The organism is Rhodococcus jostii RHA1 (genome assembly GCF_000014565.1).
Lineage (GTDB): Bacteria > Actinomycetota > Actinomycetes > Mycobacteriales > Mycobacteriaceae > Rhodococcus_F > Rhodococcus_F jostii_A.
On sequence record NC_008268.1, the window covers coordinates 346,030 to 402,120 of the forward strand.

Consider the following 56,091-nt stretch of genomic DNA (forward strand, 5'->3'; position numbering starts at 1 on the left):
TTGTCCTGACGCGGAGGAGCTTACGAATGACTGCACATCTCTGTCTGCATCTGTATACACATGGATTCAAACCCTTTACTTCGGTTGCTCGCCTCTGGTAAGGCTTGCTCCGTGGCATGGCGTTCGTGCCCGGACAGGGGAGCTCGGTGGAGAGAGAATCATCGGCGTACAAGCAGCTGCGTGAGCGCATCACCGGCGGCGCCGACCGGCCCGGGACGATGTTGATCCCGGCGACCATCGGCGCGGAGTTGGGACTGTCCCGTACCCCGGTGCGGGAAGCGTTGCAGCGGCTCGAATACGAGGGCCTGGTGGTCCAGGCGCCGCGAGGGTACCGGGTGCGCGAGCGCACACCCGAGGAGGTGCTCGAGATCTGCGAGGCACGGATCGCGCTCGAGTCCGCGATCGCCTACTCCGCCGCGACCCGCCACACCGAATTGGACCTGGCGCGGTTGAGCCGGTTGTTCGAGCAGGCAATCGAATCACCCGATCCCGCGACGAGCCTGGCGCTGCACAACGAGTGGCACACCGCGCTGCGCAGCGCGGCCCACAATCAGACCATCGCACAGCTGATGGACCGGCTCGACGCTCAGTTGCGGGTCTACGACGCGGAGGAAGCCCAGGCCTCGTCCAATCTGCAGCAGATCGAAACGGAACACCGCGAGATCCTGACCGCCGTGCAGAGCGGCGACGCCGAGAAGGCGCGGATCCTGATGATCGCGCACCAGGCGCGGACCCGCGATCTGCGTATCGCAGCAATGGCCCGACGGTAGATCGCCGCATCATCACAGAGCCGGGCGTTGCCTCACGGTCTACTACCATGCTTCGCAGATGGGATGCGCGGTCAGGGCGCCCGGTGAGACGAAGGATCGGCAATGACGAACGACCGCGGTGAGGACCCGAAATCTCGACCGTCCCCGGGAATGCGGCGGCGCCTGCCCTGGCTGCTGCTCGCCGCCGTGGTGGTCGTCGTGGGAGCGGTCGCCGTCGTCGCCTACGTGCTGACCTCCGGAGCCGATGATGGCCGCGAAGCCCGCGACTTCTCGCCGAGCGCGGACAATCCCGACCCGTCACTGGGAATCGAAGGGATCGTCACCGTCGACTATCCGCCCGCCGACCATGTGCAGGCACTGCAGCGAGTGGCCTACGACCAGAGTCCCCCGTTCGGCGGTGCCCACGACCAGTACTGGGCAACCTGCACCGGCATTGTCTATCCCGAAGCGATCCGTAGCGAGAACGCCGTGCACTCCCTCGAACACGGCGCCGTGTGGGTGACCTACGACCCGGACCGGCTGGACGACGACGACATCGCAGCTCTGGCAGCGAACGTCGAGGGCGAACCGTACACCCTGATGTCGCCGTACCCCGGTCTCGACTCGGCGGTGTCCCTGCAGTCGTGGGGTCACCAACTGAAACTCGACGACGTAACCGATCCGCGGATCTCCGATTTCCTCACGGCCTTGCGACAGAACCCGAACACCTACCCGGAACCGGGGGCAACCTGCTCGACGGTGCGGGGCGGATTCGATCCGGCCGACCCGCCGCCATTCGATCCTTCCGCACCGGGTCCGGACGCCGTTCCGGTCGACGGCAAGTAACCGCGTCGGCGGACATTTCCGCATCACGTCGGACGAGATCGGGTTCCTGCGGTCGAAGCCGAAATTCACCTACCGAAAGTGTGCCGGGTTTGTCGATATCGCGATCGCCGATTCGACGAATAAGTAGGAGCACATGAGGAGGTGAGAGCGATGTTGGCGGCACATCTGTTGTCCGGACTGACCAGCGAAGAGGTCGATCTGATCGTGGCGGAGGAACTGCATCTGCTCGACGCCGTCGCATGAGGTCCGTCGATGCCGTGTCGAACACCGGCAGGTGACGAACGGGCGCTGCTAGCCGGTCGGGTCCGATCCGGGAGGATCTGCGTCGAGCGTGGCGGTGATCCGCGCTCCGATCGAACGGTAATCGAGGTCGGTCACGAATCGATGCGCCGGCCCCCGTACCGGACTGACGCCCCACACGGCGGCCCGGCCGTCCTCGTCGTGATACACCCGAGGTTGGGCGTCGGTGGCGGACAGCATAACCGTGGGGTCGAGCATCACGGCGGCCGCGACGGAATCGTGCGCGGTGTAGATCGGGTCCTCGGAGCGATATGTGCCGGTGCAGTACCGGTGATAGTCCTCGGTGATGTCGCGGACGAAGGTCGCCGTCTTTCCCACCGCGGAACGAGCGACGAGATCGGCCCAGGCCAATCGGAGCCGGCCGGTGACACTCATTCCCACCCACGTAATCTGCCCCGGCGCTGCAGCAACCACCCTGGCCGCGACTGGATCGTGGTTGGTATTGGTGTCACCTTTCTCGAGGAATTGTGGTTGTTCCGCGGCCTCGACCTCTCTGCGGGAGACGGGTCCCATTCCGCCCATGATGGTGACCGAACGGAAGCGGGTCAGGATCCGTGGGTCGCGTGTGACGGCGGCGGCGATGTTGGCCAGCGGACCCAGGCACAGCAGGTCCACCGCACCGGGCCGGTCCTGCGCGACGCGGAGCAGTTGATCGACGGCGGACTCGGGCGCCGGGCCCACGCCCGGTGGCGGCCGATATCCGCGATCCCCGAGTCCGTCGAGTCCGTGTGGGGAGCTGGTGGCAGGTGGTGGCCCGGGGCGTGATTGTCCGACGCACACCGGAACGTCGCGCATGCCGGCGACGGACAGAACGGTGAGGGCGTTCCGCGCGGCCTGCCGTTCGGTGCAGTTCCCGAACACGGTTCCGACACCGACGATTTCGGCTCCGGCGTGCTGTGCAATGGTGAGTAGCGCAAGAGCGTCGTCGACGCCGGCGTCGGTGTCGACGAGTACGTAGCGGTCGGTCACTGCCGGTCCTGTCCCCCGTGATCCCTGATCGAATCGACTCGATCACCCTCGCGCGCAGTGTAACTGGACCGGTTCCCGGTCGTTCCGCCGGTCAATAGCTGAAGGTCACCGCCCCTTCGTCGCCGATCCACTTCCACATCGGCACCGTCCCGGCGAGTTCGGCATTGGATACCAGCGCGTCCTTGTCGAGGTGCTTGGCCTCGAAGCAGATCGGACACACCATGTAGATGCCGCCCGCGGTCGCGAACCGCGCCGCCAGATCGGGAAGCGGCGGACAACCTTCGCAGGCCACGCCCTGAATCGTGCCGTCGAGCGCCAGCCGTACCGCTTCTTTCGTGAGAAACATCAGCGTCTCGCGCTGTTGTTCTGCCGCGCCGACCGCGACCAGAAACGCAACCGTCACCTTCTCGGCGTCCTCGAGACCGGTGGTGAGACTGACCACTGCTTTATTGCTCATGGATTCGAGTCTTCGCCGCGCGAGGACTGCCGACAAGGGGGCTCATCGAGTCACCGGATTCGCACCTCGAGATCGGTGGCGGTTTTTTGTTTCGACCGCACCCACAACGGATTCGAGCCTAACCTGAAAAGGTGTTCGAACAGCGTCCGTTTCAGCAGATTTCGATGCCGTTGCGCCTCGCAGTCCGTCACGATCGCTCCACCAGGGCATCCGCCGCCGAACGTATCGGAATTCACCCGCGGATGTTGACTCGGATGGGAGCGGAGCCGCGTCAGCAGGCTCGCGTGAGCCACGGGGGAACGACCGCACTGTTCACTTTGCTCCCGGATACCGATGTGGACGAGATCGACACCATCCGGATAACAGCGGGGGGCTGTCGTCGACTCGGCGCGGCGCCGGGACAGACGGTGACACTCGACCGACGGTGCACCGCCTCCGCGATGACCGAGGAAGAGGCCGAAATGGGGGGTGAGTTCATCGAGCGGCTCGAAGACGACGGGCGACATCACCGTCTCGTGGTCCTGGCACCGCACGGTGGCGCCATCGAAACCCGAACGGATCAGCAAGCTGAACAGGTCGTCGCTTCGCTCGGATCACGCGATTCGACACTGTGGGTGTGTAAAGGGTGGCGACCGGTAGGCAATGCCTATCGTGCATGGCACATTTCCTCGACTGATCTCAGCGTGCACAGCTTTCCGCTTCTACGCTCCCTGTCGGCGAGACGATTCCGGTGGGCGCTGTCGTTTCACGGCTACCGAGGAAACGACGTCCTCATCGGCGGCCGCGCTCCCGCGCGGCTCAAGTCGGACGTCCGGAACGCGATCGCGAAGGCACTCGACGGAAGCGGTATCTGTGTTCGCGTAGCCGAACGCGGAGAACGACATAGTGGTGAATCCGCATCCAACCTGGTCAACCGCCTGACCATCGACGCTGCCGGCGGAATCCAAATCGAACAATCACGAGCCGCGCGGACACTGCACGGTCCGGCGATCGCTGCAGCGGTCAGCGAGGTCTACGACACCTGGATCGCCGCCGACAATCTTCGGTGAGACTTCACGGGCCCGCGGGAGCCCAGCACGGCCCGTCCGGGGGCGGGGTGTGCTGGTAACCGGGATAGCACGGCAGCACCTGCGGGGCTGGGGCGGGCGCTGGTGCCGGGGCAGGCACGGGTGCCGGGGCATTCGCCGGTGGCGAGCCGGGTGGGAGGCACGGGCCGTCCGGGGGCGGGGTGTGCTCGTAACCGGGATAGCACGGCAGCACCTGCGGAGCGGATGCTCCCGGAGGGGGTGCGGGTGCCGGCACTACCGGTGGTGATTGCGGCGCCGGAGTCGGTATGGCTTCCTCCTGAATGGGAGCCTCCGCAACCGGTGTTTCCGTCGGTGGTGGTGCTTGGACCGGCGGCTCCTGTTCGGCAGCGGTCGGGTTCGCCATGGCGGACGGTGACGACGACGGCGATGCCGGCCTTGCCGCGCTCGACGACGGCGTAGGCACGGCGACGTGAGGCGATGACGTTCCCGATCCGATGATCACGCCCCCGACAATCGCGACAGCGACGATCGCGGCGAGCGCAAGTCCGGCGACGATCAGGCGGCGGTTCCGGTCGATCGGAGGGGTCGCAGGAGCGGGCTCGACGGCAGGCTGTTGCGGTGGCGCCGCGACACGAGCGGCGGCGGCGAGTTCGCCCACCGACCGATAGCGCCGCGCGGGGTCAGCCGCCGTTCCGCGTGCGATCACGGCAGCCATGCCGACCGGTGGCGTCGGGATCGCCGAGGTCGGGAACACCTCCCCGGTGAGGCACTCGTACAACACGCAGGTCAGACCGTAGACGCCCGACGCGGCCCCGAGAATCGTGGGGAGCCCGACGTCCGTGAGCTGGACCAGTCCCCCGTCCTGCACGACGACGTTCGCCGACGACACTTCCTGCTCGACCAGCCCGGCCACGCGCACGGCCTCCAGCGCCGACGCCAGTTGCTCGACAACGCCGACCGCGCGCGATACCTCCATCGGTCCGGTGGACTGAAGGATCGTCCGCAAGTTCGTGCCCTGGGTGACCGGCGTTGCGAGAAAGAGCCGGTTTCCGACCTGCCCGAAGTCGTGGATCGGCACTATGTGCGGGTTCCGGATCTGCGCCGCGATCCCGGCTTCCCGTTCGAACCGATCGCAGTATTCGTCGTCCTCGGTAGCATCCGGCGGCAGCACCCGCACCACGACCTGCCGGAACATGACGGTGTCGAACGCCGCCCAGACCTCGCCGCTCACATCCACCGTCAGCGAACGGTCCAGCCGGTATCTGCCGAATAGCGCTCCAACTTGCATTGCCACTCTCCGCCGATCGAAATTACCGCGTCTGCGGGTCCGTGCACCCGAAATTCTAGGCGGTGGGGGCCATAGGTTCTCGTTGGAGCCCGGTAGTGTGCTCGTATGCGCAGAACGCACCTAGGCTAGTCCCGGTCCGGGACCGCCCCGACTCAGGAGAAACCTGATGCGTACTGCATTCTGCAATGCCCTCTATTCCGTGTTCGATCACCGGATCTGTTGTGGGCGGATTCCCGAATGGACCGCACACGTCGGTCAGCCGTGGGATACCTACGACGTCGCACCGTGGAATCTGTACAACGTGATCTGGCGGATCCAGCACTGGATTCGCGGCGGCGTCGACGCTGATCGGTAACCTGATTCCGCTCTTCGGCGGCGCCCGATTTCGACTCGGGCGCCGCGGAAGGTACCCCGCCGGTCTTTAGTTCGCGTGGTTCGCGCGGGCGACGAGAACGTCGTCGCCTACATCGATGCGGGTGCCGAAGTCGCGGCTGATCCCGTCGAGAACCCGCCGCAGCCATTCGGTGTCACGTCTCGACGCGCGGTGCAGTTGCATCTGCCGAGACCTCATCGGCACCATTCGTAGCTCGAGCAGTTCGTGCGTGCGCGCGTCGAGCGTCACCAGATAGAGCAGCCGCAGATCGTCGCGGAAGCGTTCGTGTCCCCCGATGCCCTCGTAGTCGTTGATCAGGTCGCCGCAGCCGTACAAGATCGGGTGGCCGCGGTAGATCTCGACCGGCCGCGGGTGGTGAGACGAGTGCCCGAAGACAACATCGACACCACCGTCGACGAGCCGATGCGCGAATTCGACATGCGCGTCCGGCACGTCGTATCCCCAGTTCGAACCCCAGTGCAGAGAGACCGCCACCACGTCCGTGTTCCTCCGTATCAGCCGCGTCCGGTCGAGGACATTGTCTGCCTCGGCGGGCGTGGGTTCCGGAAGGTACGCGACACCCGGCCGACCCCGGCGTGCCGCCCCGTGCGACGAGACCCCACTCGACGGCAGTGCTGCGGCCCAGATCAGCAGCCGACGACCCCGTCCGGTCTCCACGACCACGGGACACCACGCCTGTGCCACGGTGCGCCCCGCTCCGACGGTCCGCACGCCGTTGCGCGCCAGCACGTCGAGGGTCTCCACGAGACCATCGGCACCGAAGTCGAGTAGGTGATTGTTCGCCAGTACGCAGACGTCGATCCGCGCAGCGGTGAGCACCCCCAGGTTCGACGGATGCATTCTGTAGTTGATTCCCTTGGACGCGAATCGAGCACACGTGGTGACGGTCGTTTCGAGATTGACGACGCGGGCCTCGGGCTCCGCAGCGTCGAGGATCGGCAACGCCTCACCCCACGGCCACCCGAACCCGACGGGGCCGGGGATCGGACCATTTCGCTTCTCCGCCAACGCGACGTACCCGCGGGCATCGCGGACGCAACGCTCCCTCAACTCCGGGTCGCCGGGAAAGGGGAGGATCTGGTCGACGCCCCTACCGGTCATCACGTCGCCGGCGAGGAACATCCTGATGGTGTCGGACATCGAAATCCTCAGCGACAGCACGAGTACCGGGACCATACTCGGAGACCGACATCACGGCCCGGAGTATGCACCCGCCGCTCGCACTGTCATCGAGTACGAGCGTCTGCTCGGTCGAGCTGAGAGACCCGTTGCGGGCTCAGCTCGAGGATGACACCGATATCACGCACCGACAGCCCCGATCGGCGCAGATGCGCCACCGCGGCCCGCGAGGCCCGCGCTGCACATTCCTGCGCGTGAGCGGCGGACTCGACCTGCAACTGGGCCGCTCGGGCCTCCATGAGCGCCGCCGAATCCCCGATCTCGTAGTCGAGGACCACCTCGACGTCCTCGGCCGGCACATCCTCGACCAGATGCACAGCATCCGCCACCATGGCAGAAACCTGATCGAGCCGCCGCGCCTGGGTGAGAGCCGCCTCGACTCCCGGGACCTCCACCACCCACCAGCCGCCACAACGGGTGGCCTTCGCCGTCACCTTCATCACGAACCACTTCCTACCCGGCCCGCATCCTGCGAACCTCGCCCCTCCAACGACAAGTCTAGTCCCCCTCTACTGAGCACAACTACACGGACAGAAGACATTCAGCGTGCGTGACCGGTGGATGATCGACCCGTCGACGCCGGCACTCTCACCAGAAATCCAGTGCCTGTGCAGTCGCGGTGGACTCCGCATGGGTGGGCCGTAACGCACCGCCGATGGCGTAGGCGGTGTGACCGACCGTTGCAACCGACATCCCGTGAGCTCCCGTGGGCATGGGCGGTAATGATGACCAGGTTCCCGAGTCGACGTCGTAGGCCTCGACGGTCGACAGCACCTTGGTCGGCTGTTCACCACCGACCGCGACGATGCGGCCGTCGATGAACGCCGCACCGAGCCCACCGCGAGGAGTGGGCATGGCGGGCAACGTCGTCCACGTTGCCGCGGCGGGATCGAACCGTTCGACCGCGGCGGTGTTCTGGTCCGACGCCAGATCCCGCCCACCGATCGCATAGAAGTACGTACCATCCGACACCCCGGCCAGATGCTCCCGTGGAGTCGGGATGTCCGAGACGGTCGTCCACTTCGTTCCGTCGAACACCTCGGTCGTCGCCACCAATGCGCCGTCCGCCTGTCCCCCGGCGACCACGATCTTGTCGCCGACCACGGCCGCGGCCCCCGCCGCCCGCGGCTCGTTCATCGGCGCCAAATCCATCCACTTGCCGTTCCGCAGCGCGAGCACCCGGTCCGACGTGATCCCGGTGAGGTTCGGACCTTCCGGCACCCAGCCTCCGAGGACCACCAACTCGCCCCCGTACTCGACGGCCATCGCGTGATTGAGGGGAACCGGAAGGTCGGGGCCCGCCTTCCAGGTGTCGATGGCGGGGTCGTTCCCCTCGACCTTCGGGGTCGACCCCGCATTGTCGAGTCCGCCGAGCACCCAGATCGTGCCGTCCGCGACGGCCGTCGCCGTCTGCTGACGGGCGATCGGCGCATCCTCCAGCGGACGCCACGCCGGCGCCCACTGGGTCTTGCGTGGCGCGAGCTGGAGGGCCTCGGACACAGCAGTGGATTCGGCGTGTGTCGGTTTGATACCGCCGCCGACGGCATACACCGTGTTGCCGACCGCGCCGACCGCCATCCCGTGCCGCGGTGTGCGCAGAGCTGGCAGTTGCGACCACGTTCCCGCGACCACGTCGTAGGCCTCCACGGTCGACAGCACCCGAGTCGGTTCTTCACCACCGACCGCGACGATGCGGCCGTCGATGAACGCCGCACCGAGCCCACCGCGAGGAGTGGGCATGGCGGGCAACGTCGTCCACGTTCCCGCGGCAGGATCGAACCGTTCGACCGCGGCGGTGTTCTGGTCCGACGCCAGATCCCGCCCACCGATCGCATAGAAGTACGTACCATCCGACACCCCGGCCAGGTGCTCGCGTGGTGTGGGGACAGGCGCGACGGTCGTCCACTTCGTGCCGTCGAACACCTCGGTCGTCGCCACCAGTTGACCGTTCGCCTGTCCGCCCGCGACCACGATCTTGTCGCCGACCACGGCCGCGGCCCCAGCTGCCCGCGGTGCGTTCAGCGGCGGCAGGTCCACCCACCGGCCGTCGCGCATGGCCATCACCCGATCGGAATCGACAGCGGTCAGGTTCTGACCTTCCGCTTTCCAACCGCCGATCAGCACGGGTTCGTCGTTGTAGGTGACAGCCATCGCATGATTGAGCGGGACCGGAAGGTCGGGGCCGGCCTTCCAGGTGTCGATGGCCGGGTCATAGCCCTCCTGCTGGGCGGAGACGCCGTTCTCGTCCAACCCTCCGAAGACCCAGATCGTCCCGTCCGCGACGGTCGTTGCCGTCTGCTGGCGGGCAACACGGGCATCCTCGACCGGTCGCCACGCCGCGGTCGGGTCGACGGCAGGAGAAGCGCCGGCGTCCTGCACGGTAGGTCGTGCGGTGCCTGGGCCGGTGGTTTCTCGAAGCACGAGGTACCCGCCGCCGGCCAGCACCAGCGCGACGACCAGTGCCAGGACGGTCAGGACCGCGCGCCGACCTGTGCGGGACTCTCCGATGCTGCCCGATTCTCCGGTCGGTGGCCAGGGCGGCGGGCCATTCGGCGGCCAGAACGGCGGTCCCGACGGATGGGAATCCGGCTGGAGCTGCTGGGTCGGTTCGCCCCACGGACGCTGACCGCTGTCCGAACCTTCGTAGCGGATTCGACGGTATCCATCGGCACCGGAATCCGACGGGTGCTCCTCAGTCGTCTGCGCGGCCTCCAGGGGTGCCAGCGCCATCGCGTCCGAACGCAGACCGATGTGTCGCTGAGCGGCTTGGAGTTCGTGTCCGAACTCCTCGGCGGACCCCGGCCGAGCAGCGGGATTCGTCGCCATTGCCCTCTCGATCACGGCGCACACGCCGTCCGGGATGCCCTGGGCGCGCAGGTCCGGCACCGGTTGGCTGCTGATCCTCACGAATTGCGCAACGAGTTCCTCCCCGGTCTTCCGCTCGAACGCCGCCCTCCCCGCGATCAGTGAAAAGATCGTCGCGCCCAGTCCGTAGACGTCGGACCTCGCGGTCGGCGATTCCCCGTTCAGCACCTCCGGCGCGGTGAATGCCAGTGACCCGGTAAACCCGCCGGTGGCCGTTTCGTACCCGCCGGCGATGTGCGCGATGCCGAAATCGGTGAGCTGCGGCTCGCCGTAGGCGGTGAGCAGGATGTTCGCGGGTTTGATGTCGCGATGCAGCGTACCGGTGCGGTGCGCCGTCTCCAGGGCTCCCGCCAGCTTCACCCCGATGCTGATCGCCTCCGGCCAGGGCAGCGGACCTTCCCGGCGTATCTGGACCGCCAGTGAATCGCGGGGGTGATAGTGCATGACGATGTACGGGCGACCGGCGTCGGTCACGCCAACCTGCAGTATGTTGACGATGTTCGGGTGACCGGAGAGCCCACCCATCGCGTACCCCTCCCGCAGGAAGCGTTCGCGGTTCTCGGGGTCCAGGTCCGAGGTCAGCACCTTGATCGCGACGATTCGCCCCAGTGAACGCTGCAGGCAGCGGTACACGACACCGAACCCGCCCCGGCCGACTTCCTCGGCACCTGCGAACCCGGCAGCGTCCAACTCGGCCACGATCCCGTGGCCGACTGCACGGACCGCCGCCGCCTGGGTCGCATCTGGGTCGAAATCGGCCATCGGGCGCCTCAATTCCGTCCGACGTCCACGACGTCGCGGCGACGCCCGCCGAGCCGGGCAGGCTTCGTGCCGACGTGCACACTCGTGTTCATCGCTTTCACCTCTGATGCAGGTCGACCAGACACGCCGATGCGTTCACGAGCAGTCGACGACGCGAATATCTTTCTGTCACAAGGGCGAAGCGGAGTCTTTTCGTCGTAGGTCGACGGGATCCGCCCTGTCCAGAAAGTATTCGACGGGCCGGGATCCGCGTCAAGATGACAATTTCCCCTCCCTAGGGTGCCTATCGGCGGCCGCGACTTCCTGCCACGTCGGCCGCTGTGCACCGATCGGGCTCTGCTGCCGTCCTAGAAGGTGCCGTCGTAGAGCGCGTAGCCGCCCGGCCCCGCAGCTTTCGCCCGATACGTCGCCGAGTCCGCCCGGCGGACGAGTTCTTCGCGGGTGCACTCCGGATCGGACAGTGCGACACCGATACTGGCACTGATCGGCCAGTCGAGAGATTCGGCCCGGTTCAGGTCGGCGAGGCTTCCCGTGATCCGGGCGGCAATTGCCCCCGCCTCCGGTGCACCTGCGACGTCCTCACACACCACCACGAATTCGTCACCGCCGAGGCGGGCAACGGTGTCGCCCGGGCGCACCGCCGACTATGCCTGGCGAGAACGATCAGTGTGTCGTCGCCGGCATGGCCGAGGCGCTCGTTGACGACCTGCACCAACGCGGCTTCGGCCTCGATGCGGCGGATGGCGGCGGCATACCCGGGTTGCGAACCCCTTCCCGGGGCGAACGTCGTCGGCGAGGGCTCGGGTCCCCGATAGGCCAGCACGGCGAGTTCGCCGCCTTCTGACCCGTCCCACACCGCCTGTGACCCCATCCACGATAAGCGGCGTCGACAACACCGCGGCGCTGCGGGCGTGGCACGTTGATTCCGCCTCGATGGAGGTGCACGATCGTGGGCATGCGCAGAGTGCGTTGGCCGGCATTCGCGCCGCCGGCAGCCAGTGGGACCGCAGTGCACGGTCCCACCATTCTCGCGTCCAAAACGCACATCACCCTCGACTTGCTGGGAATCATCGCTTTCTCGTCCGGAATCCATGTCCGGCTCGCGCTGACCGCGACCGGGCGCGCCGCCGAACGTGCGCATCACGAGACACGAACGCTGTCCGATCCGACCGATCCCGACACCCAGTGGTCGTATTTGTCGGTGCTACTGCAGCTGGGTTCCGTGGCGGGCGAAGCCGACCCCTACCTTCCGCGCTCCGGCTCGCCGCTGAAGTGGGGTGGGGTGCCTGCGTACCGCACGGAGCCGAATTATTGGCTCGGAACGTGTACACGCCCGCACGACATCATGATCTCGGCGGGGTGGCCGGAGATCGGTCTCGGTCCGACCTGTGTCACGGCCCTCCTCGAACCCAGCCCGTCCGCTGTCACATCCGATTGATCCGAAAGGTTCGGTCCTCTCCCTTTCCGCAGTGGTTGCGGCTAGCGTCGCAACGACGTGCCCCGACATGGAGGTTCACGACGCGTTTGTCCACGAGAAACCAGCTCGCCGGAACGATCACCGGGGTCACTCTCGGCAGTGTGATGGCCACGGTGAAAGTGAAGCTCGACGGAGGCGAGCAGATCGTCACCGCATCCATCACGAAGGAGGCGGTCGAGGAACTCGGCCTGAAGGCGGGGGTGGGTGCGACGGTGCTCGTGAAATCCACCGAGGTGATGCTCGGCGTCGAGTAGCCCGAATCCCGGCCTCGGCGACCCGCGATCTGCTAGTGCGCCGAGGTGGTGAGGGAATCGGGTGCTGTCACGATCTCGAACGGCATTTCGATGTGCGCAACCGTTCCGGATCGAGGTCCGGGGTGGACGGAGAAGCTGCCTCCCGCCGCGACGACACGGAGTTCGTGCGATGTCAATCCGATGTGGCCTCTGCTGAGGCTGCGGTCGATCGCCTCTCGGGAGATGCCGCACCCGTCGTCGGTGACATCGAGGACGGCATGCTCACCCCACCGCGCCAGCTCGACCCGAACGGTACCGGCTTGCGCGTGTTTGACCACGTTGCTGAGCAATTCGCGTGCCGCGCTGAACAGCACATCATCAGCCGACGTGCGAAGGTCGTCGACCCATTCCGAGGTCAGGAGCTGAACCTCGAAACCGCCACGTGCCTGGGCCGAGCGGGTGAGATCGCCGAGGGCGCGAGCGAGACCGACGCGATCGAGCACAGTGGGATGCAGCTCGGAGACGGTCGCCCTGAGCAGGGTTGCGGATTCGGTGAGTGCGTGGGTGATGCGACCGACCGCCTCGGGGTCGGCACTGCCGGTGAGGTCGTCGAGGTCCATCTTCGCGGCCAGGACGAATTGGAGCGCCCCGTCGTGGAGTTGCTCTGACAACGCACGTCGTTCGCGTTGTTCGAGACCCATCAACTCCGCGAGCAGGGCGGTACGGTCGCGCACCAGGTGACCGATCGTCAGCACCCTGGACCGTTGAATTCTGCTGAGCATCACGGCGCCCGCACCGAGGACGGCGAGGGCCATCGTGCTGAGCAGGATGGAGGACCAGGGCTCTTCGTTCGACGCCATCGTCGCCCAGCTCGCGGCCAGGAATATCAGGACCGTCGGCACGACCACGGACGCACAGACCCCCGGGCGCAGCTGCGTGGAGGCCAGCAGCGGGATCACGAACAAACCGTTGCTCAGAATGTCTGCGGTCCAACTCTGTTGTGCCGCAATACCAGTCAACAGAGTGAGGCAACCGAGGACCGCGAGGTCGCCGAACAGGGCGAGCCACATCGCATTCACCGGCCCGGGACCGCCTCGCCGAGTCCACAGCGCGAGCCCGCCGGACCATAGTGCGTAGCAGATCAGGACCGCGACGCACACGCCCGCGTCGTTCATGGGCGGGACGAACGCCAGCGTCAACGCGATGAAGAGCACCAGAACACCACGAAGTGCGAGCTGGAGATACGCGCCGCGATAGGCGTGCTCGAGGATGATGCGTTCGAGATCTGGGCTGCCGCCGAGATCCGCGGGTAGTACCGATGACTCAGCCATGGGACGGCCTCCTCGGCCGGGCGACTCCGACAGGAAGATGCGAGGACATCAACTGCCGGACCTGCGACAATGCCCAAGATTCTAGCACCGGCGAGTGTATGACCCCTGGCACTCGGCGGTCAGCTCGCGGGCCCTGCGGACCTCGGCGAACTGCGCCTCGAGTTCGCCGTGCAGTCGCTGATTGTCCAGCGCCAGGGTGGTCGCGGCCCGCACGGCCGCCAGCAGCCTCGGCAGGTCGGCGACCGCCCGGTCGTACACCAACGCCCCCACCAGGACGCCGTCACGGATGAGGGCAGTGGCCTCGCGGGGATCGTTCCTCGGTGGCAGAACCTGGGGACGCCCCTGCGCGTCCACATACCCGTCGCGGGCGCGGGAGAACGACCACAACGCCAGGTCCGGGTCGCGTAACGCCGCCCGCAGCGCTTCGATGAAGCCGTCACCGAGTGGAGCGGTACCGATCTCGATCATCAGGTTGCGCACCGCGGCTCGGGCGACTCGGTAGCGCCACATCCCGGCCAGCACCGCAAGCGGGATCAGCGCAGTCGACGGATAGCGCAGAAGCAGCGTCCACGCATGCTGCGGGCTGTGCACCCACACGGAGACCAGCGGTGTCCAGGCGGTGGCGGCGGTCCCGAGCAGCGCGGCAATCCACAGTGGCGCCACGGCGGCCCGGTAGGCCGGTGAACCCGACCTCCACCGGGCGACCACCACCCCGATCAGAACGACACCGAGGGCGATCCCGACCGCACCGAAGATCACTTGCAGCGCCGCGAAGACCCTCGGGTCGTCACGCACCAGGAGCAGGTTCAACGACGGCGGATGGGCCGGGCTGACGCGGTGGGTGTCGAGGAATGCAAGCTCGGAGACGACGGCGACCGCGTAATACGCATAACTTCCGCCGACGAACCATCGCTCCCACCGGTGACGCAACCGCCCCCAGGGAAAACTGAACACGAGTTGGATCAGTACCGGGATATACATGTTGGTCAGCGCCGCGCCGGCCGTGAACAGGGCCGGGACCGTCGACAGCCGAAAGCCCTTCACCAGCCACAGCAGCCCGGCGAAAACCAGCAGCCACCCCAGGTTGTCCTGCGGCCGGTGCCACTTGGCGACCAGGCCGGCCGACACGAACACCACTCCGACGATCACGAACAACGCCAATTCCGTCGGACTGAACACGCCCCGGCACAACTGCCAGTCGACGGATGCCACCACCGCGACAGCCAGTGCGGCGGTCACCAAGGCGGTCGCACTCTGCGCGCGAAGACTCACCGGGTGCCGCCCGCGAGTCCGGACAGTTCGAGGAACACGGGATCGATCCTCGCAGGGATCCGGATTCGGCACCATCACCACAGGGTGGGGTGATGCGACACCTGGGTGGACCTTCTCGACACCTCCGGCCCCTTATCGCCTGCAGTGGTCGACGCGGATCGATCGATGCCACGCGGCACACCGGTATTCGTGGGAACATCTCATCCGATCGATCCGGCAGACTGAGGAGAAAGGGGTGTGGTGCATGACCAGGATTCGACTTCGGCCCGCGGTGGCGCTGGCATCGATCGCCGGTGTCTCGTCCCTGTTTCTCGCGGCCTGCACCCAGGACGCATCGTCGACCGAGGGCACCGAATCGGCCGCGCCGAGTGCCTCCAGCGAGGCACCGCCAACGGAGGCACCGGTCAACGGTGTCGATGCGAAGGAGTACGCCTCCAGCGACGCAGAAGCCGATTCCTACGGCTTCGTCACTCCGTCAGGGAAATGGCTGTGCGCGATCATTCCCACGAAGAATCTGGCCGGATGCGTCTCTCATCCCACAGCGGGGCCATTGGGAGTGCCGGGGACTCCACAGATCGCCTCGCCGGACGGCGGCCCGCTGGCGGAGGCGAACCTCATCGCGGTCGAGGCGGGGAAGGAGCCGAGCTTCCAGAACTGGAACCAGGCTGTCTTTCCCGGCAACGCCAACGTCCTTCCCTATGACACCACGCTGGCGATCGACGGATTCAGTTGCAATGTGCAGTTCTCCGGCGTCTCCTGCAGGGAGGATGCGACGGACAAGGGATTCACCATCTCCACCAGCGGCTACGCGTTCGAGTTCACCCCGTTACCCGTGAGCCTCCCCAGCGCGAGCCCACCGCAGATCGCGCCCACCCCGGCCCCGCTCCCCCAGCAGGCCCGCGGATCGAATCAGTGTGGCCCCGTTGTCTATCCGGAGACGGGTAAACCTGCGACCGTGGTCATCGTGAAGGGCACACTCCGCTGCGACGAGGCGCACACGATGCTCACGAAGTACTTCGCGGCACCGGACAAGAGCGAACCGGTGTACAGCTTCGACGGGTGGGAATGCCGCCTCGCGGGAGACCCGGAATCCGCGGAGATCGGTTACACGATCAACTGCTCCGACGACAACGGGAACACCGTGGTCGCCCAGCCGTAGACCGATCAACCCACGATTTCAGATCAGTCGCCGCGAGACTCGACGCACGATGTCTACGCTGACGCTATGCACCCACCGAATGACCAGGCAGGTACCTGGGAAGGTTCGTGGCTCGCGGCGATGACGGTGATCAAGAGCGCTCAGCGGGTTTTCACGCCTGAGAACCGCCCTCCCTCCGAGCTGATCCCTCTCGTCGAACCCCTGAGCCGGTTGGGTGATGCGCTCCGGGCAACACCGCCCGACCCCGAAGAATCCCGCCGTCGCGCCGCCGACCTGGTGGCCGATCGAGACCTGATCGAATGGGCATGTCAGCCGGACCAGCCCAGCGAGATCCGAGAGTTCGGGGCGACCTTGGCCTTCCTGTCCATGAAACTGACCACCTGAGTCTCCGGCTGTCCTCGCCGTGCGAGGAGCCCGGGCCGCTCAGAAGTCGTAATCCACGACGACCGGAGCGTGATCGCTCATCCGGCGGTCGGCCACCGGATCCCGATCGGTGCCGGCCGTGACCGCCGCCCGAGCCAGGTCCGGCGTCGCGAGGTGGTAGTCGATGCGCCAGCCGATGTCGTTCACGAACGACTGCCCCAGCCACGACCACCACGAGTACGGGCCGTCGACGCCTGGATGCTGCCGCCGAACGACGTCGACGAGGGTGCGCGGCGACAGGATCGAGTCGAACCACTCGCGCTCCTCCGGCAGAAACCCCTCGGCCTGATTGCTGCGCCGCCAGTTCCGTACGTCGCTACGGGTGTGCGCAATGTTGAGGTCACCCATCAGCAGAAGCTCCCTTCCCCGTGCGCGTGCCGTGCGCCGCGAGCGGGTCAGCTGTCGCGCGAACGCGGAGAGGAAACGCATCTTGCGGTCGTAGCGTGCTCCGCCGTCGGGCGCCTCCCGCATGCGTCCGGGCTTCTGCAGGTGGGCCGGAAGACCGCCCTTCGGCAGGTACATCGATGCCACGGTGATCGGCGCCTCGGCCAGGTCGACCTCGACGTACCGGCCCTGGTTCGCGAACTCTCCCAGACCCCGAGCCAACGGCTCCGGATCCAATTCGACTCTGTCGGTGTGCATTTCACCCGGCGCACGCATCAGCGCTGTACCACTCCACGTCCGAACTGCGACGGGCGCACCCCGGGTCAGAACCGCGACACCGTTGCGGCCCGCGACGTCGCCCTCGTCGTACGTGAGGTGATAGTGGCCGAACACCCCCGGCGGGATGGCCTCGGCACGAGCGCGCACCTCCTGAAGCGCGACCACATCGGGGCCGCGGTCGCCCAGCCAGTCCTCGAAGCCGCGCCGCTGCGCCGCGCGGATCCCGTTGACGTTGAAGGTCGCGATTCGCACGAGTGACAGTGTAGGGATCCGACCGACGCATCGAATCTCGCCATACCTTCCACTCGCCGTCCGCCAGTTCTGCGGAGTTGGCCAATTTGTATGTGAACTCGAGTACGGGTTGCTAGCGTTCCCGTGATTGAGACCACACTGCAGGGGAGATCTCGATGAGGATCGCGCGGATGCGACCAGGAAGTGCCCAGCGAGGTGTGGTTACCGCGGCCCTCGCGGTATCGGTCGTTCTCGGCGTCGCGACAAGCCCGATGCCTGCCATCGCGTCAGCCGAGACGTTCTTCTTCGACGACGTCGGTTCGACGGCCGTTCCGCGGGCGAACTGCGGTCCTGGTTCGCTGCCGGAGACCGGTATGCAGGGCGACGTTCCGGCCGAGGACCGGAACAACGGCCGTAGCACCCAGGGCTATCGATGCAACATGTCGCTGGTCGGAGGCTTGCAGGATCGCGGTGGCGGCCTGCTGTCCGTGACCTACGACCACTGCTCCTACACCAGCACGTTCTTCCCCGGGAACCTGCTCAACCCCACAACGCCGGGCGTACAGGTGCTCGACGTGTCGAACCCCGCGCAGCCGGCGTTGTCCACGACCCTGAACGAACCGGCGATGCTGGGCGGAACCTGGGAAAGTCTGAAGGTCAACAAGGCACGCAAGTTGCTCGCGGCCACAGCGGTGCCGATCGCTGCCGGCACGGGCTACTTCTCCGTCTACGACATTTCCGACTGCGCCCACCCCCGGTTGCTCAACCGGGGTGCCGGTACCGACGTCACCATGCCGCTGCCGTTCATCTCCCACGAAGGCGGCTTCTCCCCGGACGGCAACACCTACTGGGTGTCCGGCCCCGCACCGGGATTCCTCACCGCCATCGACATCAGAAATCCGGCCGAGCCGCGGATCATCTGGCAGGGATTGCACGGACTCGGCGGACATGGATTCGGCATCACCCCGGACGGGAACCGGATGTACCTGTCGAATCTCGGTGGGATCACCGTCCTCGACATCAGCGCGGTGCAACGAGGCGACCCATATCCCACCGTCCCGCAGATCGCCACCTATCTGTGGACCGACGGCTTCTTCAATCAGCACAGCATCCCGGTCACATATGGGGACAAGCCCTACATCTTCACCGTCGACGAAACCGGCGGCGGTGGGATCAAGGTCTTCGATGTCGCCGACCCGGCGCACGCCGAGATCGTGCAGAAGATCAAGCTCGAGATCCAGCTCCCGGCCAATACCGCCGCGAACCTTCGGTCGTCGCAAGGCGGCTCGGTGTTCTCCTACGATCCGCACTACTGCGTGGTCGACCGCCCAGCCGACCCGACCGCGCTCGCGTGCTCCTGGGAATCGTCCGGGATCCGCGTGTTCGATGTTCGCGATCTGAGCCGCATAAGCGAGATCGCCTACTACAACCCGCCGGCACAGACCGGTAAGAACGTTCAGCTCACCAACTCACCGCACGCACTGTCCTCGCTGATCGGTGTCTCACTCTTCAATTTCGTTCCGCTCGCCCGCGCCGTCTTCGAGGGCAAGACGGATCCGCGGGTCGCGTTCGGCCCGCGCGCCGGAATGGTGGCGTTCGGCGACCTGTCCGCGGACTGGTGCTTCTCGCCTCCGGAGTTCCACGGCAACCAGATCTGGACCTCGTGCAGCGACAATGGTTTCATTGCGTTGCAGCTCGACGACGCCGTTTATCAACCACCGGTGAATCAGGTTTCGACCTATGGGCAGTGACACCACGCCTTCGTCGTTCCGCCGTCCGCTCGTCCTGTTGCTGTGCGCCGTCTTGGTCGGTGCCGCCGGGGTCGCCGCCGGAATGTGGCTGCAGTCTGAGCGCGCCACGAACCCCGGCGGGGTCCAATTGTCATCAGCGGACATCGGTTTCGCACAGGACATGTCGGTGCACCACGAGCAGGCCGTCCTGATCGCCCAGACGCTGCCGCGGGACGTCGATCCGCAGATCCGGGTCATCGCCGACCAGATCGTCGTCTCACAGACCTCCGAGATCGCGGCGATGCGCGGCTGGCTCAACCTCTTCGACGAGCCGTTCACCACCCCGCATCCGATGCAGTGGATCCAAGGATCCGATCACGCCATGGGTGACCAGGGCGGCGCGCCCATGCCGGGAGCAGCGAGTATCAGCGAGATCACCCGGCTCGCCGGCCTGCGCGGCTCAGACGCCGAGACACTGTTTCTGCAGCTCATGATTCGGCACCACCAAGGGGGCGTCGACATGGCCGAGGCCGCCACCGACGTGGTTGCATCCGAACCGATCCGCCGCATCGCACGCGGGATGATCCGTGACCAGAGCAATGAAATCGCAGTAATGACTGCCATACTCGACACCCGAAACGCGAGACCGCTCCCTCACCCGTGAGGCGTCGAGGCTCTCGACCTCCCCACACCCGGAAGCCCAACCCACCGCGCGACGACGGTCGTCGCATCCACCCACTCCGCGTCCACCCTTGCCCGGCCGCGACGACTGTAGAAGCATTTCCGTAGACGGACGCCGACCAGCGGCCGCTGTCGCGACGGTGTCCCGTGAGGTCGCGATCAGTCCTGCCGACGGCTGCGGCAGGTCCGAGGAGGAAGCGTGGGAGCTGTGCTCGCAAGCATCCCGGCCATCGGCAGCCGACGCTACCGACGGAGAAACTATGACCACCGAAACCACTCCAGTCTCCATCCAGCGCGAACCGGAACTGGCCGGACAAACCGTCGTCGTGATCGGCGGCAGCGCAGGCATCGGGCTCGAAACAGCTCGACGCGCCCGGGCCGAGGGCGCCGAGGTCATCCTCACCGGCCGCAATTCTGACCGGCTCGCCCAAGCAGCGACAGAGGTCGGCACGCGACGCACCGCGGCCTTCGACGCCAACGACACGGCCTCCTTGGCCAGGTTCTTCCACGACCTGCCGACACCGATCGACCATGTGTTGGTCACGGCCGGGGGCCCACGCTACGCGCCCCTGCTCGAGATGGACTCCGATGAGGTGCGCGAACAACTCAGCGGTCACGTGGTGCTGGGGCTCGAGGTCGCGCGCAACGCGGCGAGCAAGATGAGGCCCGGCGGCACGCTGATACTCATGGGCGGAACCGGCGGGCGGCGCATCGGTCACGGACTGGGGATCGCCTCCGCCGCCACCGCGGCACTGCCCCCGTTCACGGCGGCCCTCGCGCTCGAGCTCGCGCCGGTTCGCGTCAACCTCATCGCCGCCGGCTTCGTCGACACCCCACTGTCGGCATCGCTGCTCGGAGATCGACTGGACGAGCGAAGGAACGAATTGCGGACAACGCTTCCGATCGGCCGGGTCGTCGGCCCCGCCGACGTCGCCGCACTGGCCGTCCACATCATGAGCAACACCGCGCTCACCGGCGCGACATACGACATCGACGGTGGGCAGCAGTTCGTCTCGTGATGACCACACGACGAAACGTGGGTGGCTCGACGGACCCACCCCGATCAATTCCCGACACAACCCGAGAGGCAACCCGTGAGCACAAACGAAGTTCAGACCAACGATTCGACCCGCACGCATGTCGCGCCGGTCGACATGAAGCTGGAGGTCGTCGTCATTCCTGTCACGGACGTCGACCGGGCCACCGAGTTCTACACCAGGCTCGGTTGGAGACAAGACGTCACACCGCCGGGCTCCGGCGTCGTCCAGTTCACCCCGCCCGGTGCTGACGCCTCGATCCACTTCGGCGCCGACCTCACCACGGCCGCACCCGGTTCCGCCAAGGGATACCTCATCGTCTCCGACATCGAGGCTGCCCGTGACCAGCTGGTCGCCGCCGACATCGAGGTGACCCTGTTCCACCTCGGCCCGGACGGCCCGGGTGACGGGCTGGACCCGGACCGTCGCAGCTACTTCTCGCTGGCGTCGTTCAGCGACCCCGACGGCAACGCCTGGGTGCTGCAGGAGGTCACCACCAGGCTTCCCGGGCGTATCGACACCGCCGTCACCTCGTTCGGCTCTGCACGCGACCTCGCGGCGGCGCTCCGGCGCGCGGCGGCCGCCCACGGCGGGCACGAAGAGCGCACCGGCGAAGAAGACCCGAACTGGCCCGATTGGTACGCCGAGTACATGGCCGCCGAACAGTCCGGGGCGGAGCTACCCACCTGAGGAGTTGGGGGCGACGGCCGTCGGCACTGTGTCCCGCGCAAGGCAGGGCCATCTCGGAGCTCAGGACGGTTCGGCGAGGATCTCGTCGGCGGCGCGGCGGCCGGAGCGGATTGCGCCGTCCATGTAGCCGTTCCAGATGTCGGAGGTTTCCGCGCCTGCCGAGTCGATGCGCCCGACCGGCGCGGCCAGTGCCGTGCCGTACTGGGTTCCGCCACCGCGTGCGTCACGAACCAGCTACTTGCTCGTTAGCTTCGCCCGAGTCACATCTCGTCGATGCCGCGCGATAACCAGACCGTGAGGGGCGAAACGCGCACACGGATCCCAATCGTGGCAATGATGGCATGCATCGCCCTGGCAGCGGGCTGCCAGTCGACCAGCGAGCACACGGGATCCGTCGAAGGAACAACGATCCCGTGGAGCAGGGTCCCCAGCGCACAGTCGGGCGGAGGTGCCCCGCCCCAACGACCGGATCCTCCCCCACCGACGGACCCGACTTCGGCGGCACTTACGCGCCGCCCTGGCGCGCCGAATACGCCGCCGAGGCAACACAACGCGGCAAGGAGACCGCGACACGAATCAGCGGTCGATCGATCCTGCAGATCTATTTCTTCGACACGGACTCCTCGGCCGAGAGCGGGATCGCTGCGTACAACGGACCGAACCCGTTGCCGGAGCCCGCGGCGCACAGCGTCGTGGAGGTACACCTCACACCGAACTACGAAAGGGGGACCCAGTGGTTCGTCGGCCTCGGTACCGACTACCCGCAGTTCCAGGTCACGGCACTCACGGAACCGGCGAGGATCGCCGTCGACATCCACGACTAGTGCCACATCCGGGCACTCGCTTCCCCGACAGAGATTGCATTCCTGGGGCGACACGAGCCTACTTTCGTGACAGATCGTCAAACTCGTTGACATACTTGAAGTGATGACTATCCGGATAACGTTAGACGGCTTTCACAAGGATGCGATCTCGATGCGAGATAACAGGCCCGCAGCCTCAGCCCTGCAGCTCTACCGCGCTTTTCAGCACCAGCACCCCCGAACTCCGGTCCCTGCCGACTACGTCACCGAATGCGGTTTCCGACTGGGACGTTGGCAGGACCGCCAGCGCATTGCCCGCATGCTCGGCACACTGCCGCCCCAGCGCATCGAGCAACTCGACGCGATCGGGTTTCTGTGGAGCGATGACGACGTCCCACTTCCGGCCGTGTCACGTACCGACGCCAAGCGGAGACGGATGCTCACCGCCATCGCCGCCTACCGCGAAGAGCACGGCAACGCACTTGTTCCCGCGAACTATGTCACCGCAGACGGTGAACAGGTGGGCCAGTGGCTCTACCGGGCGGTGAAGAAGTGGAGGGCCGACGCGTTGCCGGACAAAGAGCGTCGCACACTCTCCGTCCTCGGGGTGTCCCCCGGTCCACGACCACGAGGACCCCGGACATCAGCACACCTCGTCGGACAGGTGATGTGAGGCAGACTGCCCGTAGGCCGAATAGTCTTGCTGTACAGATGTTCGAGTATCACCGGCAACACTCGATAGCCCCCCCAACGTGTCGGTGGCGGGTCCGCGCCGGCGGTCCATTGAGAACATGATGCGAGGAAGATGAGCTCATGGATGTGCCCCACCGTGTCGGTGTGCTCGTGTTCGACGGCGTGAAGATGCTCGACGTCGCCGGTCCATCCGAGGTCTTCACGGAGGCCAATCGACTCGGCGCCACGTATGAGTTGGTGTTGTGCTCGGTCGGGGCAGTCGACGTGACCGCGTCCACCGGGATGCGGATTTCCGTCGATGTCGATGCCGCAAACACAGGTCGTCTGTCGACCGCGCTGGTGATGGGTGGCGACCTTTTTCCGTCGACGCCGGTGAGCCCGGAACTCGCCGGTGCGGCCACCACGCTGGCCGGCAACGCCGACCGGATGGCCTCGATCTGCACTGGTGCGTTCATCCTGGCGGCGGCCGGGCTCCTCGACGGTCGGCGCGCGACCACCCACTGGCAGCACGCCGATACCCTCGCGCGCGGATATCCCCGGATCACCGTGGAACCCGACGCCATCTTCGTCGAGGACGGCACCATCTTCTCCTCGGCAGGTGTCACCGCCGGCGTCGACTTGGCCCTGGCTTTCGTCGAACGCGATCACGGCACCGAACTGGCACGAGCGGTCGCCCAGTCACTCGTGGTGTTCCTGCAGCGACCGGGCGGTCAGTCCCAGTTCTCCCCCAGCCTGCGCGGGCCGCGGCCACGCACCGGACAGCTCCGCGAGGTGGTCGATGCCGTAGCCGCGGATCCCACCGGTGACCACTCCATCACCCGGCTCGCCGCGCGCGCCAACGTCAGTCCTCGGCATCTGACCAGGCTGTTCCAGGACGAGCTGGGGACCACCCCGGCCAAGTACGTTGAGCTGATCCGATTCGACACCGCCAAAGCCATGCTCGATGCAGGACACACCGTGACTTCCACGGCGCAGCACAGCGGATTCGGCAGCCCGGAGACCTTGCGACGCAGTTTCATCCAGCATCTCGGGGTGTCGCCGCGGGCGTATCGGCAGCAATTCCACTCCACCCGTCGCTGAGAGCAGCCGACCGGACATGTCCCGATCTGTGCGGAAGTGGGCCGGAACGGCGGTTTCCGCCACGCCTGACAATGTCACTGTGAAGTAGATCAGCCGCACCCCCGCGGACCAGAACTTCCGGAAGCGAGAAACGCATGACCGACACCGTCGCAGGCATCGAGATTCCCGACACCGTCGTGGTCAACGAGGCAACGGAACTGGTGCGGGAGGCCGCGAACCCGTTGATCTACCACCACTCCCGGCGTGTGTTCCTGTTCGGCTCACTCCGAGCCCGACATCAGAAGCTCGCGTTCGATCCCGAGCTGTTGTACGTCGGGGCCATGTTCCACGACCTCGGCCTCACGGCGAAGTACCGCCGCGCGGATCAGCGATTCGAGATCGACGGCGCCGACGAGGCCCGCACCTTCCTCCGCTCCCACGGAATCGGCGAAGACGATGCAGACACGGTGTGGACGAGCATCGCACTCCACACCACCCCCGAGATTCCACTGCATATGGCACCGGAGATCGCGCTGCTTACCCGCGGCGTCGAACTCGACGTACTCGGTATCGGCTACGACGCGATCACCGACGAGGAACGTGCCGCCGTCGTTGCCTCCCACCCGCGGCCGGACTTCAAGAACGAGATCCTCGCCGCCTTCACGGACGGACTCGAAGACCGCCCGGACACCACGTTCGGCAACGTGAAGGCCGATGTGCTGGCACACTTCGTTCCCGGCTTCGTCCGGGGTGACTTCGTCGATGTGATCCTGAATTCCGCTTGGTCGGAATGATGTCCGTACCGGTTCTTCAGTTGCCACCGCCCGGCAGATGACGTTGCAACAATGCCGCTGCCGAAACCCAGTCCAGGTTCAGTATCTCGGCCGCCCGTTCATCACCGACACACCCTCGAACTTTGGCTTCGAAATCTGCGACGGATGCAGGCCGGCGCGGATGCCCCACAGGCAGGTCGACCACGGCCTCGAGTTGTGATCCGTCGCGGAGTTCGACGACTACCGTGCAGTCTCCATCGAGCACCCCCTCGCCCACGGGCTCGGCGACCAGACTGACGCGGTCGAGAATGCTCCGCACTTCCGGCCGCTGCACAGCAGGGTCGGTGAAGCTCCCGATATCGGGGAACCCGTCCAGCAGGGCTGCCGCGATGCCGTAGTTCAGCGAGAACTTACCTTCCAGACCCGAACTCGGAAAGTTGTGTATCAACGGCAAAACCGCGCTGTTCGGAGTGTGCACCCGTATGCGGGCGATGTCGTCGACCGATAACGACCCAAGCGACCGAACCGCCGCGATTGGACGCTGGAGCGCGTAGCAACACGGGTGAAGCTTCAGCCCGAGACCATCCGGAATGATGGGACCTTCGACGTGCGGGGACATCCGCCCGCCGACGAGCCGGAACCATTCACCGACAGCACGAGGGTCGGCAGTCGCGCCGGCAGCGGCGAGTCCGGCCGCACGCACACCAGCCTGGGCAGCGAATCCGACCTGAATCGACTTGCCTGCGGTGCCGAAGGCCTGGCGGACGCCACCTGCGGCGGGGACGGCGTGCGCCATCGCAGTAGCGATACCCTCGGAATCGAGCCCGAACGACAGCCCCGCCGCGACAGCAGCCGAGATGGCACCGACCGTCGCGGTGGTGTGCCACCCCTGTGTGTAGTGGTTCCAACCGAGCGCGGTACCCAGACGTGCCATCACCCCCGCCGCAGCCAGGTACTCCCGCCCACCGCCGCCCGCCGACAACGTGGCGGGAACGCACACCACACTGATGTGGGTCGTGGAGGGTATGTGCAGATCGTCGAAATCGAGCACGTGCCCGACCGCTGCCCAGCGCAGCGCAGCCGGCAGACCATCCGTCCACGCAGCTGCCGGATCATCCAGTGCGGCAAGGGTTACTGCAATGGTGTCGACCAGAGCACGTCGAGCGAGATCGAGATCCCCGGCGCCTGGCTCGATACCGACGGCCCACCCTGCGAGTTCGTGCGCGATGGCATCGGTTGATTCGTGCGGCGCAATCGCCATAGCCCACTCCTTCACCCCACCGGTGCGCCCAGTGCGCCCAGCTCCACAGTTCGTGGCACACCATACCGTTCTTCGGCACAGCGTTCAACGAGTCGCCACCACGTCTCCCTGCACGTTCACTACTTACTCATTCCTACCTGGCCTGTAGCGCAGAACACTTCGACGTGGGCGAACGCGATGAGGCACCCTTGACAGAGTGTGATCCGAAGCACGATACTCATTTTCCGACACACTGTGCCGATATGCAGCACACCCGATATCGGCTTCACTGTCTACGCCCCTGTGACGGGCTCGCACCGATCGCAGATTTTCCCGATGCGATGGTCGAGTCACGGGTCCGGGGTCAGGCCCCTCCCACGAATGGAACGCCATCGGGCCACAGGCAGCCATTGCCCTCCACAATCACGAGCAACGCCTTCACAGAAAGACGCTTCGCAATGAAGATAGAAACATCCGACAAAGCGGCCATCTCGAACCCGAGGCGACAGCTGATCGCGGGCACTGTCGGACACTCGGTCGAGTTCTTCGATTTCCTCGCGTACTCCTACCTCGCGGTCTACTTCGCATCTTCCTTCTTCCCCTCTTCGGAGTCGGGACTGGTGCCGCTCCTGAGCGCATTCGGCGTCTTTGCCGTCGGGTTCCTCGCACGTCCGCTGGCAGGGCTTTTCATCGGACTGTTTGCAGATAGGTACGGCCGGCGGCGAGCCTTGAGCCTCACCATCAGCCTCATGGCCGGCGGCAGCCTGCTTGTCGCCATCTGCCCCACGTACAGCCAGATCGGTGTCGCCGCGCCCATAATCCTCACCGTTGCACGCATCCTGCAGGGATTGTCCGCTGGAGGCGAATACACGACGGCGGGTGCCTTCATCGTCGAATCCGCACCCGCCGGCCGACGTGGTTTCTACTCGAGCTTCATGTTCGTCGCCTCGGGTATAGGAAAGTTGACATGTCTCGCCTTCATCACGTTGTTCGTCGCACTCATCGGTGAAGATGCGATGCGGGACTACGGTTGGCGAATCCCCTTCGCGGTCGGCGCCCTGGCTGCGATCGTGGCCTGGTACATTCGCCGCGGGACGCAGGAAACGCTCGAGACCACCGCCTCCGACGAGGGCGCGGCACCGGTTAGCCGCAACCCGCTCAATGCCCTGCAGCGTTACCCCAGACAGTCCCTGATCGTGTTTGCTATCGCCACCGGAATGGGTGTTGGACAATATTTTTGGGCGACGTACCTGACTACGTACTTCCAGATCCAGAACGGCGCCTCTGCCACCACCGCAATGACGGTCGGCATCATCACGCTGATCCTCTACACACTCGCACAGCCGGTGGCCGGGTTGATCTCCGACAGATATGGACGTAAGCCGTGCATGTACGCATTCGGCGTCGGCACCGTCATCGTGACGCCTTTCCTGCTCTCGATAACAAGCTCGAACTTTTCGGTTCTGATATGCATTCAGCTCGTCGGGCTACTGCTGTTGAGCCTCTGCACATCGATCACGTCAGCTGTGATGGTCGAAAACTTCCCACCGCACGTACGAGTGAGCGGCCTAGGCTTTCCCTACTCGCTCTCGGTGGCAATCTTCGGCGGCACGGTCCCGCTTGTAGCCACTAGCCTAGCCAATGCCGGTTACTCCCAATATTTTCCGTGGTACATCGTGGCCACCGCGATTATTACGCTCCTGGGGGCCATAGCGGTACCGGAAACGTTCCGCAGCGACATTTCGGGCGAAGATTCCTGATCGACATTTCTCCCCCTGTTCACGGGATTCGCTCCTTCTCGGGCCGCCACTGGCGGCCCGAGAAGAACCCCTCAACTTCTGCCAATGGTGTTTCGGTAGGTGTAGTGCTCGGGCAGGTAGTAGCCGACCGCCAACTCGACTGCCCGACTGTCCGAATCGAGATACACGCGATCTGCGCGCAACAGCGGATGTCCGACGGGGCAGTCGAGGTGATGGGCGGTCTCCTCGGACGCCGGCGCCACGGTGATCGACTGCACGAGTTCGACAACGGGAGACGCCAGGTGAGGTTCCAGAAGACCGATGATCGTGTGCGCTCCGATCGCGCCCGGCTCCGTCGCCGCGCCGCCACACAGATGCTGCGCGTGCAGATCCGGCAGATGGACGGTCGTCATCGCGAACACGATCCCCGCGTACCGGCGTACATACGCGATCGTGGAGACGAAGTCATTGTCGAGGCGTAAACGGCTTGCGGCTTCGATATCGGCCCTACGTCGCAGAGGCGCAACGATTTCCGTGGTGGTGCCCGTGGGGAGATTGGTCAGTTCTTCAATCGGTCCGAGCCGCCGGAGGTGCCTACTCCCCAGTTCGGAGACGAACGTGCCCCTCCCCGGAACGCGATACACCAGGCCATCCGCCACGAGATCGTAGAATGCTCGCCTCACCGTCTGCCGACTCAACCCATACTGTTCGGCAAGTTCGAGTTCGGTGGGAAGCTGGCGACCACCGTGAAAGTGGCCTGCAGCGATTTGCTCGCGCAGCGCGTGGGACAACCGACGATGCGCCGGCGTTTGTTCGTTGTCACGGCCACCCATCAGCCCACACCGATCCGTTCCTGTCGCCCTTCGGCATCATCAGTCGCCGCGAGGTGCTGTCTTCGCAGGCCGATCCCTCTGGATCGGACGGAACCATGGTAGTCGATTGCAGCACGGTATTCCATGTATCGGCACACCACTTCGCGTCTCTGCGCACCCGGCAACCCTGCCAACAGCGCGAGCCCCGGCCGACATCGGAGAACCAGGACCGGACCGGATGTCGGTTGTAATATGCCCTTGACCTGCATTGACAGCGTTTGGCGCCACCACTCACCAGAGGGAGGGTTGACCAATACGGCTACGGTGGGGCATCCTGATCCATATCGGAACACTGTGCCGTATAGAGGCACGGATGAAGGGTTGAAGCCTCATGACTGCTGTAGTTGACGACGTCGGTTCGTCAGGAGCCGGGTATCTCACCGACGAGCGCCTCGCGATCCAGGCGATGGCGCGAGAGTTCGCCGCCAAGGAAGTATTGCCCGTGGCGAACGAACTCGATCCGGTCAAGGGTGAGATTCCGATGGAACTGCGCCAGAAGATGGCCGAGCTGGGCTTTTTCGGTGTTCTGATTCCCGAGGAATACGGCGGGCTGGGCCTCGGGGTCTTCGAATACGCCCTGATCGTCGAGGAACTTGCCCGCGCGTGGATGAGCGTGTCGAGCCTGATCACTCGCGGACAACAATTCACCGCGGGTTTCACCGAGGAACAGCGCCGCGAGTACCTGCCGCGGATGGCTACGGGCGATTTCCTCAGCGCCTTTGCCTTGTCCGAGCCCGATGCAGGATCCGATGTGGCAGCGCTGTCGACTCGGGCCCGCAGAGAAGCCGACGGGTGGCGGATCAGCGGCCAGAAGATGTGGTGCACGTTCGCCGACGGAGCCGACTACCTTCAGGTATTTGCCCGTACGTCACCCATTGACCGCGACCACCGATCGCGCGGTATCAGCTGTTTCATCATGCCGAAGCCTCGGGGTGAGCTGCCCCCGGGAGTGACGGGCACGCCGGTACGGAAGATCGGATATCACGGATGGAAGACGTGGGAGCTGTCCTTCGACAACGCCTACGCCGCTGGTGACTCCATGGTCGGCCCCGAAGGCGAGGGCTTCAAGGTCGCCATGGGCGATCTCGAGACCGCCCGGATTCATACCGCCGCCCGCGCCATCGGCGTGGCACGCGGAGCGCTCGAAGACTCCGTTGCCTATGCGCGGCAACGCGTCCAGTTCGGCCGACCGATCGGCGAGAACCAGGCGATCCGATTCAAGATCGCGCACATGGCCACCGAGGTGGAGGCGGCCCGATCGCTGATGTACCGGGTGTGCACCGAGGTCGACGCCGGCCGGCGCAACACCGTGGAAGCATCGATGGTCAAGTACCTCGCCACCGAGATGGCCGAACGAGTGACCAGTGAGGCCCTGCAGATTCACGGCGGTGCCGGATACACCACGGATTTCGCCGTCGAACGGTACTGGCGGGATGCCAAGCTCACCAAAATCTTCGAGGGCACGTCGGAAATCCAGCTGAAGATCATCTCGGATTCGATCCTCGGAAGGCAGACACGATGACATCGCCGGTCGCCGGGCCACTGAACGATGTCGTGGTGATCGACCTGACGACCATGCTCGCGGGGCCCTTCGCCACTATGGTCCTCGGAGATCTGGGCGCCGACGTGATCAAGATCGAACCCCCTCATGGTGACTTCATCCGAGAGCAGGGACCGTTCGCACCGGATGACGAACTACGCGCATTCGGCGGGTATTTCCAGAGCGTCAATCGCAACAAGCGCAGTGTCGTTCTCGACCTCACCACCGAGGAGGGGCGCGCCTCGCTGCTCGAACTGGTCGCGCACGCCGATGTCGTCGTGGAGAACTTCCGCCACGGGGTCATGGACCGGCTGGGGCTGTCCTACGAGCGACTCCAGGAGAAGAATCCCCACCTGGTATATGCGGCGATCCGCGGATTCGGTGACGAACGCACCGGCAGCAGCCCGATGCGGGACTGGCCGGCGTACGACATCACCGTCCAGGCTGTCAGCGGCTTGATGGAAATCACCGGCGAGCCCGACCGCCCCCCCGATCAAGACCGGTCCCGGTCTCGGTGACACCGTGCCTGCACTCTTCGCGGTGATCGGCCTGCTGTCGGCCGTGCACCGTGCACGCCGCGACGGAGTCGGCGGCTTCGTCGACGTGTCGATGTACGACGCCATGCTGGCCATGTGCGAACGCGCCGTCTACCAGCACTCCTACACCGGCGACGTACCGACCCGGCAGGGAAACAGCCATCCCCTGCTCTGCCCCTTCGATGTCGTGCCCGCCGCAGACGGGTGGGTCAGTATCGCCGCGCCGGGCAACAAACATTGGCAGCAACTCTGTGCGGTAATCGGGCGCCCCGAGTTGGCTACGGACGAACGCACAAGGGACAACGTCAGCCGACTGGTCAATCGTGACTTCACCATGTCTGCGGTGACCGCGTGGACAACCACCCGGACCAAGGACCAGATCGTGGAAACACTCGGCGGCAAGGTCCCGGTGGCACCGGTCAACACCGTCGAGGACATCTATGCGGATCCCCACGTGCGTGCCCGCAACATGTTGGTCGAGGTCGATCATCCCGGCGTGCCCCACCCGGTGACGATCGCCAACTCTCCGATCAAGTTCGCGGATGCGCCCTCGACGCATGTCCGGCGAGCACCGCTACTCGGTGAACATACCGATGAAGTGCTGGCCCAGTTCGACAACGCAACAGCTGCCCTCCAGCTCGAAGAAACAAGATAGGGAGATCATGTCCAGAACACAACGACCGCGGCGTTCCTGCCTCGCGGTTCCCGGTTCGAACCCGAAGATGATCGAGAAGGCGAAGGGTCTCGATTCCGACCAGGTCTTCCTGGATCTCGAGGACGCGTGTGCTCCACTCGCGAAACCTGGTGCGCGCAAGACCATCGTCTCGGCACTCAACGAAGGCGGGTGGGGATCGAAGATTCGCGTGGTGCGGGTCAACGATCTCACCACCCACTGGACCTATCGTGACGTGGTCGAGGTCGTCGAAGGTGCCGGTGAGAATCTTGACTGCATCATGCTTCCGAAGGTGCAGTCGGCTGCCCAGATCGCCTGGCTCGACTTCACTCTGACCCAGATCGAGAAGACCATGGGTTTCGAGGTAGGCCGAATCGGAATCGAGGCGCAGATCGAGGACGCCGCCGGATTGATCAACGTCGACGAGATCGCGGCCGCGTCGCCGCGTACCGAAACGATCATCTTCGGCCCGGGCGACTTCATGGCGAGCATCAACATGAAGTCGCTCGTGATCGGTGAGCAGCCGCCGGGTTATGGGGTCGGCGACGCGTTCCACTACCCGCTGATGCGGATCCTGATGGCCGCCCGAGCGAACGGGCTGCAGGCAATCGACGGACCCTATGTTCAGGTCCGTAACGTCGATGGCTTTCGCCGGGTTGCCGGACAGGCCGCCGCACTCGGCTACGACGGGAAATGGGTGCTGCATCCGGCCCAGATCGACGCCGCCAACGACACCTTCAGTCCCGCCCAGGCCGACTACGACCATGCCGAGAACATCCTCGCCGCGTACGAGTGGTTCACCTCCGACCAGGGCGGCCGCAAGGGCGCCGTGATGCTCGGCGACGAAATGATCGACGAGGCGTCCCGCAAGATGGCGTTGGTCATCGCAGGCCAGGGCCGCGCGGCCGGCATGGAACGACTCGATGTGTGGAAGCCGGAGATCGAGACCGTAGAGAGCGGTGTGTGAACAGTGACGACCACGGAGAAAGAGCAGAACATGCAGTTCGGACGGTACTTCGAGGATTTCGAAGTCGGAGCAATCTACAGGCATTGGCCAGGCAAGACCGTCACCGAATACGACGATCACCTGTTCTGCCTGCTGACGATGAACCACCACCCGTTGCACATCAACTCCCACTTCGCTCAGGAGACAACAGAATTCGGGCGCAACGTGGTCGTGGGCAACTACGTCTACTCGCTTCTGCTCGGCATGTCCGTACAGGATGTGTCCGGCAAAGCGATCGCCAACCTCGAAATCGAATCGTTGCGGCACGTCAAGCCGACGTTCCACGGCGACACGATCTATGGCGAAACCGAGGTCCTGGAAGTCACGCCCTCGAAGTCCAAGGACGACCGAGGCGTCGTGTACGTCGAGACCCGCGGCTACAAGCAGGACGGGCAGATCGTCTGCATCTTCCGACGCAAAGTTCTCGTACCCAAGCGAAGCTACGGCGACGCACGCGGCGGCGAACAGCCCGCTCGCCCGCTGCCGCACGTGTAGTCGACCCCGGCTGGGAGGGTTCCCGCCTACAACGCCCACAGCCGTTCTCACCGAAGCCGGATGGGATCTGCGGGTCGGCTGCGTGGTCCGCGGATCGACGAGTTCGTCCCTCCGATCTTCGATCCGGGCCGGGTGTTCCTCCGCTGGTGGGAGGACGCCCGGCCCTTGACAGAGATCGCGGGAACGAACCAAGCTATCAACAGAAACACTGTGCCATATATCGGCACGATCTCGGTGCGGCCGGTTACCCGGGTGCACCACTCGGAATAGGAAGCACAATGCGAGAGCGTTACGAAACGTTCGTCGGCGGACATGACGAGCGCAGTAAGAGTGGGCAGTACTTTTCCACTCGTGATCCCGCCACAGGCGACGTCATCGCCGAAGTCGCGCTCGGCGGCGCGGAGGATATCGAGGCAGCAGTTGCCGTAGCGCAGAGCGCCTTCCGCTCGTGGCGTGACACCCCGGCCGCCACTCGCGGTCGCATCCTCCTCGAGGTCGCCCGCACACTGCGTGAACACGCAGACGAACTGGCCCGAATCGAAACACTGGATACCGGTCAGACGTTGTCGCAGTCGAACGTGGACATCGAGACTGCCGCACGATACTTCGAGTACTACGGCGGGGCGGCAGACAAGGTACACGGCGAGACGATTCCGCTGGGACCCGACTACCTCTCGTACACCCGCAACGAACCGTTCGGCGTGATCGGCGTGGTCACACCCTGGAATGCGCCGATCAACCAGGCCGCGCGGGCCATCGCACCCGCATTGGCGATGGGCAACGTGGTGGTCCTCAAACCCGCCGAGGACACGCCACTGTCGGCACTGGAGATGAGCCGTCTCGCCGTCGAAGCGGGACTGCCCGCGGGCGTTCTCAACGTCGTCCCCGGATTCGGTGCTGATGCGGGAGCTGCGCTGACCGGCCACGACAAGGTCCGCAAGATCGTCTTCACCGGCTCGGTGGAGACCGGCCGGGCGATCATGCGGGCGGCCGCCCAACGACTGATTCCGCTGACTCTCGAGTTGGGCGGGAAGTCCCCCAACATCGTCTTCGATGACGCCGATCTCGACGCGGCCGCGACAGGCGCCTGGACCGCGTTCACCACCAAGGCGGGACAGGTATGTTCTGCCGGCAGCCGGTTGCTGGTGCATTCTTCGGTGCACGACGAGTTGGTCGGTCGGCTCGTCCAGCACGCGAAGACCACGGTCATCGCGCCGGGCATCGAGGACCCGGATATCGGATCCCTGGCCACGCGAGGGCAGTTCGACAAGGTCCGCTCGTATCTTGAACTCGGGCCCAGCGAGGGTGCGCGTGTCGCGACCGGTGGACACGTCGCCGATACCGGGCGGCTGGGCCGTGGGTTGTTCATCGAGCCGACCATCTTCGTCGACGTCGACAACACGATGCGCGTGGCGCGCGAGGAGATCTTCGGCCCGGTGCTGACGGTGCTCCGATTCGATTCCGATGAGGAGGCGGTCGAGATCGCCAACGACAGCGACTACGGACTCGTCGCGGGGGTCTGGACCAGAGACCACGGCCGGGCTCATCGCGTGGCCGGCGCCATCGAGGCGGGGCAGGTCTTCATCAACCAGTATTTCGCCGGTGGTGTCGAAACCCCGTTCGGTGGCTACAAGTTGAGCGGTTTCGGCCGGGAGAAGGGCTTCGAGGCGCTCAAGCACTACTGCCAGCTCAAGACGATTACCGCACGGTTATGACGTCCGCAGATCACGTCTCTCGATGACTAAGTACGCCGACGAGACAATCAACGGGATAGATCGCAGCACCCATAAGCGGCGCAGTAGCTGGGGCGTCGACGGGAGTGCGCAATGCACCAAACCCGAGGAGGCCCGAGTCGTCCACAATGCCGATCGGCATCGCTTCGAACTCCGGGTTCGAGGAGAGCCGGTCGGCATTCTGGGGTATTTCGATCTGCGACACCTCACTGAACCGCTCAGGATCCAAGGCAATATCGGGCCCAGCCCGAGGACGTCGTTCTACTCGCACACGAGAGTCGTGGAAAGATCCGAAAACCGTGCATTCGCTGCCCTATTCGTGTAACAGGCGCTCGACCTCGCCCGCGACAACCGATGAAAGGTGCGACCGGTCTGCCCGTATGTTCGAAGTTCCTCGACGATCGCCCGGAATACGGCGATCTCATTGTTCGCCTGGACAGTAGGCGGGCGCGTCACACACCGCGACAACGCCCCGGCACAGAGCACAGCTCAGCACGGGGGGCGTTCTCCATCGCTGAGGCATTGTGGAAGAAATTTCCCAAGTAGTAGCGATCCGCTGGCATGTAGAAGCCACGGACCGCGACCCGGGAACCCCGTAGCCCTGTCAATCCTCCCGATCGCGACTGACTTACCTCGTACCTACACGATCGCAGTGAACACCGCGCGATCGTCACGGCCGTCCCGTCCGGGCTCGCGGGGCACACCCCGCGAGCCCACCGTGATTTCCGCAGGTATGGCGCGATCGGGTGTTGTCCTGGGTTGCCCACTCCGATCCACTCCGCATGCCGCCCGCTTGTCGCCACCAAATCGGACGGACGGATGCCGGCATCTTCCGAATGACTAACCTACCCGCAGGCGAACCACGCTTCGGGGGGTTCCCCCCTGAGTGAGGACATCGTGAACACTGGGTCGTGAAGGTCCCAGAGGAAGAGATGTCACTGATGGCGATGAAGGCGTACTCGGCGGAGTTCAAGGCCGATGCCGTCGCGCTGTACCTGTCCGACCCGAGCCACACCTTTGAGGGCATCGGCAACGACCTGGGAGTCAGCCGCGAGACCCTGCGCAACTGGGTGCGGGCCGAACGCAAACGCACCGGTACCTCCACGGCCGAGCTCCGGGCCGACGGGGCTGCGCGGCCGGCATCCCGGGCCGGCGAGGTATCGTCCGAGTCCGTGTTGGAGGAAGAAAACAAGCAGCTCAAGGCCCAAATCCGGAAGCTCGAAACCGAGCGGGAGATCCTGCGCAAGGCCGCGAAGTATTTCGCGGGCGAGACGAATTGGTGAGCCGCTTCCAGTTCGTTGACGACCACTGCGACACCGTTCCGGTGAAGTGGCTGTGCCAGATCCTCGAAGTCTCCCGCTCGGGCTTCTACCGGTGGCGGACCTCCGGACCGGCCCGGGCCGCCCGTGCCCGCGCCGACGAGGAGCTGGCCGAGCGGATCCGCGCTATCCATGCCGACTTCGATGGCACCTACGGTGCCCCGCGCATCACGGCCGAACTGCGCGAGGCCGGGATCGAGGTCAATCACAAGCGGGTCGAGCGGGTGATGCGTGAGCACGGGATCGTCGGGGTGCACCTGCGCAAACCGGTGCGCACCACCGTCCCCGATCCGGACGCGGCCGCGGTGCCGGACCTGATCCGGCGGGACTTCACCGCGAGCGCACCGAACACTCGATACGTCGGCGACATCACCTACCTCCCAGTCGGTGACGGTGAATTTCTGTATCTGGCGACGGTGTTGGACCTGGGCTCGCGACGGTTGGCGGGGTGGTCGATCGCCGACCACATGCGTACCGAGTTGGTCACCGATGCGATGCGGGCGGCGGCGGCCTGTCGCGGCGCCGCAGGGCTCGAGGGGTCAATTTTCCACTCCGACAACGGAGCCCAGTATGCATCGGCCGAGTTCGCCGACCTCTGCCGCGAGCTGGGGGTGACCCGGTCGCGGGGTGCGGTCGGAACGTCGGCGGACAACGCGGCCGCCGAGTCGCTGAACGCGACGTTGAAACGGGAGACGCTGCAGGGGCGGAAGCGCTGGAACAGTGCGGGTGAGGCCCGCGCCGCCATCTTCCGCTGGATCACCCGCTACAACACGCGAAGGAGGCATTCCACCCTCGGTCAGATCTGTCCGATCGAGTTCGAGCAGCGATCGGCTACGCTGGCCACCGCTGCATAGGAATTGGTGTCCACATCTCGGGGGGAACGCCCTCGCCCGGCTGTTGAAGGGTCGTGCCGAGACGGGCAGTCAGCGGTGTTGCCAGACAGGGGGACGTTTGGCGAGGAAGGCGGTAATCCCCTCCTGCGCATCGTAAGTGGTGGCATTCACAGCCATCGTCTCTTGCATCTGCCGGTACGCTTCGTCCTCGGACAATTCGATTTGCCGGTAGAAGGCTTCTTTCCCGGTAGCCAGGGTCAGTGCGCTCGCCCCCGCGACCGTTTCGGCCAACGATCGCGTTACCTCGGTCAGGGTTTGGGGTTCGGCGACGAGGTTGATCAGACCCCAGGTCTCTGCCGTGACCGCATCGATCATCTCACCGGTAAGGAGCATCCGTAGGACCCGCTTTCTGCCGATCGCACGGGAGAGTGCGACCATCGGTGTCGAGCAGAACAAGCCGATCTTGACCCCCGGAGTGCCGAATCGAGCCGTCGAGGACGCCACCGCCAGGTCACAGGCAGCGACGAGTTGACAACCCGCGCGAGTGCCACACCCTGCACCGAGGCAATGACCGGTTGAGGAACGCGATGTATCGCCTGCATCATCTCGATGCAAGCAGCGAAGACCGCGCGTCCGTCATCGAGAGAGCACCCAACGAGTTCATTGAGATCGTGGCCGGCGGAAAATGCCGCCCCGCTCGCCTGGAGCACGATCACTCGGATCGAGTTATCGCCTCCCAACGCACCGAGAGCGTCCCGAATCCCTCGCATCACGTTCACCGACAGGGGATTACGACGATCTGGATCCGTCAGAGTGATCCAACCAATGGGTCCGTCGGCGCTGATGCCGATTGACGCCGAGCCAATTCTCGAGTCGGTCATCGTCTCCCTTTCTAAACCAGCAGCAGGACAATGCAGCCGCTGGGCGCTGATGGCACTCGGCCTAGCTGTTGCGGATACGCTCGGCGGACGCGAGGGACTTCAGGCCGTACACGACAGCACCTCCGGCTCTGAGACTGGCTGCGATATAGGTCGCCTCCGCCAACTCTTCATCGCTTGCACCGCAGGCGACGGCATCATTGGTGTGCACCTTGATGCATCCTTCGCACTGCGTGGTCAGTGCGACCGCCACGGCCATGAGTTCTCGGTATTTTCGGGGGATCTCACCGGGTCCGGTGAAGACCGAGGCATTGAAGGCGGCCAGCGCCTGCCCCATAGAGCTGGCTCGGTCACCGAGCGGCGCCGTGCGATGGTTGTGCGTCATCACAGTCATCAAGTTTCCTTCAGATAATGGCTCGAAGAGCGTTTCGAGACAACGGTCGCCAACGTCACCTTCGTGTGGACATTGGCCGAGTTCGTCTAAACCGCATTCTGCGTCGATGTCTTCTCCCGCCGAATTCTGGGTTGGCGGGTGATGACTACGAGGCCACGCCGTTGGTCAGCGGCGTCCTCGAGCAAGCGCTGTTCACGCGACGGAGGACTGATTTCCGTTTCACTCTAACAGGTTTGGTGCATCACGCGGATGCGGGCAGTCTGTACAGGTCGCTAGCGTTCACCGAGGCGTTGGTCGAATCCGGGATCACGGGCTCGATCGGCAGCGTCGCCGACGCCCTCGATAATGCCATGATGGAGTCGGCCATAGGGCTCTACATGACCGAGCCCATCCGCTGGGAATGGGTATGGACCGGACGGGCCGAGGCGGAGCGGGAGGCGGCCGAGTGAGTTCGCTGGTTCAATGCTCGGCATAGACCTGGGGCACCGTGGGAGCAGCAGCCAGATAGCTCAACCGTGGACAACATCAGATCGGCCATTGTGGCCCGACCAGCGACGCTATCTCCGACATACTGAAAACGGGAATTGACAACGCAGACTCGGTGTTGGACTATCAACACACGGCGTGCCGACTAGCGGAACAGCATGCCAATAGACAGAGCTGCGGCGCGGATCTCCTGCGCACAAACCGACACGAAGGCGGAACCATGGGCGTGGGACTTGACGATGACCTGCTACGTGACTTTTTCGGCAACGCCGAACAACGTGCGATTTTCGACGGACCGCAGCGACTGCAGGGGTGGCTGGATGTAGAGCGCGCTCTAGCACAAACTCAGGCTGAACTCGGAATCATCCCGGCCGAAGCTGCGCAGCGTATTTCAGCGCACTGCCAGAGCGATCTTTTCGATATCAATAAGCTGCGCCAACACGTCAACGCAACGCAACATCCAATCGTTCCGATGGTTAACGCGCTGGAGAAGTTGGTTGGCACAGAGTTTGGACAGTTCGTGCACTACGGTGCAACTTCTCAAGACATTATGGATTCCGGTCAAGCCCTTCAACTGCGTCAATCACTGCAGGGTATTGAGCGCGATGTAGCTGCAGCCACGAAGGCAGCCGCGTCGCTCGCTCTGAAACATCGCAACACTACTCAAGTTGGTCGAACGCATGGACAACACGCCGTTCCGATCTCATTCGGTCTGAAGGCCGCTACCTGGGTAGATGAGCTGCAGCGGTTGCAAACACGCATAGCAGAATCGCGCGATCGAATTCTCACAGTTCAGATCTTCGGTGCCGCCGGAAGCATGGCGGGGTACGGTGACCGTGCCTTCGAAGTAAAAGCGGGTGTGGCATCGCGGCTCGGCCTTACGGAACCAGTGGCACCCTGGCACGCGACTCGAGACCGCATAGCCGAGCTAGGTTCCTTGATGGCCCTCCTCGCTGGTGTATCCGAGAGGATCGCGGCAGAGGTGATTCGCCTGCAATCCACAGAATTTGGGGAACTGGTCGAGCCTCTCCAGCCTGGTCACATCGGATCATCGACGATGCCGCAAAAGCGAAATCCGCACCTTTCCGAAGGCATCGTAGCCAAAGCACGAATTGCGCAAAGCCTATCCGCTGGGCTACTCCGAAATGGCGCTCACCAGCACGAACGAGACATGGGGGCATGGGCTGTCGAGTGGCTGACTGTCCCTGAGTTGATGGTTGGATCTGGCGCGATGGCAGCCGATCTGAACCATCTGCTGGAAGGTTTGCAAGTAAATGCCGAGTGTATGCGAAGAAATGTCGGAATCACCGGGGGCCAGGTCAACGCCGAATCGCTGATGATGATTCTTGATTCATCAATTGGACGTGATCATGCCCATCACCTTCTTGTCGAGTTGACCCGATCCGCCGACCTTCAAAACCTGAACTTCTCCGAGGTTGCGACAGCCGATGAACGAGTAGCCTCCCACCTGTCGCAGGATCAGATAATGAAAGCTCTTGATCCAGCGCAATACCTAGGTTTCGCGCCCGAGGTGGCAGACCGCGTCAGTCGCGCGCTCACCGCTGAGGCGGAGGACCGACCCTCCATCAGCTCATAGCAACCGTACGGATCCGACACCTGTTCAATCTTACGGCGAGCAGGCCAGCGACAGGAACGATCCACTCAACTTGTACGGCGTCCAGAGAAGTTGATTTCGAGCGCACACTCGTGCCCTATTCGGTTCAACGAGGGCACGAGCGCGGGAAACCCACCGGCGGTCGTGACTACCTTGTCGCGCACACCACACAATATGCAGTCGAAACAAGGCCGAACGCAAGCGCTGGGCTGACGAATCGTAAGGAACAAGAATTGAAACTTGGACTTCGGATACCACAACGCGACAAGGTGAACCTTCGTCTAGACGTCACCGAGGTGGCTCAGACTGCGGAAAATAACGGATTTGAGAGCCTCTGGGTCTATGAGCGAAGCCTCTATCCACTAACGCCCGAGGAACCCTATCCATACTCTGATCCGCCCGGTGGCGATTGGCCATCCTATTATCGGCAAACCGCAGATCCACTCAGCGTACTTGCCGCTGCCGCGATGGTAACGAGTCACGTGCGTCTTGGGACGAGCGTGCTGATAGCCGCGCAACATATTCCTTTCCAACTGGCGAAAACAATAGCAACAATCGATCAGATCAGTGAAGGCCGATTCGTCGCGGGATTCGGTGCCGGATGGTCGAAAGACGAAATACGCGCCGCAGGAGCGGATCCCAAGTTTCGAGGGCGCTACCTCGACGAGACGCTCGATGTCCTCGCGGCAGCATGGGGACCGGACCCAGTGAGCTACCAAGGACGACGAACGATCGTCAACAACGCTATCGTGGCCCCAAAGCCGGCGTCACGAGTGCCTGTTCTCATCGGGGGCGGAGGTACCCCCCGGACCATCGAACGAATCGCTTCTCGAGCCGATGGATGGCTGTCTATTCCCTTCGGCTCAAAAGGTTTCCAGGAGATCGAATCCACCTGGAACAAGATCCGCGAGCGGGCCGTCGAACTAGGTCGCTCCGCCGAACACCTCGAGCACATCGTCTGTGCAAATATAACTCTCACCTCCGAGCTCGCGGGGGCCGAACGCACACCTTTCGTCGGCACGCTCGACCAGATTGTCGAGGACGTCGTCGCTGCGTCGAAAGTGGGCGTCGACGAGCTGATCATCGATCTGAACCTTCAAGATCCTTGGTTCACCGAGAGCAGAAAAATGCTGGACACGGCACTCGAGATCTTCCACCGTGTAAACAAACGCTGAACATACGGTAGCCGATAAGATGTCGGGTTCTTCGGAATCACAATAGGGAGATATCGGCACGAGGCAGCGTGCATACCGGTCCCCTGATCGCGACCACAAGGGCCACCGGAAACGCCGCGGATCCCGTCGGCCACCGCGAAGGCCGCAATCGCCTTCGCCGCCCCATGGCCACCTCCGCCCATTGGCCATCATGGTCATTCGGTTTCATCGGACTGGCGTGGTTCAGCTATCGGTTACTGCCTACAACGAGGCCAAGGACGCCACAGAAGGTGCCGTGGGGAAACAGGCACAGGACGCAAACCCGGGAGCCAAAAGGACTCGTGATGCCGTACTTGATCGGAGTCGCGATCATCATCGTCACGCTGGCCTTCCTGCTACTCGAGACTTCCGGCTGTATGGTCGCCGGGATCATTGCGTGATCACCGCGTAGGTGCCCGCTCGCAACTCGATCGAGGTACCCGTCGACGAGCCCGTGACAGCGGCCGAACCGATTGCCGGGTTCGCGATCAGGGCGAGAGCGGAGAATCCGGCGATCGCGCCGGCACAGACGATACGGCGCGTGATTGATGCAGCCACGAGAATGTGGCTTTTCGATTGTCACCGCGCCCCTGCGCACCGGTTGCCCAGGCGTCGCTTCCACCGATTGTGGTAACGATGCAGCTGTCCGATCCGGAAGCGTCTTGGGGACGACGAACCCCCGCTCCGATTTCATTACCGCCCGGCTTCGACGGGAAGCTTTCGCGGCTGCCCTTTGGCGCACGATGTTGGCGAGCTGACAGTCGACCCAGCAATCCGCGGCTGGTTCGATCGGCTACCGGGGCATCAGTCTGTCGTTGTGGTCGCCGCCAAAAAGCAAGCAAGGTGTGGAATCCGGCGACGCAGCGCTCGACGGATCAGAGCAATGAACTCACGTTCGCTGCAGTGTCGGAGACCTGCTTCCCCCACCAGGGCACACGATTCTCGTCGAAACGGGTCTCCGGCATCGAGATGCCGATGCCACCTACCGGGCATCCCCCCTCCCCCAGCACAGCTGCCCCGACGGCACATACTCCCATCCGGTTCTGATTGACGTTCACCGCATATCCGACGCGGCGGATCTCCTCGATCTTCTTTCGGATAGATTCGGGATCGGTGTCGGTCTGCGGAGTCAGTTGCTGGATGGGACTGGAAAGAATTCTGTCGACCTCATCGTCCGGCAGGCACGCCATGATCGCCATTCCCCCCGACGTGTGAGGTAGCTGCCATGTGCTGCCGACCTTGATGAAGGTGCGAACCGCCTGATGGGAATCCATGCGTTCGATCTGAACCACCCGTTCCGCACCATCACGGACCTGGAGCGTGATGGTCTCGTTCGTCAGATCCCGCAGCTCACGCATCGGTTCGAGCGCGACCGTTCGCAAGTCTCCCTTGTCCCAGCCGCGCCTGCCCACGGCGAGCGCCCGCGAGGTGAGCTTCCATCGCGTGTACTCGCTCCCATCGCTGCGGATCCAGCCGGCGGATGCGAGCGCCTGAAGAGTCCGCTGCACGGTCGATTTCGGCAACTGAAGGGTGCGTGACAGTTCGCCTACTCCGACCGGCTGGCTCTCCGCCACAGCTTCGAGTACGCGCAAACCTCGTTCGATGCCTTGCACCTACTGTTCCTCTCCCTCGACCGCCGCTCCGCCGCGGTGCAACATTTCGTACTGTGCCGATTATCGGCACAGTATGTCGAAATGTCCAGTCTCGATGTCCGCTACCGGTTCACCGAAGGCGAATCTCGGCGGCCGCGCCGACGCCGACAGGCGGCGAACTGTCCGCGAGGATCTTGAAGACGCCCGTCGCCGTTGCCACCACCGAATCGTTCACCCGCAGGTCGGAGTCCGCGAAGACGATCGATGCCGTGCGCCGCACGATACGGGGTGAGCTCGTCAAGAGGTCACCGACCCGGACGATACCGAGGAAACTGACATTCAGTTGCACGGTCGCCATGTTCTGCGTGCCGGTTTCCGCGAGGGCGGTCGAACCGAGGGCTCGGTCGGCGAAGGCCATGATCAGGCCGCCCTGCACGACTCCTCGAAGGTTTCGATGTTTGGGTTCACACCGCAGTCCGTATTCCCGTGCACCGCCATCTCCGCGACGCAGCAGCAGTGGACCGATCAGCCCGATGAACCCACCGTCGTGCACCTCGTCCCATTCGACTTCGCTCACGCCCACCTCTACTTCTACTTCCATCCTGGCTTCGATCTTTCATACCCATCGAGTCGGGTCGCGATCTGATGGGCGGCGCGGAGCCGCCGACGGCGAGGTTGGAGGAACTCGCTCGTCGGCGGCCCGCGAGGTTGCGCGGGCCTCGTGCTTCGTGACCACCACGAGCACTGCCGGCCGCGCAACCCGTCAGGGGGTTACTGGGTAGCCGAGAGCACCTTCGACGGCACAGCCGAGTCACGGATTTCCCACAGCACCGGCTTGATGCACCGGAAGAACTGGGCTGCGTCCTCGCTCATCGGGAAGTGTCCGAGTCCCGCCATCGGAACGACCTTCGCACCCTCGATCTGCGCGCCGAGTTCCGCGGCCTCCTCCGGTCCCGTCGCGAAGTCGTATTCGCCGTTGAGGATGTACACGGCGGTCTTCGACGTATCGATGTTCTGTGCCGTTTCTCGAAGATCGTGCTCGACGCTGTAGTAGTGGAGATCACCCTTGAAGACCGGAGGGGATCCTTGGCTGTAGACCCAGGTCGTTTCCCTGCGGCCGACCTCGGGCGCCGTCGGCGAGGTGAGCGCGTACATCGCCGCGGGCTTGGAGTCGTTGCTGATCTCAGGGTGGAACCAGTAGTCGAGGTAGAAGCCGGGCGAATGCAGCGCCGCCTCGAGCGCGATCACGGCACGGAAGACGCCGGGGTAGTGCAGTGCCAGATCGGGGGCGAGGTTGCCGCCCATCGAACTGCCCATGTACACCGCGTCCTCGCAGTCGAGGGCCTCGGCCAGGGCAACGACGAACTTCATGAAGAAGTCCTGGGTCAGGTTGTACTCCTGCTCCCACCATCGCACCGAGAGCGGCGGCAGCGACCGCCCGTGATACGGCAGATCCCACGTGATCACGCGGAAGTGCGAGGTGATCTCCTCGTCCTCGAGGAGATGACGATACTGGCGGCCGTCACAGCCGGCGGTGTGCTGGAGAAGTAGCGGGATTCCGGACCCGCTCTCCTCGTAGTAGACCCGGTACTCGACGTCGTCGATCGTGAGATGGACGTACCGTCCGACCGCCTTGTCGAACTTCGTCGTGGTCATTTCGCCTCCTCGGCAACGTTGGTGTACGAACGCATGAAATCGAACACTCGTCTGAGCGCGGCGTAGTAGGCGAAGAACATCTTCATGTCTCCCCCATAGCGGAAGTTGTGCCGGGTGACCGCCGAGAAGAGGTCCTGATAGAACGGGCGAGGCACCCGCTGGAAGAACTTGCTCCATTCTTCGATCGGCGCCGAGATCTCGATGTCGTAGTTCCGCGCAACCGTCATGAGGTTGTTGCCCTCGGGCGGTGTCATGGAGTCGAGTCGACCGTCACGAATCACCAGCACGTAGGTTTCATCGCCGATCTCCAACCGGACGATGGCGTTCCAGAAGCGCGCCGCAATCTTGAATTCGGGATCCAAGTTGAGCGCCTCTGTGAACCTCTCCGTGTCCACAAATGGCATGGCCTTTCCCTTTCCAGTAAGTCGCTATTCGACCTGCGATCACACGCGGGCGGCGTGGGGTTCGCTAGACATGGCGGCCCCGAGCCACCACTATCGGGACTGTGCCGTTCAGCGGTACGCCGTGTCAATTTCGAGTATGTGTACTGCCTCACAATTTGTCAATACGCTGACGTGGACCTCCGTTGCCCGAGCTCGCCACACCCCACCCAGCGCCGAACGGCATCGCTCGGAGACGCGAATACTCCCTGGGGTTCGACAACTGACCTGAATCTCACTATGTGGCACCGCTATTCCAGCATTTGGCTATGCGCGATAGCTTCTGTGTACCGCCGCCACTTCCGCCCGCTGCACCCACGCACTCGGGCTCGGCGACTCGTCACGCGCGGAAACAGTCACGCGTTCGCAGTTCGGAGATCTGATGAAAATTGCAGTCATTCCAGGGGACGGAATCGGCCCCGAAGTCATCGACCAGGCGGTCAGGACCTTGCACGAGGTTGCCCCCACCATCGACACCAGCTACTTCGACCTGGGCGCCCGAAACTTCCGGGAAACAGGTCGTCTGCTCGCCCCGGAAACACTCGACGAGATCCGGCATCACGATGCGATCCTGCTCGGTGCCATCGGCGACCCCACTGTCCCCGCCGGCACGCTGGAACGTGGCATCCTGCTCGAAATGCGCTTCGCGCTAGATCATCACATCAACCCACGCCCGACGAAGACGATGCCCGGCGCGCCGCGAGTGCTTGCCGGAGACGTGAATGTCGACCTGTTGGTAGTCCGGGAGGGAACCGAAGGCCCGTACACCGGCAACGGGGGCGCACTCCGCGTCGGAACGCCGCATGAAGTCGCTACGGAAGTCAGTGTCAACACACGCTTCGGAGTCGATCGACTTCTCCGGGAAGCGTTCGAGCGCGCCACGGTCAGGCGGCAGAGGTTGACGATCGTGCACAAACCGAACGTTCTCGCCTTCGCAGGCTCCTTGTGGACGCGCGCTGCCGACGACCTGTCAGCGCTGTATCCGGACGTCGAGGTCGATCACATGCTCGTCGATGCGGCCATGCTGCACCTCGTCACAAACCCTGCCCGATTCGACGTCATCGCCACCGACAACCTCTTCGGCGACCTCATCACCGACCTCACGTCCGCCCTGGGCGGGGGTGTCGGGCTGGCGGCAAGCGCGAACATCGACGGCTCACGGAGGAATCCCGGCATGTTCGAACCGGTTCACGGGAGCGCCCCGGATATCGCAGGTCGAGGCGTCGCCGATCCCACAGCCGCGATCCTGTCGGTCGCGTTGATGCTGCATCACCTCGGGCGGTCACCTGAGGCGAACGCCATCGACCAGGCCGTTCAGGACCACGTCGCGACCCGCGGACCCGAATCCTGCTCCACCGAGGAAATCGGTGAGCAGATCAGGAGCCGAGTGGGCTCCTGATCACTCACACTGCTTCGCCATCGGCCGGCTGCCAGTTCGCGATGAGTTCCACGAGGCCGGGAAAGCGCTCATCGAGGTCTTCGATGCGGACTCGGCTTCGTCGCTCGAGCCCGTGCTGCCGCTGTCGGATGACACCTGCCTCCCTGAGCGCTTTGAAGTGGTGGGTGAGGCTCGACTTCGGCCGGTCGAATCCGAACCAACCGCAGGTGTGGTCGTACTCCTCAGAGCTGGTCAACAGCCGATTGACGATTGTGAGTCTCAGCGGGTCGGCGAGGACGCCCATGACCCGCTCCAGACGGATCTCCGATGCCGCGGGTTCGGGTAGCGGCGTCGGCAGAGAAGGCTCTTCGCTGTCGCTCATGCGATAGGTCGGCGCAAGGTCGGTCATAGATCCAGCATAGCGGCAGTACGAATTTTGTCGTACCATCTCTGTACGAATAATCTCGTACTAGTACGACCGGTATCGAACCGGGTGCGGAAGAGGAGACAGCGATGGCGAAGAGTTCGGCCGGCCCGAAGGAACTGAGGTGGTCCCTGGCCGCCGCCAGCACGGTGACAGCCGTCTTCGTGCTGTCCAACGCGCCCACACCGCTATACACGCGCTGGCAAGCAGAATGGGAATTCAGTTCCGGAACGTTGACGATCGTGTTCGGGGCCTACATGGTCGGGCTGATCGGGACCCTTCTCGTCGCCGGGAAACTCGCCGATCGATACGGGCGGAAGATCGTGCTCGTCCCAGGCCTGATCGCCGCGGTCACCGCGGCGGGGCTCTTCCTGTCGGCCACGAACGTAGTGTGGTTGCTGGCGGCCAGGCTACTGGCCGGCGCCGCGGTCGGCGCGGCCGTCACCGCGGGCATGTCGGCGACGATCGATCTCGCCCCCGACCACCGGCGCCGGACCGGATCCATGATCGCTTCCGCTGCAATGGTATTCGGTGCCGGACTCGGCCCCCTCCTGTCCGGGGCGCTCTCCCAGCTCATCGACACACCACAGTCCTGGATATTCGGAATCGTGCTCACGATAACGACGCTGACGCTGGTCGTCGCGATACGGTTGCCACTCCCCCACGGATTCGCAGAGGACGGTCCGGTCGGACCTCTCTGGTCATGGCCCTCCGTTCCTCGTCCGAATCGCCGTGAACTCGCTTGGGGAGCAGCAGCATTCGCTCCAGGCATTACCTCGACTTCCTTCTTCCTCTCCCTCGGGCCCACAGTCCTCGCCACCGGCATCGACGCCCCCAGCCCGCTACTCGCGGGCGCGGCGGCATGCGGCATGTTTCTGGTAGCGACCGGAATCCAGTTCGCCCTGGCGCATCTGCGTACCAGAACCCATCTCGCCCTGAGTTCCACTGCCGCGTTCGTCTCGATGGCGACGCTGACGGCGAGCGTCACCCTCTCCCCGACGCCGGCGTTGTTCGTCATCGCGGCACTTCTTGCCGGCGCCGCACAGGGCCTCGGCCAACTTGCGGCATTGACGCTGATCGGCACCCGCATCCCCTCGAACCATCGCGCCGAAGCGAACGCGACATTGAACATCGCCGGCTACATTCCTGCGGCTCTGCTCCCCGTGGGAACGGGCTACCTGATCCAATTCCTCCCCTTCGGCGCGGCCATCGTCACGTTCGCGGCAGCCGTCATGGCATTCTCCCTCGCCGCCCTGATCACCGTACGAATCAGCACGGCCGAACACCTGCGTCCCCGCGCCTCGGACGGGCACGTGATCCGCGGGGAGACGGATGCCACCGCCGAGGAAGCACTGCTGGATGGGGCACGGCCATGACACTCGGGCGGTCGCATCGCCGGGCGTCTTCCGTCTCCCGGTCGATGGGTCGGACCCCGTCAACCCTTGTCAGGAGCTCCGCTGAGGGGCTTGACTGAAATGTGGGTCTCGATCGCCCAGGATGAACAGACAGGGAGGATGCAGATGCCAACCCATCAGGCAGTTCACGTCCAGGCCCCCGGCGAACCGCTGACACTCGTCGACGTCGAAACAGGGTCGCCCCCGCGCGACCATGTACGCATCGCGGTGTCGGCGTGCGGAGTGTGCGGCACCGACCACGCCTTCGTCAACGGCGCGTTCCCGGACATGTCTTGGCCTCTGACACCTGGACACGAGATCGCCGGAACCATCGCCGAACTCGGTGAGGGCGTCGACAACTACGCCGTCGGCGACCGCGTCGCCGTGGGTTGGTTCGGTGGGCACTGCAACCAGTGCATCCCCTGTCGTCAGGGCTCCTTCATTCATTGCGAGAAGTTGCAGGTGCCGAGCTGGCAGTATCCCGGCGGATACGCCGAGTCGGTGATCGTTCCAGCAAACGCACTGGCCCGGATTCCGAACGAGCTGTCCTTCGCGGAAGCAGCACCCATGAGTTGCGCTGGGGTCACCACGTACGACGCGCTGCGCAAAACCAGGGCCGTACCGGGCGACCGCGTCGCCATCCTCGGCATCGGCGGACTCGGCCACCTCGGTGTGCAGTTCGCCCGGGCGATGGGCTTCGAGACGATCGCCATCGCCCGCGGCGCCGACAAAGGCGACGATGCTCGTCAGCTCGGCGCCCACCACTACATCGATTCCACCGCCGGCGACGTCAGCGAAGCGTTGCAGGCTCTCGGTGGCGTATCCGTGGTTCTGGGGACCGCGGCGAGTTCGAAAGCGATGGGTGATGTGGTCGGTGGACTGCTTCCGCTCGGTGAACTCACGGTCGTCGGTGTCACGCCCGACCCACTGCCGATCAGCCCCCTACAGCTGATCACTCCCGGCGTCGATGTCACCGGCCACCCGTCCGGCACCGCCCGCGACGTCGAAGAGACGATGCACTTCGCGGTCCTGTCAGGCGTGCGCGCCCGAATCGAGGAACAGCCCCTGGCTCGAGCGGCGGAGGCCTACGCCGCGATGGAGGAAGGACGCGCACGCTACCGGATGGTCCTCACGATGTGACCGTTCTCGGCAACGGTTGATCGACTGCCTTCAGCGGAGTTCGTTGCCGCTGCGCCGTCCGATGCCCCGGGTGCCGGACGGTCCGTGGAGCTTCTCGTACGCGGCCTTCTCGGCGTCATGACGGGACGCCTTCCTCGGGTTCTCCAGGTCGGGCGGCAGTCCGTGCCTCTCGAGACGTCGAGATCGGTTCTGCGCCATGTACGACACCGCATAGAACACGGCGAGCAGCACTCCGAGTAAGACCATGGACGCTCGCAGTCCGAGCGGCCCCGGGAACAGGAAGAACGCGGCGAAGACCGGAACGAACGGGACCATGCTGCGAAGGAGGTGCCGGGGAACCGCCCAGTCACCGACCAGGTCGTTGCGGACCCAGTCCTGCATGGAGTCGGGAAGTTTGCGGCCTACCGCGTAACCCAGCCACTGTAGGGGGCCGGGCCGGGTTCGTTGCGTGTTTCGCGACATGACAATTGCCTGTTCATGTTGTGCTGAAGTCGAATTCGACATGATTGTCCTCAGTGATCGAGCGCGCCCGCTCTGAGCGCAGCCTGATTGACGCGGGTGAGAACGTCGTGAAGTTCTTCGAGTTCGGCCAGGCTGACACCGAGCTTTTCGATCACGGCGGGCGGAATCTTCTCGGCCTCCGCACGTAGCGCGGCACCGGCTTCGGTCAGTTCGACATCCAATTGCCTCTCGTCGGCGCGGCTGCGGGTGCGGGTGATCAGTCCGGACGCTTCGAGACGCTTGAGGAGCGGCGAGAGGGTGGGTGAATCGAGTTGCAGTGCGGTCCCGATCTCCTTGACCGCCATCGGGGCCTTCCCCCAGAGAGCAAGCATGACCAGGTACTGCGGATGCGTCAGCCCCATCGGTTCGAGCAAGGGGCGGTAGACGGCGAGCACCGCCCGGTTCGCGATCGCGAGCGCGAAACACACCTGCCGGTCGAGAGCGAGTAGGTCGTCGCCAGCCTTCCCCTGCTGGATGTCTGCGGTCATGCCACCAGGCTACCAGAATAATTCGTGCAATAACTAATATTGCACGAATCATTCTGGAGGTTGCCGCCGATCGTCACGGGAATCGCGCAACGAGGGCATCGAGGCCAGTTCGCGGGCCGGAGAAGAACGGCGTCTCCAGCCGAACGTGCCTGCGCGCGTCGGTAGCGCGAAGGTCTCGCATCATGTCGACTATCCGACTCGGGTCCGGAGCCTCGAAGGCGAGGATCCACTCGTAGTCGCTCAACCCGAAGGAACTCACGGTGTTGGCCCGCACGTCCGGGTAGGCGCGAGCCGCTCGGCCGTGTTCGGCGAGCTGCCGTCGCCGTTCGGCGTCCGGCAGCAGATACCACTCGAGCGATCGGTTGAACGGGTACACGCACACGAACTGACCCGGCTCCTCGTCGGCCACATATGCCGCGATGTGGCTGCGGTTGAATTCGGCAGGCCGGTGGAGCGCGACCGCACTCCATACCGTCGTGCACGCTCGACCGAGTCTGCAGCGCCGGAAACCGGAGTAGGCGGCCTGCAATTCCTCGACGGTGTCGGCATGCGTCCACATCATGAAGTCGGCGTCCCCACGTAGTCCTGCGACGTCGTAGATTCCGCGGATCGCGACACCCGACTCGGCGACTCGGTCGAGGTAAGTGTGCGCATCGTCCACGACCTCGTCGCGCACATCCGGCAGCGCGCCGGGGACCACCTGGAACACGGTGAACATCATGAACCGCACGCGCTGATTGAGTTCGGTGAAGCGAGACCGGGTCAAGGCGCGGGCTACCTCTCGACCGGAGCGCCGACCAACGAGCCGTACTCCACCCAGGAGCCGTCGTAGTTCCGGACGTCGGGGTAGCCGAGCAATTCGTGGAGAACGAACCAACTGTGCGCCGATCTTTCGCCGATCCGGCAATAGACGATGATGTCCTTCGTCTCGTCGAGGCCGGCGTCGCCGTACAGGGCGCGGAGCTCGTCCTCGCCGAGGAAGGTGCCGTCGTCAGCGGCAGCCTTGGACCACGGCACGTTGACGGCAGTCGGGACGTGCCCCGGAACCTGGGGTTGTTCCTGCGGGAAGTGCGCCGGCGCGAGGATCCTCCCGGAGAATTCGTCGGGAGACCGGACGTCGACGATGTTCTTGCTCCCGATCTGCTCGATCACCTCGTCGCGGTGCGCGCGGATTCCCGACACGGGCTCGGACGCCACGTAGTCGGTGGCCGGCCGGGTGACCTCCTCGCTCGACAGGGGCCGGCCGTCGAGCTCCCACTTCTTGCGTCCGCCGTCGAGCAGCCGGACGTCGCGGTGGCCGTAGAGCTTGAAGTACCAGTACGCGTAGGCGGCGAACCAGTTGTTGTTCCCCCCGTACAGGATCACCGTGTCGCCGTTGGCGATTCCTCTCTCGGACAGGAGTTTCTCGAACGATCGCCGGTCGATGACGTCGCGGCGTACCGGATCTTGAAGATCGCGCTTCCAGTCGATGCGGACGGCACCGTCGATGTGGTTCGTCTCGTACTGCGCGGTGTCCTCGTCCACCTCGACAAGGACGACGTCGGGGTCGTGACCGTGTTCGACGACCCATTCGGCGTCGACCAGAAAATTGCTTCTACTCATGGTTCATCCTTCACTTCGTCGGCAACCGGGTGTGCACATATAATTAATGCACGATCTATTCGCCTGCGCTACAGTTTTCGGCACACAGTTTCGACAGGAGCACCGATGACCACACCGAAGACCCGCTCTGTTCAGGCGAAGGCCCCGCGCACGGAGGGGCAATGGGCTCAGGGCGACCGTGAGCCGCTCAATGTGAACGAGCAGGTCAAACAGGATGACGACGGCCTCAACGTGCGCAAGAGAATCGAGGAGGTGTACTGCCGTACCGGTGTCGCCGGCATCGACCCGACCGATCGGCGAAGCCGCTTCCGCTGGTGGGGGCTCTACACGCAGCGCGCACCTGGCATCGAGGGCGGCCGAACCGCCACGTTGCCGCCGGAAGAACTCGAGGACGAGCACTTCATGCTCCGGATCCGCATCGACGGAGGGGCACTGACCACCGAACAGCTGCGCGTCGTCGGTGAAGTCTCCCGACTGTTCGCCCGCGACACCGCGGATCTCACCGACCGCCAGAACATTCAGCTGCACTGGATCAGGGTCGAGGACCTACCCGAGATCTGGCGGCGACTCGAAGGGGTAGGCCTCACGACCGCCGAATCCGCAGGCGACACGCCGCGCGTGGTCCTCGGCTCGCCGATGGCCGGCATCGCCGTCGACGAGGTTCTCGACGCCACACCCGCTCTGCACGAGATCACACGCCGATTGATCGCAAACCCCGACTACTCCAACCTGCCGCGTAAATTCAAAACCGCCATCTCCGGTCTCCAAGACGTGGTCCACGAGATCAACGACGTGGCGTTCATCGGTGTCGACCACCCGGACCATGGCCCGGGACTGGATGTCTGGGTCGGTGGCGGCCTGTCGACGAATCCACGGATCGGCGAGCGCCTCGGCGCGTGGGTACCACTGGAAGACGTGCCCGACGTGTGGATCGGAATCGTCTCCCTCTTCCGCGACTACGGGTATCGGCGACTGAGGGCGAAGGCACGCCTGAAGTTCCTCGTCTCGGACTGGGGTGTCGAGAAGTTCCGCGACGTGCTCGAGAAGGAATACCTCGGACGCGCGATGCTCGATGGACCAGCACCCGAACCGCTCGACGAACCACGCGATCACGTCGGCATCCAGCGCCAGAAGAACGGGCTGAACGCCGTCGGGATCGCACCCGTCGTCGGCAGGGTCGGCGGCACCGTGCTGACCGACTTGGCACGAGCAGCGGAAGCATCCGGATCCCGACGCGTCCGCATCACCCCGATGCAGAAACTGGTGATCCTCGACGTCGAGGACGACAGTATCGACTCCCTCCAAGCCGACCTCGAAAAGCTGGGTTTCCCCGCCCGTCCGTCGCCCTGGCGACGGAGCACCATGGCCTGCACCGGCATCGAGTTCTGCAAGTTCGGGATCGTCGAGACCAAGGCGCGAGCCGCCACACTCATCGCAGACGTCGAGAAACGACTTGCCGACGTGCAGGATCAGCTCGAGCACCCGATCACAGTGCACCTCAATGGGTGCCCCAACTCGTGCGCCCGCATTCAGGTCGCCGACATCGGTCTCAAGGGCATGATCGTGACCGACGTCGATTCCAACCAGGTCGAGGGATTCCAGGTCCATCTCGGCGGCGGCCTCGGGCTGGACACGAGCTTCGGGCGCAAATTGCGCGGCCACAAGCTCCCAGCCACCGAGGTGCCAGATTACGTCGAGCGGATCGTCCGCCGGTACGTGGCCGGCCGCGAAGGCTCCGAGAAGTTCGCGACCTGGGTCCAACGCGCCACCGAAGCCGATCTCGCATGATCGGCTCGCACTGCCGTGCACCACGCAGTCGAGGCTGAGGACGTCCCGGAGCACCCGACTGTCGCGGTCTGCTACGTGCCGGCGTCGGTGACGGGCTCGCGCTCGGGGACTGCGGCCGCATGGTCGTTGACCACGTGCTTCCACCACGAATCGAGCGGGCTCGGTTCCGGCCACACGATCGCGTCGGCCGGGAGCGGCCCTGTACTTTCCCGCGGGTGGCTCGATTCCTGTCGCATCAGCTCGCCTGTGCGTGTCGGCGGGGCGGAAGCTGGTTGACCAGCTGCTCCCACTCTTCGAATCGGGCAGCTTCGGGCGAGCGACGACGGGGCGAGGGTCCGGCAGCGAGGTCGACCAGGCTCCGGGCAGCGCCGAGGACGGTCAGGTGATGACGCCGCGCGACGTCGAGGAGTTCGTCGAACGCCTGGGCGTCACTGCAGCCGCGACCGGCGATCAGGATTCCCTTCGCCGTGCCGAGTAATTCGCGTCCGTCGGGACGCCTACGAGGGATCAGGCGTGTCGGGCCGGGAGTCGGAGTGAGTGGTTCGATGCTGTCCTCGATCATTCCGCGATGCTCCTTCGCTCTCGTGCATCGGCTTCCGACCCGCCGGTGTGCCGACGATCCCGCCCGGACGCAAAATGTGAGTCACGTCACTGTCGATGCCTCCACAGTTCTAGCCGACGGCGCCGCGCCTGTCATCTAGACAAATGTCCAGCTGTGCCGTCACATGACAAAGCGCTCAGGTAGTGGCCACCAACAAATCTTCTCCACTCGGCGGGCGCGGGCCGTCGGATCGATCGGCGAAGTAGCGCTCGGCGAGTGAAGTTCCCGCCACATGCTGCGCGTCGGCGAAGCCGGCCTCGCGGGCCAGGGACAGCATTTCCTGCGGGGGCGAGAATCGAAGCCCGCTGCAGCCAGCTGCTCCGACCAGGACTCGCTCGCCTCGAAGTCGACCGGCACCAGCCGCAGCCAGTCGGGAACACCGAAGCCCGGCTCGATCAGCCGGTTCCGCTTCCAGGTTTGGGGGCCGGGCTGGTCGACCTCGAACCGCGAGCTGCGGGCCGATCTCGTCGACGAGAACGTGCGGCGGCGCGTCGACCTGTACGTGCATCGCCCGCCACAGGGCAACTCGCACGGCAGTGCTGTCCGGTCCGTCCGTCCGCTCGCCTGTCGTCGCCATGACGTTCCCGCTCCTCACGGTCAGTTCTCCGCCGTCCGATGCCACGCCCCAGCCAACGCCCGCCGCTACCAGCGTATATACCTCGTATGAATCCTTCAGTGACCCGAGCCGCCGGCCTGTTCACAGCCACGGCAGCCGCGTTCCTCGCGTTCGCCACGCCCGCGCAGGCGGACTCCCCCACCCCCGTCTACTTCCGGGTGGTTAACTTCAACTGCTCGATCGCACCCGACGAGACTGTGGGATGCGATCTGCCGCAACCATTGCCGATGGACTTCCCGATCCTCGGCGAGTTCGGACTGCCGTGGCTGGGACCCGTCCGGCACGTCGTCATCGACCTTCCCTGGCTTCCGGCGCACCCCACCTACCCGCCCGGCACCCCGTTCACCCTGCCCGGCGGCAACCCCGACATCTCCGAGGTCGCCACCAGCCAGAGCATGTATCAGAAGACGATCACCCACGGCGGAACCACCTGTCTCGCAGGGTTTATGGGCGACGTCACCTGCACCGCCAAGGGCCACAGCTTCGTCGTCACCGTCTACGGAATCCACGCGCACTGAACCGGTACCGCATATGCAACGTCACACGGCGAGGTGCCGGGCGAGGTAAGCGGCGGTGGCGGAGCCGGCCGTCTCGGCAACGACCGTCGGTGGCCCCGAGGCGATGATCCGGCCGCCGTTGTCTCCGCCGCCGGGCCCGAGATCGATCATCCAGTCCGCCGAGGCAATGACCGGCATGTCGTGTTCGACGAGTACGACGGTATTTCCCGCCGCGACGAGACGTCGCAACACCGTCATGAGGCGGTCGACGTCGGCAGGGTGCAATCCGGTTGTCGGTTCGTCGAGTACGTAGAGCGTGTGCCCGGATCG

Annotated in this window: 59 protein-coding genes and 4 pseudogenes (1 of these 63 only partly in view); 32 read left to right on the top strand and 31 right to left on the bottom strand. The window is 64.7% G+C overall.

All coding sequences use genetic code 11. From position 1 onward, the window contains the following. Positions 1–146: 146 nt before the first annotated feature. Both RHA1_RS01385 and RHA1_RS01390 read left to right on the top strand, forming a co-directional pair. Positions 147–770 (top strand): GntR family transcriptional regulator, encoded by a 624-nt coding sequence (locus RHA1_RS01385; RefSeq protein ID WP_011593563.1) that lies wholly within the window; start codon positions 147–149, stop codon positions 768–770. Between the two features lie 102 nt (positions 771–872). Next, on the top strand, positions 873–1,595 hold the full coding sequence (locus RHA1_RS01390; protein ID WP_011593564.1) for a thioredoxin-like domain-containing protein: 723 nt from the start codon (positions 873–875) through the stop codon (positions 1,593–1,595). Between the two features lie 291 nt (positions 1,596–1,886). On the opposite strand, the gene RHA1_RS01395 is transcribed toward RHA1_RS01390, so the two are convergent. The 3 genes from RHA1_RS01395 to RHA1_RS51460 form a co-directional block, all read right to left on the bottom strand. Beyond that, positions 1,887–2,864 carry a nucleoside hydrolase gene (locus tag RHA1_RS01395; RefSeq protein ID WP_011593565.1) on the bottom strand — a complete coding sequence of 326 codons (978 nt, stop codon included), beginning with the start codon at positions 2,862–2,864 and terminating at the stop codon, positions 1,887–1,889. A gap of 91 nt (positions 2,865–2,955) precedes the next feature. Further along, positions 2,956–3,321, bottom strand: coding sequence for a DsrE family protein (locus RHA1_RS01400; RefSeq protein ID WP_011593566.1), 366 nt, complete (start codon positions 3,319–3,321; stop codon positions 2,956–2,958). Positions 3,322–3,371: 50 nt separating this feature from the next. Next, positions 3,372–3,887 carry a hypothetical protein gene (locus RHA1_RS51460; RefSeq protein WP_237723921.1) on the bottom strand — a complete coding sequence of 172 codons (516 nt, stop codon included), beginning with the start codon at positions 3,885–3,887 and terminating at the stop codon, positions 3,372–3,374. On the opposite strand from RHA1_RS51460, the gene RHA1_RS01405 reads away from it, so the two are divergent. Beyond that, positions 3,783–4,370, top strand: a complete 588-nt coding sequence (locus tag RHA1_RS01405) for a poly-gamma-glutamate hydrolase family protein (RefSeq protein WP_237723916.1) — start codon at positions 3,783–3,785, stop codon at positions 4,368–4,370. The two genes, RHA1_RS51460 and RHA1_RS01405, sit on opposite strands and share 105 nt — an antisense overlap. 4 nt (positions 4,371–4,374) lie before the next feature. Here the strand turns inward: RHA1_RS01405 and RHA1_RS01410 are convergent, their stop codons facing one another. Next, the gene (locus RHA1_RS01410) at positions 4,375–5,637 is read right to left on the bottom strand and encodes a serine/threonine-protein kinase (protein WP_011593567.1); all 1,263 of its coding nucleotides are present in this window, start codon (positions 5,635–5,637) and stop codon (positions 4,375–4,377) included. 166 nt (positions 5,638–5,803) lie between these two features. Between RHA1_RS01410 and RHA1_RS01415 the strand changes: the two genes are divergently transcribed. Further along, complete coding sequence (locus tag RHA1_RS01415; RefSeq protein WP_009472838.1) at positions 5,804–5,992, top strand: hypothetical protein; 189 nt, start codon at positions 5,804–5,806, stop codon at positions 5,990–5,992. A gap of 66 nt (positions 5,993–6,058) precedes the next feature. Here RHA1_RS01415 and RHA1_RS01420 read toward each other — a convergent pair whose 3' ends face one another. From RHA1_RS01420 to RHA1_RS45510, 4 genes are all read right to left on the bottom strand, one after another. Continuing rightward, positions 6,059–7,171, bottom strand: a complete 1,113-nt coding sequence (locus RHA1_RS01420; RefSeq protein WP_011593569.1) for a CapA family protein — start codon at positions 7,169–7,171, stop codon at positions 6,059–6,061. Between the two features lie 86 nt (positions 7,172–7,257). Further along, positions 7,258–7,650 carry a hypothetical protein gene (locus tag RHA1_RS01425; RefSeq protein ID WP_011593570.1) on the bottom strand — a complete coding sequence of 131 codons (393 nt, stop codon included), beginning with the start codon at positions 7,648–7,650 and terminating at the stop codon, positions 7,258–7,260. A gap of 148 nt (positions 7,651–7,798) precedes the next feature. Beyond that, positions 7,799–10,837 carry a serine/threonine-protein kinase gene (locus tag RHA1_RS01430; protein ID WP_011593571.1) on the bottom strand — a complete coding sequence of 1,013 codons (3,039 nt, stop codon included), beginning with the start codon at positions 10,835–10,837 and terminating at the stop codon, positions 7,799–7,801. A 347-nt stretch (positions 10,838–11,184) separates the two neighbouring features. Continuing rightward, complete coding sequence (locus tag RHA1_RS45510) at positions 11,185–11,475, bottom strand: diguanylate cyclase domain-containing protein (RefSeq protein WP_011593572.1); 291 nt, start codon at positions 11,473–11,475, stop codon at positions 11,185–11,187. A 317-nt stretch (positions 11,476–11,792) separates the two neighbouring features. Between RHA1_RS45510 and RHA1_RS01440 the strand changes: the two genes are divergently transcribed. Together RHA1_RS01440 and RHA1_RS01445 are read left to right on the top strand one after the other, a co-directional pair. Beyond that, positions 11,793–12,275 carry a hypothetical protein gene (locus tag RHA1_RS01440; RefSeq protein WP_016881139.1) on the top strand — a complete coding sequence of 161 codons (483 nt, stop codon included), beginning with the start codon at positions 11,793–11,795 and terminating at the stop codon, positions 12,273–12,275. An 86-nt stretch (positions 12,276–12,361) separates the two neighbouring features. Beyond that, positions 12,362–12,568 (top strand): TOBE domain-containing protein, encoded by a 207-nt coding sequence (locus RHA1_RS01445; RefSeq protein ID WP_011593574.1) that lies wholly within the window; start codon positions 12,362–12,364, stop codon positions 12,566–12,568. A 32-nt stretch (positions 12,569–12,600) separates the two neighbouring features. On the opposite strand, the gene RHA1_RS01450 is transcribed toward RHA1_RS01445, so the two are convergent. Together RHA1_RS01450 and RHA1_RS01455 are read right to left on the bottom strand one after the other, a co-directional pair. Next, on the bottom strand, positions 12,601–13,878 hold the full coding sequence (locus RHA1_RS01450; RefSeq protein WP_011593575.1) for a sensor histidine kinase: 1,278 nt from the start codon (positions 13,876–13,878) through the stop codon (positions 12,601–12,603). 81 nt (positions 13,879–13,959) lie between these two features. Beyond that, on the bottom strand, positions 13,960–15,117 hold the full coding sequence (locus tag RHA1_RS01455) for a hypothetical protein (protein ID WP_237726825.1): 1,158 nt from the start codon (positions 15,115–15,117) through the stop codon (positions 13,960–13,962). Between the two features lie 277 nt (positions 15,118–15,394). On the opposite strand from RHA1_RS01455, the gene RHA1_RS01460 reads away from it, so the two are divergent. Next, positions 15,395–16,309, top strand: a complete 915-nt coding sequence (locus tag RHA1_RS01460; RefSeq protein WP_011593577.1) for a hypothetical protein — start codon at positions 15,395–15,397, stop codon at positions 16,307–16,309. A gap of 66 nt (positions 16,310–16,375) precedes the next feature. Continuing rightward, a complete protein-coding gene (locus RHA1_RS01465) occupies positions 16,376–16,693 on the top strand; it encodes a hypothetical protein (RefSeq protein WP_011593578.1) in 318 nt (105 codons plus the stop codon). 39 nt (positions 16,694–16,732) lie between these two features. On the opposite strand, the gene RHA1_RS01470 is transcribed toward RHA1_RS01465, so the two are convergent. Beyond that, entirely contained in the window at positions 16,733–17,647 is a 915-nt protein-coding gene (locus RHA1_RS01470) for an exodeoxyribonuclease III (RefSeq protein ID WP_011593579.1), read from the bottom strand. Positions 17,648–17,802: 155 nt separating this feature from the next. Between RHA1_RS01470 and RHA1_RS01475 the strand changes: the two genes are divergently transcribed. The 4 genes from RHA1_RS01475 (at position 17,803) to RHA1_RS01490 (ending at position 21,764) form a co-directional block, all read left to right on the top strand. Next, complete coding sequence (locus RHA1_RS01475; protein WP_011593580.1) at positions 17,803–19,377, top strand: LVIVD repeat-containing protein; 1,575 nt, start codon at positions 17,803–17,805, stop codon at positions 19,375–19,377. Beyond that, positions 19,367–20,020: a DUF305 domain-containing protein gene (locus RHA1_RS01480; RefSeq protein WP_011593581.1), complete on the top strand. Its 654-nt coding sequence runs from the start codon at positions 19,367–19,369 to the stop codon at positions 20,018–20,020. Before RHA1_RS01475 ends, RHA1_RS01480 begins: the two co-directional genes overlap by 11 nt. A gap of 277 nt (positions 20,021–20,297) precedes the next feature. After that, entirely contained in the window at positions 20,298–21,056 is a 759-nt protein-coding gene (locus RHA1_RS01485; protein WP_009472855.1) for an SDR family oxidoreductase, read from the top strand. A gap of 75 nt (positions 21,057–21,131) precedes the next feature. After that, positions 21,132–21,764 carry a VOC family protein gene (locus tag RHA1_RS01490; RefSeq protein WP_011593582.1) on the top strand — a complete coding sequence of 211 codons (633 nt, stop codon included), beginning with the start codon at positions 21,132–21,134 and terminating at the stop codon, positions 21,762–21,764. 60 nt (positions 21,765–21,824) lie between these two features. Here the strand turns inward: RHA1_RS01490 and RHA1_RS49195 are convergent. Then, a pseudogene (locus RHA1_RS49195) lies at positions 21,825–21,980 on the bottom strand (FAD-dependent oxidoreductase); the annotation flags it as partial. Positions 21,981–22,177: 197 nt separating this feature from the next. Between RHA1_RS49195 and RHA1_RS01495 the strand changes: the two are divergent. The 4 genes from RHA1_RS01495 to RHA1_RS01510 all read left to right on the top strand — a co-directional run bounded on the left by RHA1_RS01495 (position 22,178) and on the right by RHA1_RS01510 (position 25,113). Continuing rightward, positions 22,178–22,588 carry an AMIN-like domain-containing (lipo)protein gene (locus RHA1_RS01495; protein WP_011593583.1) on the top strand — a complete coding sequence of 137 codons (411 nt, stop codon included), beginning with the start codon at positions 22,178–22,180 and terminating at the stop codon, positions 22,586–22,588. A gap of 151 nt (positions 22,589–22,739) precedes the next feature. Next, entirely contained in the window at positions 22,740–23,240 is a 501-nt protein-coding gene (locus tag RHA1_RS01500; RefSeq protein WP_009472859.1) for a helicase associated domain-containing protein, read from the top strand. Positions 23,241–23,380: 140 nt separating this feature from the next. Continuing rightward, positions 23,381–24,340, top strand: coding sequence for a GlxA family transcriptional regulator (locus RHA1_RS01505; protein WP_011593584.1), 960 nt, complete (start codon positions 23,381–23,383; stop codon positions 24,338–24,340). A gap of 134 nt (positions 24,341–24,474) precedes the next feature. Next, positions 24,475–25,113, top strand: a complete 639-nt coding sequence (locus RHA1_RS01510) for an HD domain-containing protein (protein ID WP_009472861.1) — start codon at positions 24,475–24,477, stop codon at positions 25,111–25,113. A gap of 16 nt (positions 25,114–25,129) precedes the next feature. Here the strand turns inward: RHA1_RS01510 and RHA1_RS01515 are convergent, their stop codons facing one another. Further along, positions 25,130–26,353 (bottom strand): MmgE/PrpD family protein, encoded by a 1,224-nt coding sequence (locus tag RHA1_RS01515; RefSeq protein WP_011593585.1) that lies wholly within the window; start codon positions 26,351–26,353, stop codon positions 25,130–25,132. A gap of 437 nt (positions 26,354–26,790) precedes the next feature. Here RHA1_RS01515 and RHA1_RS01520 point away from each other — a divergent pair, with 437 nt between their 5' ends. Next, on the top strand, positions 26,791–28,092 hold the full coding sequence (locus tag RHA1_RS01520; protein WP_050787229.1) for an MFS transporter: 1,302 nt from the start codon (positions 26,791–26,793) through the stop codon (positions 28,090–28,092). A gap of 71 nt (positions 28,093–28,163) precedes the next feature. Here RHA1_RS01520 and RHA1_RS01525 read toward each other — a convergent pair whose 3' ends face one another. Further along, positions 28,164–28,904, bottom strand: coding sequence for a GntR family transcriptional regulator (locus RHA1_RS01525; RefSeq protein WP_011593587.1), 741 nt, complete (start codon positions 28,902–28,904; stop codon positions 28,164–28,166). A 370-nt stretch (positions 28,905–29,274) separates the two neighbouring features. On the opposite strand from RHA1_RS01525, the gene RHA1_RS01530 reads away from it, so the two are divergent. From RHA1_RS01530 to RHA1_RS01555, 6 genes are all read left to right on the top strand, one after another. Next, positions 29,275–30,465, top strand: coding sequence for an acyl-CoA dehydrogenase family protein (locus tag RHA1_RS01530; RefSeq protein ID WP_011593588.1), 1,191 nt, complete (start codon positions 29,275–29,277; stop codon positions 30,463–30,465). Continuing rightward, the gene (locus RHA1_RS52830; RefSeq protein WP_011593589.1) at positions 30,462–31,001 is read left to right on the top strand and encodes a CaiB/BaiF CoA transferase family protein; all 540 of its coding nucleotides are present in this window, start codon (positions 30,462–30,464) and stop codon (positions 30,999–31,001) included. The genes RHA1_RS01530 and RHA1_RS52830 overlap by 4 nt, the downstream gene beginning before the upstream one ends. A 4-nt stretch (positions 31,002–31,005) precedes the next feature. Beyond that, positions 31,006–31,674, top strand: a complete 669-nt coding sequence (locus RHA1_RS52835) for a CaiB/BaiF CoA transferase family protein (protein ID WP_011593590.1) — start codon at positions 31,006–31,008, stop codon at positions 31,672–31,674. A 7-nt stretch (positions 31,675–31,681) separates the two neighbouring features. Then, entirely contained in the window at positions 31,682–32,659 is a 978-nt protein-coding gene (locus RHA1_RS01540) for an HpcH/HpaI aldolase/citrate lyase family protein (protein WP_009472867.1), read from the top strand. Between the two features lie 3 nt (positions 32,660–32,662). Continuing rightward, on the top strand, positions 32,663–33,193 hold the full coding sequence (locus RHA1_RS01545) for a MaoC family dehydratase (protein ID WP_009472868.1): 531 nt from the start codon (positions 32,663–32,665) through the stop codon (positions 33,191–33,193). Between the two features lie 278 nt (positions 33,194–33,471). Continuing rightward, a complete protein-coding gene (locus tag RHA1_RS01555; protein WP_011593591.1) occupies positions 33,472–34,908 on the top strand; it encodes an aldehyde dehydrogenase family protein in 1,437 nt (478 codons plus the stop codon). 10 nt (positions 34,909–34,918) lie between these two features. Here RHA1_RS01555 and RHA1_RS45515 read toward each other — a convergent pair whose 3' ends face one another. Beyond that, the gene (locus RHA1_RS45515) at positions 34,919–35,131 is read right to left on the bottom strand and encodes a hypothetical protein (RefSeq protein ID WP_157173910.1); all 213 of its coding nucleotides are present in this window, start codon (positions 35,129–35,131) and stop codon (positions 34,919–34,921) included. Positions 35,132–35,867: 736 nt separating this feature from the next. Between RHA1_RS45515 and RHA1_RS01565 the strand changes: the two genes are divergently transcribed. Beyond that, positions 35,868–37,099, top strand: a protein-coding gene (locus RHA1_RS01565; RefSeq protein ID WP_085996103.1) for an IS3-like element ISRhosp5 family transposase whose coding sequence is annotated in 2 segments (ribosomal slippage) — positions 35,868–36,189 and positions 36,189–37,099 — 1,233 coding nt in all. Because the reading frame shifts where the segments join, the coding sequence is not laid out codon by codon here. 69 nt (positions 37,100–37,168) lie between these two features. Here the strand turns inward: RHA1_RS01565 and RHA1_RS01570 are convergent. Next, positions 37,169–37,959 (bottom strand): annotated as a pseudogene (locus RHA1_RS01570) (enoyl-CoA hydratase). 61 nt (positions 37,960–38,020) lie between these two features. After that, positions 38,021–38,350 (bottom strand): carboxymuconolactone decarboxylase family protein, encoded by a 330-nt coding sequence (locus RHA1_RS01575; protein ID WP_009472874.1) that lies wholly within the window; start codon positions 38,348–38,350, stop codon positions 38,021–38,023. A gap of 45 nt (positions 38,351–38,395) precedes the next feature. Here RHA1_RS01575 and RHA1_RS01580 point away from each other — a divergent pair. From RHA1_RS01580 to RHA1_RS01585, 3 genes and pseudogenes are all read left to right on the top strand, one after another. Beyond that, positions 38,396–38,793: pseudogene (locus RHA1_RS01580) on the top strand (DDE-type integrase/transposase/recombinase); the annotation flags it as partial. A 263-nt stretch (positions 38,794–39,056) separates the two neighbouring features. Further along, on the top strand, positions 39,057–40,433 hold the full coding sequence (locus tag RHA1_RS45520) for a class-II fumarase/aspartase family protein (RefSeq protein WP_237726826.1): 1,377 nt from the start codon (positions 39,057–39,059) through the stop codon (positions 40,431–40,433). 110 nt (positions 40,434–40,543) lie between these two features. Continuing rightward, on the top strand, positions 40,544–41,626 hold the full coding sequence (locus RHA1_RS01585; protein WP_011593597.1) for an LLM class F420-dependent oxidoreductase: 1,083 nt from the start codon (positions 40,544–40,546) through the stop codon (positions 41,624–41,626). 408 nt (positions 41,627–42,034) lie between these two features. On the opposite strand, the gene RHA1_RS50255 is transcribed toward RHA1_RS01585, so the two are convergent. From RHA1_RS50255 to RHA1_RS01605, 5 genes are all read right to left on the bottom strand, one after another. Beyond that, entirely contained in the window at positions 42,035–42,202 is a 168-nt protein-coding gene (locus RHA1_RS50255; RefSeq protein WP_016881117.1) for a hypothetical protein, read from the bottom strand. 317 nt (positions 42,203–42,519) lie between these two features. Beyond that, complete coding sequence (locus RHA1_RS01590) at positions 42,520–43,257, bottom strand: IclR family transcriptional regulator (RefSeq protein ID WP_009472881.1); 738 nt, start codon at positions 43,255–43,257, stop codon at positions 42,520–42,522. Between the two features lie 109 nt (positions 43,258–43,366). Then, positions 43,367–43,837, bottom strand: a complete 471-nt coding sequence (locus RHA1_RS01595; protein ID WP_011593599.1) for a PaaI family thioesterase — start codon at positions 43,835–43,837, stop codon at positions 43,367–43,369. 170 nt (positions 43,838–44,007) lie between these two features. Beyond that, positions 44,008–44,892 carry an alpha/beta fold hydrolase gene (locus RHA1_RS01600; protein WP_011593600.1) on the bottom strand — a complete coding sequence of 295 codons (885 nt, stop codon included), beginning with the start codon at positions 44,890–44,892 and terminating at the stop codon, positions 44,008–44,010. Further along, on the bottom strand, positions 44,889–45,296 hold the full coding sequence (locus RHA1_RS01605; protein WP_009472885.1) for a hypothetical protein: 408 nt from the start codon (positions 45,294–45,296) through the stop codon (positions 44,889–44,891). The genes RHA1_RS01600 and RHA1_RS01605 overlap by 4 nt, the downstream gene beginning before the upstream one ends. Before the next feature lie 418 nt (positions 45,297–45,714). On the opposite strand from RHA1_RS01605, the gene RHA1_RS01610 reads away from it, so the two are divergent. Beyond that, positions 45,715–46,731: a 3-isopropylmalate dehydrogenase gene (locus RHA1_RS01610; protein ID WP_011593601.1), complete on the top strand. Its 1,017-nt coding sequence runs from the start codon at positions 45,715–45,717 to the stop codon at positions 46,729–46,731. A gap of 4 nt (positions 46,732–46,735) precedes the next feature. Here the strand turns inward: RHA1_RS01610 and RHA1_RS01615 are convergent, their stop codons facing one another. Further along, positions 46,736–47,119 (bottom strand): ArsR/SmtB family transcription factor, encoded by a 384-nt coding sequence (locus RHA1_RS01615; protein WP_009472887.1) that lies wholly within the window; start codon positions 47,117–47,119, stop codon positions 46,736–46,738. Between the two features lie 104 nt (positions 47,120–47,223). On the opposite strand from RHA1_RS01615, the gene RHA1_RS01620 reads away from it, so the two are divergent. Both RHA1_RS01620 and RHA1_RS01625 read left to right on the top strand, forming a co-directional pair. Beyond that, positions 47,224–48,510, top strand: coding sequence for an MFS transporter (locus RHA1_RS01620; RefSeq protein ID WP_011593603.1), 1,287 nt, complete (start codon positions 47,224–47,226; stop codon positions 48,508–48,510). Positions 48,511–48,654: 144 nt separating this feature from the next. Next, positions 48,655–49,668: an alcohol dehydrogenase catalytic domain-containing protein gene (locus RHA1_RS01625; protein WP_009472889.1), complete on the top strand. Its 1,014-nt coding sequence runs from the start codon at positions 48,655–48,657 to the stop codon at positions 49,666–49,668. Positions 49,669–49,698: 30 nt separating this feature from the next. Here the strand turns inward: RHA1_RS01625 and RHA1_RS01630 are convergent, their stop codons facing one another. From RHA1_RS01630 to RHA1_RS01645, 4 genes are all read right to left on the bottom strand, one after another. Further along, complete coding sequence (locus tag RHA1_RS01630) at positions 49,699–50,130, bottom strand: DUF5313 family protein (RefSeq protein WP_016881107.1); 432 nt, start codon at positions 50,128–50,130, stop codon at positions 49,699–49,701. A gap of 50 nt (positions 50,131–50,180) precedes the next feature. Further along, entirely contained in the window at positions 50,181–50,657 is a 477-nt protein-coding gene (locus tag RHA1_RS01635) for a MarR family winged helix-turn-helix transcriptional regulator (RefSeq protein ID WP_009472891.1), read from the bottom strand. 73 nt (positions 50,658–50,730) lie between these two features. After that, positions 50,731–51,423 carry a hydrogen peroxide-dependent heme synthase gene (gene hemQ / locus RHA1_RS01640; protein WP_011593605.1) on the bottom strand — a complete coding sequence of 231 codons (693 nt, stop codon included), beginning with the start codon at positions 51,421–51,423 and terminating at the stop codon, positions 50,731–50,733. Positions 51,424–51,431: 8 nt separating this feature from the next. Then, complete coding sequence (locus tag RHA1_RS01645) at positions 51,432–52,259, bottom strand: sulfurtransferase (RefSeq protein ID WP_009472893.1); 828 nt, start codon at positions 52,257–52,259, stop codon at positions 51,432–51,434. Between the two features lie 105 nt (positions 52,260–52,364). On the opposite strand from RHA1_RS01645, the gene RHA1_RS01650 reads away from it, so the two are divergent. Further along, the gene (locus RHA1_RS01650) at positions 52,365–54,047 is read left to right on the top strand and encodes a nitrite/sulfite reductase (protein WP_011593606.1); all 1,683 of its coding nucleotides are present in this window, start codon (positions 52,365–52,367) and stop codon (positions 54,045–54,047) included. A gap of 71 nt (positions 54,048–54,118) precedes the next feature. Here RHA1_RS01650 and RHA1_RS50260 read toward each other — a convergent pair whose 3' ends face one another. From RHA1_RS50260 to RHA1_RS53950, 3 genes and pseudogenes are all read right to left on the bottom strand, one after another. Beyond that, positions 54,119–54,283, bottom strand: a complete 165-nt coding sequence (locus RHA1_RS50260) for a hypothetical protein (RefSeq protein WP_016881104.1) — start codon at positions 54,281–54,283, stop codon at positions 54,119–54,121. Further along, on the bottom strand, positions 54,283–54,609 hold the full coding sequence (locus tag RHA1_RS01655; RefSeq protein WP_009472896.1) for an ANTAR domain-containing protein: 327 nt from the start codon (positions 54,607–54,609) through the stop codon (positions 54,283–54,285). Before RHA1_RS01655 ends, RHA1_RS50260 begins: the two co-directional genes overlap by 1 nt. A gap of 330 nt (positions 54,610–54,939) precedes the next feature. Further along, positions 54,940–55,225, bottom strand: a pseudogene (locus RHA1_RS53950) (class I SAM-dependent methyltransferase); the annotation flags it as partial. A gap of 98 nt (positions 55,226–55,323) precedes the next feature. Between RHA1_RS53950 and RHA1_RS01665 the strand changes: the two are divergent. Further along, the gene (locus RHA1_RS01665) at positions 55,324–55,782 is read left to right on the top strand and encodes a hypothetical protein (protein WP_041810927.1); all 459 of its coding nucleotides are present in this window, start codon (positions 55,324–55,326) and stop codon (positions 55,780–55,782) included. 21 nt (positions 55,783–55,803) lie between these two features. On the opposite strand, the gene uvrA is transcribed toward RHA1_RS01665, so the two are convergent. Beyond that, positions 55,804–56,091 carry the final stretch of an excinuclease ABC subunit UvrA gene (uvrA, locus tag RHA1_RS01670; RefSeq protein ID WP_041810933.1) on the bottom strand. Its footprint extends 2,250 nt past the window's final position, so only the last 288 of its 2,538 coding nucleotides appear in the window; the start codon falls outside the window, past its right edge; its stop codon occupies positions 55,804–55,806.

Coding starts and splice junctions, on each gene's coding strand:
- RHA1_RS01610 (WP_011593601.1), top strand. CDS start 45,715: ATGAAAATTGCAGTCATTCCAGGGGACGGAATCGGCCCCGAAGTCATC.
- RHA1_RS01645 (WP_009472893.1), bottom strand. CDS start 52,259: ATGAGTAGAAGCAATTTTCTGGTCGACGCCGAATGGGTCGTCGAACAC.
- RHA1_RS01505 (WP_011593584.1), top strand. CDS start 23,381: ATGGATGTGCCCCACCGTGTCGGTGTGCTCGTGTTCGACGGCGTGAAG.
- RHA1_RS01605 (WP_009472885.1), bottom strand. CDS start 45,296: ATGCCATTTGTGGACACGGAGAGGTTCACAGAGGCGCTCAACTTGGAT.
- RHA1_RS01405 (WP_237723916.1), top strand. CDS start 3,783: ATGGGGGGTGAGTTCATCGAGCGGCTCGAAGACGACGGGCGACATCAC.
- RHA1_RS01650 (WP_011593606.1), top strand. CDS start 52,365: ATGACCACACCGAAGACCCGCTCTGTTCAGGCGAAGGCCCCGCGCACG.
- RHA1_RS01630 (WP_016881107.1), bottom strand. CDS start 50,130: ATGTCGCGAAACACGCAACGAACCCGGCCCGGCCCCCTACAGTGGCTG.
- RHA1_RS01500 (WP_009472859.1), top strand. CDS start 22,740: ATGCGAGATAACAGGCCCGCAGCCTCAGCCCTGCAGCTCTACCGCGCT.
- RHA1_RS01555 (WP_011593591.1), top strand. CDS start 33,472: ATGCGAGAGCGTTACGAAACGTTCGTCGGCGGACATGACGAGCGCAGT.
- RHA1_RS01635 (WP_009472891.1), bottom strand. CDS start 50,657: ATGACCGCAGACATCCAGCAGGGGAAGGCTGGCGACGACCTACTCGCT.
- RHA1_RS01465 (WP_011593578.1), top strand. CDS start 16,376: ATGCACCCACCGAATGACCAGGCAGGTACCTGGGAAGGTTCGTGGCTC.
- RHA1_RS01625 (WP_009472889.1), top strand. CDS start 48,655: ATGCCAACCCATCAGGCAGTTCACGTCCAGGCCCCCGGCGAACCGCTG.
- RHA1_RS01525 (WP_011593587.1), bottom strand. CDS start 28,904: ATGGGTGGCCGTGACAACGAACAAACGCCGGCGCATCGTCGGTTGTCC.
- RHA1_RS01515 (WP_011593585.1), bottom strand. CDS start 26,353: ATGGCGATTGCGCCGCACGAATCAACCGATGCCATCGCGCACGAACTC.
- RHA1_RS01440 (WP_016881139.1), top strand. CDS start 11,793: ATGCGCAGAGTGCGTTGGCCGGCATTCGCGCCGCCGGCAGCCAGTGGG.
- RHA1_RS52830 (WP_011593589.1), top strand. CDS start 30,462: ATGACATCGCCGGTCGCCGGGCCACTGAACGATGTCGTGGTGATCGAC.
- RHA1_RS50260 (WP_016881104.1), bottom strand. CDS start 54,283: ATGCGACAGGAATCGAGCCACCCGCGGGAAAGTACAGGGCCGCTCCCG.
- RHA1_RS01540 (WP_009472867.1), top strand. CDS start 31,682: ATGTCCAGAACACAACGACCGCGGCGTTCCTGCCTCGCGGTTCCCGGT.
- RHA1_RS01420 (WP_011593569.1), bottom strand. CDS start 7,171: ATGTCCGACACCATCAGGATGTTCCTCGCCGGCGACGTGATGACCGGT.
- RHA1_RS01415 (WP_009472838.1), top strand. CDS start 5,804: ATGCGTACTGCATTCTGCAATGCCCTCTATTCCGTGTTCGATCACCGG.
- RHA1_RS01390 (WP_011593564.1), top strand. CDS start 873: ATGACGAACGACCGCGGTGAGGACCCGAAATCTCGACCGTCCCCGGGA.
- RHA1_RS01655 (WP_009472896.1), bottom strand. CDS start 54,609: ATGATCGAGGACAGCATCGAACCACTCACTCCGACTCCCGGCCCGACA.
- RHA1_RS01460 (WP_011593577.1), top strand. CDS start 15,395: ATGACCAGGATTCGACTTCGGCCCGCGGTGGCGCTGGCATCGATCGCC.
- RHA1_RS01410 (WP_011593567.1), bottom strand. CDS start 5,637: ATGCAAGTTGGAGCGCTATTCGGCAGATACCGGCTGGACCGTTCGCTG.
- RHA1_RS01430 (WP_011593571.1), bottom strand. CDS start 10,837: ATGGCCGATTTCGACCCAGATGCGACCCAGGCGGCGGCGGTCCGTGCA.
- RHA1_RS01400 (WP_011593566.1), bottom strand. CDS start 3,321: ATGAGCAATAAAGCAGTGGTCAGTCTCACCACCGGTCTCGAGGACGCC.
- RHA1_RS01480 (WP_011593581.1), top strand. CDS start 19,367: ATGGGCAGTGACACCACGCCTTCGTCGTTCCGCCGTCCGCTCGTCCTG.
- RHA1_RS01450 (WP_011593575.1), bottom strand. CDS start 13,878: ATGGCTGAGTCATCGGTACTACCCGCGGATCTCGGCGGCAGCCCAGAT.
- RHA1_RS01425 (WP_011593570.1), bottom strand. CDS start 7,650: ATGAAGGTGACGGCGAAGGCCACCCGTTGTGGCGGCTGGTGGGTGGTG.
- RHA1_RS01530 (WP_011593588.1), top strand. CDS start 29,275: ATGACTGCTGTAGTTGACGACGTCGGTTCGTCAGGAGCCGGGTATCTC.
- RHA1_RS01595 (WP_011593599.1), bottom strand. CDS start 43,837: ATGGAAGTAGAAGTAGAGGTGGGCGTGAGCGAAGTCGAATGGGACGAG.
- RHA1_RS01520 (WP_050787229.1), top strand. CDS start 26,791: ATGAAGATAGAAACATCCGACAAAGCGGCCATCTCGAACCCGAGGCGA.
- RHA1_RS01485 (WP_009472855.1), top strand. CDS start 20,298: ATGACCACCGAAACCACTCCAGTCTCCATCCAGCGCGAACCGGAACTG.
- RHA1_RS01510 (WP_009472861.1), top strand. CDS start 24,475: ATGACCGACACCGTCGCAGGCATCGAGATTCCCGACACCGTCGTGGTC.
- RHA1_RS01475 (WP_011593580.1), top strand. CDS start 17,803: ATGAGGATCGCGCGGATGCGACCAGGAAGTGCCCAGCGAGGTGTGGTT.
- RHA1_RS01575 (WP_009472874.1), bottom strand. CDS start 38,350: ATGACTGTGATGACGCACAACCATCGCACGGCGCCGCTCGGTGACCGA.
- RHA1_RS45520 (WP_237726826.1), top strand. CDS start 39,057: ATGGGCGTGGGACTTGACGATGACCTGCTACGTGACTTTTTCGGCAAC.
- RHA1_RS01600 (WP_011593600.1), bottom strand. CDS start 44,892: ATGACCACGACGAAGTTCGACAAGGCGGTCGGACGGTACGTCCATCTC.
- RHA1_RS01615 (WP_009472887.1), bottom strand. CDS start 47,119: ATGACCGACCTTGCGCCGACCTATCGCATGAGCGACAGCGAAGAGCCT.
- RHA1_RS01620 (WP_011593603.1), top strand. CDS start 47,224: ATGGCGAAGAGTTCGGCCGGCCCGAAGGAACTGAGGTGGTCCCTGGCC.